Below are 55,939 nucleotides of genomic sequence, written 5' to 3'. Positions count from 1 at the left end.
CGCATCGCCGATCGGCCAGATCAGGTCGAGCGCGAGCGCGGCCGTGAGCTGCCCGGCGACGCCGCCGAGGGCGAGCACGAGCACGCCGATCACCCGCACGACCACGGCCTGCACGGCGATGAACACGCAGCCGATCGCACCGCCCGCGTAGAGCCACGGTTCCGTCGGCAGCGAGGCGGGCCAGCCCGCGGATGCCGCGTGCAGGAGCATGACGGCGACGAGCACCGTCGTGCCGACGGCGAAGTTGACGACGGTCGAGGTCAGGGCGCTCGATGCCGCCGCCCGGACGCGGCCGTTCACGGCCTGCTGCCATGCGGCGCCGAGCCCGGCCGTGAACGGCAGCAGGATCAGCACGATCGGGGCGTCGCCGCCCAGCTCTGCAGACACCGTCCAGAGCACGGCGCCGAGGGCGATGACGGCGCCGATCGCGCGGGCGACGGTGATCGGTCGTCGCCCGGCCGGCCCGAGGCCGACGAGATCGAAGACGACGCCGCCGACGGTCTGCCCGGCCACGATCGACACCGTGAACAGCGCGACGCCGATGACCCCGGCCGACAGCCCCTGAGTGACCACGAACCAGGCGCCCGCGAGCCCGCCGAGCAGCATCCACCAGGAGATGCGTCCGGCACGGAGCTGCTCGAACGCCTTCGCGAAGCCGACACGTCCGGGCCGCCAGAACACGAGCACCGCGAGCAGGATCGCGAGCCCGCTGCCGAACGAGATCGCCGCGGCCGTGTAGGCGTCGTCGAGGCGGGCCGCGAGCTGTCCGTTGATGCGCGACTGCACGGCCGTGAATCCTCCGGCCAGGACCGCCAGCGCGATCGCGACCCACCCGGGCAGCAGGCGCGGTGCGGCGTGCGCGTGGCGGTGCTCGGATTCGGTCGACGCCGTCCGCGGTGCGGCGTCGGGAGCTCGGTCGTCGGTCAAGTGCCGGCTGCGAGACTCGAACTCGCAACCCCCGCTTTACAAGAGCGGTGCGCTACCAATTGCGCCAAGCCGGCGAGGGGCGGGAGGCCCCGGGCAATGCTACCGGTCGTGGGGGGGGGGGGGGGGGGGGGGGGGGCCCCGGCGGGGGGGGGGGGGGGGGGGGGCGGCGCGGGGGGGGGCCCCCCCCCCCACGACCGCGCGGATCACGGCGTCGGCGTCGGCGTCGCCTCGGGGCTCGGCGTCGGGGTGGACTCGGACTCGTTGAACGTGGCGCTCGTGGCCTGGACCACGAAGGACTGGAACTCCTGCGCGTCGTCGAGCGAGCCGCTGTACTGCTGGCCGTTCACGAGCACCGTGGGCGTTCCGGTCACCGACGGGAGGTCGGAGTTCGGGATCGGCTCGGTGAGGGCGCGGTTCGTCGCGTCCTGCACCCACGTCTTGAAGCGCGTGTCGTCGATGCACGCGCCGACGCCGGACGCGGCGCCCGCGTCGGTCGCGAGCTTCTTGAGGTCGGAGTTCGACAGCCCCGTCGAACCCTCTTCGGGCTGGTTCTCGAAGAGGAGCTCGTTGTAGTCGAAGAACGCGTCGGGCGAGAGGTCGGCGACGCAGGCCGCGGCGTTGGCGGCGCGGAGCGAGTACTGGGTGCCCGCGGACTTGTTCGTCAGGATCGCGATCGGATGGATCTCGAGGGTCGCGGCGCCGGATTCGACCATGGTGCGGATCGCCTCGGAGTTCGTCATCTCGAACTGGCCGCAATAGGGGCACAGGTAGTCGACGTAGGTGACGATGTTCGCGACGGTGCCGCTGTCGTCGGGCACGGTCGGCGTCGGGTCCTCGCCGGCATCGAGCGCGGGCGTCTCGACGGCGGTGATCGCGCCCTCGTCGCCGGCGACGAGGAGGATGCCGTCGCTCGCCATGTTCGCCGGGCCGGGGCCGGCAGGCTTGACGCTGTTGAAGATGAGCGTTCCGATGATGGCGGCGATGGCCAGGACGGCGACGACGACACCGCCCTGGATCAGCAGCTTGTTGCGCTTCTCGCGCTTCTTCTGCTCTTCGCGAAGGACGCGGGCCTTCTCGCGGGCCGCCTCCCGGCGATCGTTACGGGTGGCGCGTGGCTGATTGGATCCGCCGTTGGTCATCGATGGTCACTCCGGTCGCTGTGTGGGCGCGCGCGTGCTGCGAACGCACCCACGATAGTAGGAACGATGGCTGTGAATCCGCCACACGCATGGCACAGTCCGCTCACGGCGGCCGTGCACGCGGCTCAGGGCGCGCTCCCAGCCGTCGTGCGGCGACGAGGGCGTGGTCCGAGGGCGCCCCCTCGCATGCGATACTGGTGGGTGCGTCGACGTCGACGCAGTCCATCACTACGGATCGTCCGGCACGTACCTGCCGGTGAAGGAGAAGAACAACCATGGCGTCAGTCACGTTCGACAAGGCCACCCGCCTCTACCCCGGCGGCACCCGCCCGGCCGTCGACCAGCTCGACCTCGATGTCGCAGACGGCGAATTCCTCGTCCTCGTCGGCCCCTCGGGCTGCGGCAAGTCCACGTCCCTCCGCATGCTCGCCGGCCTCGAAGAGGTCAACGACGGCAACATCTTCATCGGCGACCGCAACGTCACCGACGTGCCGCCGAAGGACCGCGACATCGCGATGGTCTTCCAGAACTACGCGCTCTACCCGCACATGACGGTGGCCGAGAACATGGGCTTCGCGCTCAAGATCGCGGGCGTCGGCAAAGACGAGCGCGCCGCTCGCGTGCTCGAGGCCGCGAAGCTGCTCGACCTCGAGCCCTACCTGAGCCGCAAGCCGAAGGCCCTCTCGGGCGGTCAGCGCCAGCGCGTCGCCATGGGCCGCGCCATCGTGCGTCAGCCCCAGGTCTTCCTCATGGACGAGCCGCTCTCCAACCTCGACGCCAAGCTCCGCGTGCAGACCCGTACGCAGATCGCCTCGCTCCAGCGCCGCCTGGGCGTCACCACGGTCTACGTCACCCACGACCAGACCGAGGCCCTCACGATGGGCGACCGCATCGCCGTGCTGAAGGACGGCCTGCTCCAGCAGGTCGGCACCCCACGCGACCTCTACGAGAAGCCGCAGAACGTCTTCGTGGCCGGCTTCATCGGCTCCCCCGCGATGAACCTGTTCCACGCGGAGCTCGTCGAGGGCGGCGTGCTCTTCGGCACCGCGACGGTTCCGGTCGACCGCGACGTGCTCGCCGAGACGTCGAGCACGAACGCCACGATCGGCGTGCGTCCCGAAGACATCACCGTCTCCCCCCACGAGGGCGAGGGCCTCGCGGTCGACGTCGACCTCGTCGAGGAGCTCGGCGCCGACGGTTACCTCTACGGCCACTCCACCGTCGAGGGCAAGCGCACCGACATCGTCGCCCGCGTCGACGGCCGCAACCACCCGAACGCCGGCGACCGCGTCTACCTCACCGCGACCCCGAACCACGTGCACCTCTTCGACATCGAGTCGGGTCTGCGCCTGGGCAACAAGGCCGTCGTCAGCTGACGCTCCCGCACCGACGATCGACGCCGGTCGGGCTCTCGAGCCCGGCCGGCGTCTTCCGTCTGCGCGGCGGCGCCCGGCGGCACTCGGCGGCGCGGCATCCGCCCGCGCACCCCGGGCCCGGCGACGCCGCGACTCGGCGCGGTTCGTCGGCGGAGCCCCGCCGCGACTACGCTGAAGCCTGATGAGCGGCTCACTTTCGATCACGTCGGCGATGACCGATCCGGCACTGCTCGACCTCCCCTGGCACCTTCCGCTCGAGGCATGGCCGAGCGAGAACATCGCGACGCTGCCGAAGGGCATCTCGCGGCACCTCGTTCGCTTCGCGCATCTCGCCGGTCATGTCGTCGCCATCAAGGAGACGACGGCCGAGATGGCGCGCGGCGAGTACGAGATGCTGCGCACCCTGCAGAAGCTCGAGATCCCCTGCGTCGACCCGGCCGCCGTGATCACGAACCGAACGGATGCCGAGGGCGAACCCCTCAAGCCGGTGCTCGTCACCCGGCACCTGCGCTTCTCCCTCCCCTACCGCGCGCTGTTCTCGCAGACGTTGCGGCCCGACACCGCGACCCGGCTCGTCGACGCCCTCGCGGTCCTGCTCGTGCGCCTGCACATCGTCGGCTTCTTCTGGGGCGACGTCTCGCTCTCCAACACGCTGTTCCGTCGTGATGCCGGGGCGTTCGCGGCGTACCTCGTCGACGCCGAGACGGGCAAGCTCTACGAGGGCGGGCTGTCCAACGGGCAGCGCGAGAACGACCTCGAGATCGCTCGCGTCAACATCGCCGGCGAGCTGCTCGACCTCGAGGCCGGCGGCAAGGTCGCCGACGAGCTCGACCCGGTCCGCATCTCCGACGGCATCGTCGAGGCCTATCGCAGCCTGTGGCAGGAGCTCACGGGCTCCGAGTCCTTCTCCTCGGCCGAACGCTGGCGCATCAACGAGCGCGTGGGCCGGCTGAACGACCTCGGCTTCGACATCGAGGAACTGGCGATCCGCACGTCCGACGCCGGCACGACGGTGCGCATCCAGCCGAAGGTGGTCGACGCCGGCCACCACCAGCGCCGCCTGCTCCGCCTGACGGGGCTCGACGCCGGCGAGAACCAGGCCAGGCGCCTGCTGAACGACCTCGATTCGTACCGCGCCTCGTACGGCAAAGAGGCCCTCGACGAGGAGATGGTCGCCCACGAGTGGCTCGTCCGCGTGTTCGAGCCCGTCGTCCGGGCCATCCCGACCGAGCTGCGCGGCAAGCTCGAACCCGCCGAGGTCTTCCACCAGTTGCTCGACCATCGGTGGTTCCTCGCGCAGCAGGCCTCGCACGACATCCCCCTCGCCGAGGCGGTGGGTTCCTACATCAACACGGTGCTGCGGCACCGGCGCGACGAGGCGACCGTCATCGGCCCGCAGACCGGCGCCATCACGACGTCGATCGAGGTCGTGCCGTTGGACACGGCGGCCGTCGCGGTCGTCGATCCCGACGACGAGAACGACTGGCGCGCCAAGGTCTGAACGACGTTCGCGCTCGCACACGGCTGATGTGCGAGTGCGAACGGATCGACTGAGGCGTCGGTCCCTACTTCTCGGCGCGGAGCTTCGAGATCTCGTAGAGCGTGACGGATGCCGCGATGCCGGCGTTCAAGGACTCGGTCGCCGCATTGATCGGGATCGAGACGATCGCGTCGCAGGTCTCCGCGACGAGTCGCGAGAGGCCCTTGCCCTCGCTGCCGACTACGACGACGATCGGCCGGTCGGCCCAGGAGAGGCCGGGGAGCGAGACGTCGCCGTCGCCGTCGAGCCCGAGCACGAAGACGCCGCGCTCCTTGAGCGCCTTGAGGGTCTGCGTCAGGTTCGGGGCCATGGCCACCGGCACGCGCGCTGCGGCGCCGGCGGAGGTCTTCCAGGCCCCGGCGTTGACGCCGACGGAACGGCGCTGCGGCACGATCACGCCCTGCCCGCCGAAGGCCGCGGTCGAGCGGATGATGGCGCCGAGGTTGCGCGCATCGGTGATGCCGTCGAGGGCGACGAAGAGCGGCGTCTCGTCGCCCGAGAGCACCTCGTCGAGCAGTTCGATCGGGTGGGCGTACTCGTACGGCGGGACCTTGAGCGCGAGGCCCTGGTGCACGCCGCCCTCGCCGGCCAGACGATCGAGTTCGGGTCGCATGACCTCGAGGATCGGGATGCCGCGGTTGGTGGCGATCTTCATCGCCTCCTTGACCCGGTCGTCCATCTCGATGCGCGAGGCGACGTAGAGCGTGGTCGCCGGGATGCGCGTGCGCAGCGCCTCGACGACGGAGTTGCGGCCCGTCACGATCTCGGACTCGTCGCCCGACTTCGAGCGGCGCGATGCACCCGATGCGCCGCGCGGGGCACCGGCACGAGAGCCCTGCCCTGCGACCTTGCCGGCCGGCTTGCCCTTGCCGCCCGTGGCGGCGTAGCGCTCCTGGGCGGCCTTGCGCTTGCCGGCGGGGTGCCAGGCGCGATCCTCGGCCTTCGGCGTCGGGCCTTTGCCCTCGAGGGCCTGTCGACCCTGGCCCCCGGATCCGACCTGCTTGTTCTTGCTCTTGCGTACTGCCCCGGCGCGAGGCTTGCCGCTGCCCTTCATGATTCCAAGCTCCAATGCGTGCCGGTCTGGCTGTCTTCGATGGTGATGCCCGCGGCCGAGAGTTCGGCGCGGATACGGTCGGCGGCGGCGAAGTCCTTGGCTGCGCGTGCGGCCCGGCGGTCTTCGAGGAGCCGGTCGACGAGCACCTCGAGCGCGGATGCCGCGGGGGCGGCGTCGGGCGCCCACTGCGCGTCGCGGGGGTCGATGCCGAGCACGCCGACCATGGCGGCGACCTGCCCGTGCAGCACGGCCGCGTCGTGGAGTTCGTCGGCGTCGAGGGCCTGGTTGCCGGCGCGCACCGTGTCGTGCAGCACGGCGAGCGCCTGCGGCACCCCGAGGTCGTCGTCCATGGCGGCGGCGAACGCGTCGGGGATGAGCGGTGCGCCGACCCCGGCGTACCGGGTGCCGGCCAGGCGCCGCTCGACGCGGTCGAGGAAGGTGCGGATGCGATCGACGGCGGCTTCGGCCTCGGCCAGCGAGGTGGGCGCGTAGTCGAGCGTCGAGCGGTAGTGCGCCGCGCCGAGCAGGTACCGCACGGCGAGCGGGGAGGCCAGTTCGAGGAGCTGCCCGGCGTAGACGGAGTTGCCGAGCGACTTCGACATCTTCTGTCCGCCGATGTTCACGAGCCCGTTGTGCACCCAGTAGCGCGCATAGCCGTCGCCCGCGGCCGTGGACTGGGCCAGTTCGTTCTCGTGGTGGGGGAACCGGAGGTCGAGTCCGCCGCCGTGGATGTCGAATTCGGGGCCGAGGTAGCGCGCCGCCATGGCCGAGCACTCGATGTGCCAGCCCGGACGCCCGTCGCCCCAGGGCGAGGCCCACGACGCCGATGCCGGCTCGTCGGCCTTGCGGCCCTTCCAGAGGGCGAAGTCGCGCGGATCGCGCTTGCCGCGCGGATCCGCATCGGCCGCGGCCTCCATGTTGTCGCGGGCCTGCCGCGTCAGGCCGCCATAGGCGGGCCAGCTCGCGGTGTCGAAGTAGACGTCGCCGGAGGCGTCGGGCGCGGCATATGCGTGACCTGCCTCGATGAGTCGCACGATGAGCTGCTGCATCTGCTGCACGCTCGCGGTCGCGCGCGGCTCGTAGGTGGGCGCCTGGATTCCGAGCGACGCGTACGCGGCCTGGAACTCGAGCTCGACGCGGTACGCGAGCGCCCACCACTGCTCGCCCGCGCCCTGCTCGTCGCGGTGCGCCGCATCGAGGATCTTGTCGTCGATGTCGGTGACGTTGCGCACGAACGCGACGTCGTAGCCGCGGTACGAGAACCAGCGACGCAGGATGTCGTACACGAGCGCGCTGCGCAGGTGGCCGATGTGCGGGCTGGACTGCACGGTCGGACCGCAGACGTACATGCCGACGTGCCCCTCGCGGAGGGGCACGAAGTCACGCAGGGCCTGGGCCTTCGAGTCGTAGAGTCGCACGGTCACCTCGCAAGCCTACCGGCGCGGACCCGCGCAACGGCTGTGTGACGGCGCGACGGCGCGACGGGCGCGACGCGCGTGTCAGCGGGCTTCGAGCATCGCGGTCGCGATGGCCTGCAGGCCCTCGCCGCGCCCGGTGAACCCGAGACCGTCGGTGGTGGTGGCCGCGACCGACACGGGAGCGCCGAGCACGCCGGAGAGCAGCGCCTGCGCCTCGGCGCGGCGCGGTGCGAGCTTGGGGCGGTTGCCGAGCACCTGCACGGTCACGTTGACGATGCGGAATCCGGATGCCTCGACGAGCCGACGCGTCTCGGCGAGGAACACCTCGCCATGCGCGGACGCGAACCGGGGGTCCGCCGTGCCGAACACCGCCCCGACGTCGCCGAGGCCGGCGGCGGCGAGCAGCGCGTCGCAGACGGCGTGGGCGGCGACGTCGCCGTCGGAGTGGCCCGAGAGTCCGCGTTCGCCCGGCCATTCGAGGCCTGCGAGCCACAGCGGCGTCGCCGGGTCGTCGTCGAACGCGTGCACGTCGACCCCGGTGCCGATGCGCAGGCCGGCCGGCCTCGCGGCATCCGCCCCTGTGCCGTTCGACGGTGCGGCGTCGGCCATGGCGGCTCCTTCGGTGCGGACGATGCGCTCGGCACGGCGCAGGTCTTCGGGAACGGTGATCTTGAAGGCCCGGGCGTCGCCGGGAACCACGTCGACCGTGACGCCCACCGCGGCCGCGAGCGCGGCGTCGTCGGTGAACTCGGCGAGCGAGGCGACGCCCGAGTACGCCTCATCGAGGGCGTCGCGCGGGAAGCCCTGCGGCGTCTGCACGGCGGCGAGCTGCGAGCGGTCGACCGTCTCGACCACGCGCCCCGAGTCGACCCGCTTGATGGTGTCGACGACCGGCAGGCCGGGAACGACGCCGTGGCCGCGCGCCCGCACCGCCGCGACGACCTCGTCGAAGAGTTCCGCGGGCGCGAGCGGTCGTGCGGCGTCGTGCACGAGCACGGTGTCGACGTGCCGGGGCAGCACGTCGAGGCCTGCTGCGACGGATTCCTGTCGGGAAGCAGCCCCGGGAACGACGTCGAAGGGGGCGGATGCCGCGTCGGCGACCCCGGCGATCATGTCGCGGACCTCGTCGACGCGCTGCTCGGGGGCGACGACGACGACGTGCGGCGTCTCGCGCATGCGCAGCACGGCGTCGAGCGCGACGCCGAGGATGCTCGAGGAGCCGAGCGGCACGAGCGCCTTCGGCTCGGGGTGCCCGAGGCGCGTGCCGCTGCCAGCGGCGACCAGGATGACGGCGACCGTCGACGAGGCGCTCATGCTCCGAGCGTATCGGCTGCCGCCGGGGCGCGCGGAGACGACGACGGCACCCCGGTCGATCGACCGGGGTGCCGTCGGGAGACTAGGACGCGAGGACCTCGTCGAGCACGGTCGACGCGGCCTCTTCGTCGGTCTTCTCTGCGAGCGCGAGCTCGGAGATGAGGATCTGACGCGCCTTGGCGAGCATGCGCTTCTCACCCGCGGAGAGTCCGCGGTCCTGGTCGCGGCGCCACAGATCGCGCACGACCTCGGAGACCTTGATCACATCGCCGGAGGCGAGCTTCTCGAGGTTCGCCTTGTAGCGACGCGACCAGTTGGTCGGCTCCTCGGTGAACGGGGCGCGCAGCACCTCGAACACCTTGTCGAGTCCGTCTTGGCCGATGACGTCGCGGACGCCGACCAGATCGACATTCTCGGCAGGGACCTCGATGACGAGATCACCCTGCGTGACGTTCAGCTTCAGGTATTTCTTGGTCTCGCCCTTGATGACGCGGTCTTTGACTTCGATGATCGTCGCTGCTCCGTGGTGCGGATACACGACGGTTTCGCCAACCTCAAAAAGCATGAATGTATGTCCTTCCGGCAACTTTCAGGATATCACATTCCGGTTCATGCTAAGGTTCCGCCGCTGCGTCCGGAGCCCGGTCGCGCCGTTAGGCTACACTCGGATTCGGTTCCCCGTGCTCGCCTCGACAGCTGCGTGCACGCCCGTACTTGGAGGTTCTGTGAAGGCGCGTCTCGCGGCATCCGCTGTTCTGGCCCTGGGTCTCGCCATCGGCGCGACCGGCTGCTCGATGGTCACCTACCAGGCGACCACCGAGCACTACGACGCGAGCGACGGCGTCTCGGTCGACGTCGGAGACCTCGATCTGCGCAACGTCCTCGTCGTGAGCGACGACGGCACCGACGGCAACCTCGTCATGACCGTCGTCAACACCGGCGACCGCGATCAGACGCTGAAGATCACGCCCGAGGGCGCAGACGTCGTCGAGCTCGAGGTGCCCGCGCACGAGACGGTCGTGCTCGGCTCCGAAGACGCCGAGCCGGTGCTGCTCGAGGGCATCGACGCCGAGGTCGGCGGCCTGACCCCGATCTTCTTCCAGTACGCGAGCGAAGAGGGCATCGAGAAGCGGATCCCGGTTCTCGACAGCCGGCTCTACGAGGGCCTCGCGCCCTGACCGTCCGCCGCTGCGCGGCCTGACGGCCTCGCGGTCCGACGACCTCGCGGTCCGACGACCTCGCGGTCCGACCGCAGGCAGCGGGGCGCGATCGCGCCCCCGCTACGCCTCGAACCGGTAGCCGAGACCGCGCACGGTGACGAGCTGCACCGGCTCCGACGGCTGTCGCTCGATCTTCGAGCGGATGCGCTTGATGTGCACGTCGAGGGTCTTCGTGTCGCCGAAGTAGTCCGAGCCCCACACACGATCGATCAGCTGTCCGCGCGTCAGCACCCGGCCCGGGTTGCGCATCAGCAGCTCGAGCAGCTCGAATTCCTTCAACGGCATCGGCACGGCCTCGCCGTCGACCTCGACCGTGTGGCGGTCGATGTCCATGCGCACCCGGCCCCCCTCGAGCAGCGCCTCGTCGAAGTCCTCCGCGTCGATGCGCCGACGCAGCACCGCACGGATGCGGGCCAGGAGTTCACGCGTCGAGTAGGGCTTCGTCACGTAGTCGTCGGCACCGAGCTCAAGCCCGACGACGATGTCGATCTCGGAGTCCTTGGCTGTGAGCATGATGATCGGCACGTTCGATCGCGCCCGGATCTCACGGCACACCTCGGTGCCGGGGAGCCCGGGCAGCATCAGGTCGAGCAGGATCAGGTCGGCGCCGGCGCGGTCGAACGCGGCGATCGCGGTAGGCCCGTCTGCGGCGACCTCGATCTCGTACCCCTCGCGTTCGAGGAGGAAGCTCAGCGGGTCGCTCAGGGCGATCTCGTCTTCGACGAGCAGGATGCGGGTCACGGGGTTCTCTCCTCGGATGTGGCTCGGCGTTCCGCGCCGGCGGTTGTGCGGGTTCGGGTGTCGCGGCTAACGCACCGGATGCGGGGAACGCCGCTCTGCGGCATCCGGCGCCTGATGCTCGACCCCGTCGGCCCGGGCGGACGGCGTGGCGGTGCGATCGGGCGACCCCTCGGCGTCGGCCGCCCGTGGGGCCTCCTCGGCGAGCGGCAGGCGGATGACGAACGTCGACCCCCGACCCGGGCGCGACCACACGCGCACGTCGCCCCCGTGGTTCTGCACGGTGTGCTTCACGATGCTGAGGCCGAGGCCCGAACCGCCCGTGTTGCGCGAGCGCGCCTGATCGACGCGGAAGAAGCGCTCGAACACGCGGTCGAGATCATCGGGGCCGATGCCGATGCCCTGATCGGTGATCGCGATCTCGACGGCGTCGTCCTCGACGCGCACGCCGACGCCGACCCGGCCGCCGTCGTTCGAGTAGGCGATCGCGTTGGAGATGAGGTTGTGCACGGCGACGATGATGAGCGCGCGATCGCCGTAGACCTTCGCGCCCGCCGCGACGCGGACGGCCACGTCGATGTGCTTCGCCGCGGCCACGATGCGGTTCTGGTCGACGGCTTCAGCGACCACCTCGTCGATCGAGACGAGGGCGTCGGGGCGCAGGGCGTCGCGCGCCTGCAGTCGTGAGAGTTCGATGACCTCGCTCGTGATGCGCGCCAACCTGGTCGCCTCGGTCGAGAGCCGGCCGGCGAAGCGCCGCACCTGGTCGGGTTCGTCGGAGGCCTGCTCGATGGCCTCGGCGAGCAGGCTCACCGACGCGATCGGCGTCTTGAGCTCGTGGCTGATGTTGGCGACGAAGTCGCGCCGGACCTCGTCGAGGCGGTGCGCCTCGGTGCGGTCCTCGGCCAGCAGCAGCACGAAGCGCGTTCCGAGGCGGGCGACCAGCACGTGCAGCCGCATCGTGGAGTCGCCGTAGGGGCCGCGCGCCACGGTGACCTCCTCGGTCACCGTGTCGCCGTCGGTGCGGACGGATGCCGCGAGCGCGACGAGTTCGGGATGCGTCAGCATGCCCCCGTGCACGAGGCCGAGCGCGAGCGCGCCGGGCGAGGCCTTCAACACGTTGTTGGACGGGTCGAGCACGATGCCCGCCGATTCGAGCACGTCGAGCACCTGTTCGACGCCGTCGGGGATGCTCGGCGCGATGACCTTCGCCGCATGCGCGCCGCGCCGCTCGGCCATGTAGAGCATGAGGAGGATGCCGGCGCCGAGGAACACGCCGAGGGCCAGCGCGACGAGCACCAACCAGATGGAGTCCATGTCTGTAGCGTAGCCACACGGCGAACGGCCCGATCGCCGCTTCCCCCCGCCTCCGGCGGTAGGTTAACGAGTGTTCAGGCCCACGGCACCTGCCGTTCACTTTGGAACGCGACGATGTCGGGGCCCGGCGTCAACCCGGGCGCTGAGGCGTGCGCTCCGCGCATCGCCGTCGTCGAGAGAAGGAAGAGTCATTCATGCGTGAGGTGTTCCAGCAGGAACTGCAGGAGGTTCGCGAGCGACTCGTCGAGATCGCCGAACTCGTCGCGACATCGATCGAGAAGGCCACGCGCGCGTTCAACGAATCCGACGTCAGCCTCGCCGAGGAGGTGATCGCCGAAGACCACCGCATCGACCAGGGCACCGTGGCGCTCGACGAACTCGCGATCACGATCCTCGCCAAGCAGCAGCCCGTGGCCCGCGACCTCCGCATCGTCGTCAGCGCCCTGCGCATCAGCGCCTCGCTCGAGCGCATGGGCGACATGTCGACCCACATCGCGCAGCTCGCGCGCTACCGGTTCCCCGACAAGGTCGTGCCGAAGAAGCTGCGCGGCACCTTCGCCGACATGGGGGCGCTCGATGTCGAGATCGCGCAGAAGCTCGCCGAGCTGCTCCGCACCGAAGACGTGAAGCTCGCCGAGGAGATCCGCAACGAGGACGACAAGGTCGACGACCTGCATCTCTCGGTCTTCGACACCGTGCTCGGCGAGAAGTGGAAGGGCGAGGCCGCCGACACGGTCGACGCGACCCTCGCGAGCCGCTACCACGAGCGCTTCGCCGACCACGCCGTCTCGATCGCGAAGAAGGTGCAGTACCTCGTGACGGGCGATTGGGACCCCGACATCAACGCCGGCGTCTAACGCCGCGCTGCGGCATCCGCACGTCGCGCCGCGGCATCCGCTCGACGCAGGCGGCACAGCGAAAGGGCGGGGGATCACTCCCCCGCCCTTCGTCGTGCGCGCGGCTCGCGCCTACTTCTTGCCCTGCGCGGCGACCGCGGCGGCACCGGCCGCGGCAGCCTCGGGGTCGAGGTAGCGGCCGGGAGCGAGCGGCGTGAAGTCGTCGCCGAGCTCGTAGACCAGCGGGATGCCGGTGGGGATGTTCAGCTCGGCGATGTCGTCGTCGCCGATGCCGTCGAGGTGCTTTACGAGCGCGCGCAGCGAGTTGCCGTGCGCGGTGACGAGCACCGTCTTGCCCGCGGCGAGGTCGGGGACGATGCCCGATTCCCAGTAGGGCAGCATGCGCGCGATGACGTCTTTCAGGCACTCGGTGCGCGGCAGGTCGGCGTCGTCGAGGTCGGCGTAGCGGGGGTCGCCGACCTGCGAGTACTCGGCGTCGTCGGCCAGCACGGGCGGCGGCACGTCGAACGAGCGGCGCCAGAGCTGGAACTGCTCGGGACCGTACTTCTCGAGCGTCTCGGCCTTGTCGAGGCCCTGCAGCGCGCCGTAGTGGCGCTCGTTGAGGCGCCAGGTGCGACGCACGTCGATCCACGCGCGGTCGGCGACGTCGAGCGCGATGTTCGCAGTCTGGATCGCGCGGGTGAGCACCGAGGTGTGCAGCACGTCGGGCAGCAGGCCCGACTCGGCGAGCAGCTCGCCCGCGCGTGCGGCCTCGGTGCGGCCGAGTTCGCTGAGTCGCACGTCGACCCAACCGGTGAACAGGTTCTTCTGGTTCCATTCGCTGTTGCCGTGGCGAAGCAGCACGAGGGTGTGAGGCATGCCACCAGCCTAGCCGTGAGGCATCCTCCGCCCATGCCGCGGGTCGGCCGATGACGCGCGGCTCGGGTCGAGGGCGAGCGGATGCCGCGGCGCGGCCGCGCTGGCATGCTTGAGGCATGCCCGCCGACGCCTCGCCCCACCCGCGTCGGCTCCGACCCGGGCAGCGCGTCGGCACCGTCACGCGCGGCACGACGAACACGAACCGGCTGCGACGGGTCGATCGCTGGATCGCCGCGCAGCCCGAACTGCGGCACGCCGTCGACCCGTTCGTCGTCGACCTCGGCTACGGCGCGAGCGGCGTGACCGCGCTCGAGCTCGCGACGAGGCTCGCCCGCACCCGTCCCGCCGTGCGCGTGCTCGGCCTCGAGATCGAACCCGAGCGTGTGCGCGTCGCGAACGAACAGCTCGCCCGCGTGCGTGCCGGGGAGACCCACTTCGACCCGGCCCTCGAGGTCGCGTTCGCGGTCGGGGGGTTCGAAGTGCCGACGCCGCGCGACCGGCGGCCGGCCGTCATCCGCGCGTTCAACGTGCTGCGGCAGTACGACGAGTCCGAGGTGGCGGCGGCCTGGCGGCTGATGGCCTCGCGCCTCGCGCCCGGCGGGCTCCTCGTCGAGGGCACCTGCGACGAGCTCGGGCGCGTCTCGAGCTGGGTGGGGCTCGACGCATCCGGCCCCCGCACCTTCACGGTGAGCCTGCGCCGCTCCGGCCTCGAGCGGCCGTCGGTCGTGGCGGAACGCCTGCCGAAGGCGCTCATCCACCGCAATGTGCCGGGCGAACGGGTGCACGAACTGCTCGGCTCGCTCGACCGCGCGTGGCAGGTGCACGCGCCGATGGCGGTCTACGGGCCGTCTCAGCGGTGGATCGCGACGGTCGCGACCCTTCGGCACGAGGGCTGGCCCGTGATCGGCGGCCCACGCCGCGCCCGGCTCGGCGAGCTCACCGTGCCGTGGCAGGCCGTGGCCCCCGGCTGACGACCCTCGGCTCCGCTTTTCAGGAGGGGGTGTGCGATCGCGCGGCCGTTCGCGGCGGAATCGACCGCGGATGGCGCTTCCCGCCCACACCCCCTCCTGAAAAGTGAAAGAGGAGCGGTCAGGGGTCAGGGGCGGGCGCCGAGCCTCGGAAGCCTGGGCACGTCGACGGCGGCGCGCGCGTCGGCCGGCACGATCTCGACCTGGGCTGCTGCGACGTCGGTCTCGTGGCTCTCGACGATGAGCGGCAGATCTCCGGGCACCGCACGCTTCACGACGGCGAGCGCGATCGGTCCCAGCTCGTGGTGCATCGCGCTCGAGGTGATGCGGCCGACCACGCGTCGCTCGGGCGCCTGCCCCTCGACCGGCTCGGGTCGCACCTTCTCGCCGATGACCTCGTCACCGGTCTCGGGCAGCACGGTGTCGCTGCCGTCGAGATGCAGCAGCACGAGGCGCCGGGGCGGGCGGCCGAGGTTCAGCACCTTCGCGACCGTCTCCTGCCCCTTGTAGCAGCCCTTGCCCAGGTCGACGGCGCTCTGCAGCCAGTCGAGCTCGTGCGGCAGGCTCTTCTCGTCGACCTCGGTCGCGAGCCTCGGTCGCCAGGCGGCGACCCGCAACGCCTCGAGCGCGAGCGAACCGGCCACGCCGATACGACCGGACCGGACGGCGTCGGCGGCCTCGGCGAGCGAGGACCGAGGCACGATGCGCTCGATCGCACGCCACTCGGATGCCGGGTGGCCGGCGTCGGCGGCGTAGCGGTGCGTTCCGGGGATGCGCTCGGACCACGGGTCGACCCAGTCGAGCGCGACACCCGACGGCGACGCGGCGGGTGCCGCGGCATCCAGCGCCGCGGTCGACATCGCGGCGATCACGGCGAACTCGTCGCCGCGATCGGCGACCTCGACCCGCAGCATGAACCGCATGCGGTCGAGGAATGCCGAAAGCGGCGCGGCATCCGCCCGCTCGCAGACGAGCCAGGTCGTCTCACCGTCGTCGACCGCGTGGACCACGTGCTCGATATGGCCCGACGCGTCGAGGAACAGCGCCTCGGCGCTGTCGCCCGGGCGCAGGCCGGCGAACGACTGGCTCGCCATGGAGTGCAGCCACGAGAGCCGGTCGGGCCCGGCGACCGCGACGATGCCGCGCGTCGAGAGATCGACGATCGCCTCGCCGCGTTCGAGTCGGCGCTGCTCGACGATGGGGTTGCCGTAGTGGCCGGCGACGCCCTCGTCGATGCCCTCGACGGCGACCGCGCCCGGAAGCGAGAGGAACGGAGACGCGTGCATCAGTCGACCTTCGCGAGCCGGGCCGACGCGTGCGTGCGCAGATCCTGCCCGAGCGCCGCGATGTCCCATGCCCAGAGCAGGTGGCCCTCGACGAGTCCGTAGAGCCTGGTGGCCGCCGCGTAGTCCTTCGCCCCGGCCCCGCGCATCACGGCGTCGGTCGCGAGATCGACCCGCGGACCCTTGACCTGCCCGAGGTAGAGCTCGGAGACCCCTCCGGGATGCACGAGCGAGACCTCGAGATCGAACCCGCCGTCGGCGTTGCGCAGCGTCTCGACGTCGTCGGCCGTGCCGTAGCGCGACTCACCCACGCCGGGCAGCATCGCCGGACCGGGGTCGGCGTCGCCGAGCTCGCGCGCGATGCGCCAGTACCCGGTCTCGGTGGCCAGGGGCTGCTGCTCGCCGTCGGCGTCGGTGAGCCAGGTGTACGACGAGTAGTTCAGGTGCGGCAGGCCGTCGTGGCTGAAGCTCAGGCGCTGACCGAACTCGTGCGTGACCTTCTCGTCGCCGACGGCGTAGTCGATGACGCCCGAGCCCTCCCAGACGCCGAGGAGCCAGGAGAGCGGAACGAGCTCGGGCGGAAGACCCGCGGGCAGGTCGATCATGCGCTCAGCGCTGGCCCTTGAAGAGCTTGTACACGACGACTCCGCTGATCCACGCGATCGAGAGGCTCGCGAGACCGAGCAGGCCGATGAAGAGGAGTTCGAGGGCGAGCAGCTGCGACATGCTCCGAGTCTATCCGGTCGGGCGGGGCCGGCGTCGCCTCGGCGACCGGATCAGGCGAAGGCCGTCGGCGCGACCGCGACGGCGGCGACGGCGAGCACGAGCGCCGCGCCGCCGACGCTGACGCTGGCGCGTTCGACGAACCCGTGCGGCCGTCGCGTCATGAGCTGGGCGAGCAGCGCTCCGAGCACGGATGCCGCGAACACGACGCCGAGCGCCGCGTACACCCCGAGCGGGCCGGTCGAGCCGAACCATTCGTCGGTGCCGCCGAACGCGAGGACGAGCACGATCGCGGCTCCGATGACGGCGAGCGCCCACACCGCCGCCACGGCGACGGCGCCGCCCCGTGTGTCGTTCCGGGTCTGCGTCTGCATGTCTTCCTCGTTCGTGTCGCCGGTCGGCGCGCGCCGTCCCGTAGTATTGACGAACTTACTCCTGGAGGGGTGTACGTGGCGCAGCTCTTGATCCTGTCGCCGGCGGCAAACGACGAAGTTCTCCCGGCGCTGTCCCTGTTGTCTCACCGAACGCGGATCATTCCCGCTTCGCCTGAGCAGTTGGTCAGAGCGCCCGAATCCGATCTCGTGTTCCTCGACGCCCGCACGAACCTCGCCGGCGCGAAGGCGCTCTCGCAGATCCTCCGCACGACCGGCCTGTCCGCCCCGCTGATCCTCATCGTCACCGAGGGTGGCCTCACCGCCGTCACGCCCGACTGGGGCATCGACGACGTCGTGCTCGAGCACGCCGGCCCCGCCGAGGTCGACGCACGCATCCGCCTGGCCCTCGGCCGCGCCCAGGCGACGCAGCCGAGCGAGCGCATCCAGACCTCCGGCGTCGTCATCGACGAGGCCAGCTACTCAGCGAAGGTCCACGGCCGCACGCTCGACCTGACGTACAAGGAGTTCGAGCTGCTCCGCTTCCTCGCGGCGCACCCGTCCCGGGTGTTCACCCGCGAGCAGCTGCTGAGCGAGGTCTGGGGCTACGACTACTTCGGCGGCACGCGCACCGTCGACGTGCACGTGCGACGGCTCCGGGCGAAGCTCGGCGACCTCGACAGCCTCATCGGCACGGTGCGCAACGTCGGCTACCGCTTCAACGTGCACGAAGACGACGAAGGCGCCCCCGTCACGGTTCGTTGACGCCCCGTTCACCGGGCGAAACGACGCGGGTGGCATGATGTCAGGATGACCGTGGACAGCACTCTCGACGACGGCTCGACGCTGAGCGATTTCGACGACGACTTCGAACCGTTCGACATCGAGGGCGCCCCCGAGCTGCCCGCCGAGCGTTACCTCGATCGCGAGCTCAGCTGGCTCGCGTTCAACCTCCGCGTGCTCGAGCTCGCCGAGGATCCGAAGATCCCCGTGCTCGAGCGCGCGAACTTCCTCGCGATCTTCGCGTCGAACCTCGACGAGTTCTTCATGGTGCGCGTCGCGGGCCTCAAGCGCCGCATCATCACGGGGCTCGCGGTGCCCACCAACGTCGGCCGCGCGCCGCTCGACGTGCTGAGCGACATCTCCCGTCAGGCGCACGAGCTCCAGGAGCGCCATTCGCTCGCCTACCAGGAGCTCGTGAAGCCGGCCCTCGCCGAGGCCGGCATCCGCGTCGTCGCCTGGGACGGGCTCGGCGAAGACGCCCGCGAGCACCTGCACGACTACTTCTCGAGCCAGATCTTCCCGGTGCTCATGCCGCTCGCGGTGGACCCCGCGCATCCGTTCCCCTACATCTCCGGGCTCTCGCTGAACCTCTCGGTCCGGGTGCGCAACAGCCGCACGGGCCGGCAGGAGTTCGCGCGCGTCAAGGTGCCGCAGATGCTCCCCCGCTTCGTGCGCGTCGACCCGACCGAGCCCATCGAGGACGCCCGGTACATCGCGCTCGAGGACCTCATCGCCAACCACCTCGGCGATCTGTTCCCCGGCATGGAGATCCTCGCGCACCACGTCTTCCGCGTCACGCGCAACGAAGACGTCGAGATCGAGGAGGACGAGACCGAGAACCTCATCAAGGCGCTCGAGAAGGAGCTGCTGCGACGGCGCTTCGGCCCGCCCATCCGCCTCGAGGTCAGCGACGACATGGACGACGTCACCCTCGGGCTGCTCGTGCGCGAGCTCGACGTGACCGACCACGAGGTCTTCCGCCTGCCCTCCCCGCTCGACCTCGGCGGCCTGTTCGACCTCGCCCGTCTCGACCGCCCCGAGCTGCACTATCCGACCCACGTGCCGGTGACCGCCTCGCAGCTGCAGCCGTCCGACACGAACCTGCGCGCCGACATCTTCAAGGCCGTCTCCCGTCAGGACGTCCTGCTCCACCACCCGTACGAGTCCTTCGCGACGAGCGTGCAGGCCTTCCTCGAGCAGGCCGCGGCCGACCCCGACGTGCTGGCCATCAAGCAGACCCTCTACCGGACCTCCGGCGACAGCCCGATCGTCGAGGCGCTCATCGACGCGGCGGAGTCCGGCAAGCAGGTGCTCGCGCTCGTCGAGATCAAGGCCCGCTTCGACGAGCAGGCGAACATCACCTGGGCGCGCAAGCTCGAGAAGGCCGGCGTGCACGTCGTCTACGGGCTCGTGGGGCTGAAGACGCACTGCAAGCTCGCCCTCGTGATCCGCCAGGAGAAGGGCACGCTGCGGCACTACAGCCACATCGGCACCGGAAACTACAACCCGAAGACGAGCCGCATCTACGAGGACCTCGGGCTGCTGACCGCCGACGACCAGGTCGGGAAAGACCTCACCCGGCTCTTCAACGAGCTCTCGGGCTACGCCATCGAGAAGAAGTTCAAGCGTCTCCTCGTGGCCCCGCTCCACCTGCGCAAAGGCCTCCTGAAGCTCATCGCCGCCGAGGTCCGCAACGCCGAGCGCGGCAAGCCGGCCGGCATCCGCATCAAGGTCAACTCGATGGTCGACGAGGCCATCATCGACGCGCTGTACCGAGCGTCGAACGCCGGGGTCAAGGTCGAGGTGTGGGTGCGGGGCATCTGCAGCCTGCGCCCCGGACTGCCGGGGCTGAGCGAGAACATCACCGTGCGATCCATCCTCGGCCGCTACCTCGAGCACTCGCGCATCTTCGCGTTCGTGAACGACGGCGACACGCAGATCCACATCGGGTCGGCCGACATGATGCACCGCAACCTCGATCGCCGCGTCGAAGCGCTCGTGCGACTGGTGGATCCGAAGCACGTCAGCGAGGTCTCCGCCCTGTTCGACCGGGCGATGGACGACCGCACGAGCTCCTGGCACCTCGACGGCGACGGCGTGTGGACCCGGCACACCGTCGACGAGGACGGGCAGCCGCTCGACGACCTCCAGGCCGCGCTCATGCTCGAGATCGGGCAGCGGAGCGCACGATCCGGACACCGCCGGTGAAGGCCGAGACGGCCGTCTACGCGGCGGGAGCGGTGTGCTGGCGCATCATCGACGGGCGCATGCACGTGCTGCTCATCCACCGCACGGTGCACGGCGACGTGACGATCCCCAAGGGCAAGGTCGACCCCGGCGAGTCCCTGCCGCAGACCGCCGTGCGCGAGATCGCCGAGGAGACCGGGCTCGAGATCGCCCTCGGGGTGCCCATCGGCATCTCCCGCTACGACATGCCCAACGGGCGCGAGAAGGTCGTGCACTACTGGGCCGGCGAGGTCAGCGACCACGCGCTGCAGCATTCCACGTTCAAGCCGAACGGCGAGGTCGCGGCGCTCGAGTGGGTCACCGTCAAGCGGGCCCGCACCTACCTGTCGTACCAGCCCGACGTCGAGATCCTCGAGAACTTCGCGGCGCTCGTCGACCAGGGCGTGACCAGCACCTTCCCGCTCATCCTGCTGCGGCACGGCAAGGCCGTCTCGCGCGGTTCGTGGGACGGCGCCGACGCCGCGCGCCCGCTGAGCGGCCACGGGGTGAAGGAGGCCGCGGCGCTCGTCGAGACCCTCCGCGCGTGGCAGCCGACCCGCATCGTGTCCAGCCCGGCGATCCGATGCGTGACGACCGTGCGGCCGCTCTCCGCGGCGACGGCGGTCAAGGTCAAGCTCGACGACCGCATCAGCCAGGACGCCTGGACGACCGGCGACGCCGACGTGCGTCGCGTCATCGGCAAACGCGTGCGCTCGGGCCGCGCGGCCGTGGTCTGCAGTCACGGACCGGTGCTTCCCGAGATCGTCCGCGAGGTCGCCCTCGCGACCTCGACGCCCCTCGGCTCGTATGTGACGGATGCCGCGGAGCTGGAGCCGGGCGGCTTCAGCGTCGCGCACCTCTCGGCGACCAACTCGGGTTCCGGCATCATCGCGATCGAGACGCACGCACCGCGCGTCTGACGGGCGGCATCCCGGGCCGCAGGCCCCGGATCCGCATCGGACAGCGGTCGTTCACCTTCCGTTCACCACTTCAGCGCATGCTCGTAAGGCGCGCTGATTAGCGTCGCAGGCGGGTCGGCACCGGCCCGGAACCTGCAATCGAATCCCCGGAAGGGAATCTCACGTGAACCTCAAGCGTTTCGGCGTGCCCGCCGTCGTCGCCGTCACTGCGGCGCTCGCGCTCAGCTCCTGCGCCTCGAACGAAGGCGGCGCCGCCGCACCCGAGGAGTCCGCCTCCACGCTCTCGGGCAACCTCGTCGGCGCGGGCGCATCCTCCCAGGACACCGCCCAGCAGTCCTGGATCGCCGGCTTCCAGACCGCGAACCCCGACGTCACCATCGACTACGACCCCTCGGGCTCCGGAGCCGGTCGCGACACCTTCCTCGCCGGCGCGAGCGACTACGCCGGCTCCGACCGCGCGTTCAAGGACGAGGAGATCGCCGCGGGCGGCTTCACCGCCTGCGCCCCCGACACGGGCATCGTAGAGCTCCCGGTCTACATCTCGCCGATCGCGGTCGTCTTCAACCTCGACGGCATCGACTCGCTCGACCTCGACGCCGCGACCATCGCCGGCATCTTCGCGGGCACCATCACGAACTGGAACGACCCGGCCATCGTCGCGACGAACCCCGACGCGACGCTGCCCGACCTCGCCATCACGGCCGTGCACCGCTCCGACAAGTCGGGCACCACGGGCAACTTCACCGACTACCTGGCCGCGGCCGCACCCGGGGTGTGGACCGCCGGTTCGGTCGAGGAGTGGCCGATCGAGGGCGGCGAGGCCGCTCAGGGCACCTCCGGCGTGGTCGACGCCGTCACGGGCGGCTCGGGCACCATCGGCTACGCCGACGCCTCGCGCGCCGGCGACCTCGGCATCGTCTCGGTCAAGGTCGGCGACGAGTTCGTGCCGTACTCCCCCGAGGCCGCGTCGGCCGTCGTCGACGCCTCGCCGTTCGCCGAGGGCCGCACCGAGGGCGACCTCGCGATCGAGCTCGACCGCAACGCGGACGACACGGGCGTGTACCCGATCGTCCTCGTCAGCTACCTCATCGCGTGCGAGGAGTACGCCGATGCCGCGAACGTCGAGCTCCTGAAGTCCTACCTCGCCTACACGGCGAGCGAGGACGGCCAGGCGACCGCCGCGACCGACGCCGGCTCGGCGCCGATCTCGGACTCGCTGCGCGAGAAGATCAACGCTGCGATCGACTCCATCAAGTAGTAGGTTCGTGCCCGACCCCCTGTGCTCGTCGCACGGGGTCGGGCACGATCATGTCTCTTACGATTCCGATCCCCCGATTCGAGGATTTCGACACACATGAGTTCCGCGGCCACCACGATCAAGGCCAAGCAACGGCCGGGCGATCGGGTCTTCTCCGGTTCGGCGGTCTTCGCCGGCTCGATGATCCTCGTCACGCTCGCTGCCGTCGCCATCTTCCTCATCGTGCAGAGCGTCCCCGCCCTGTTCGCGACGAGCGAGGAAGCGTCGATCCTCACGACGAACTTCTGGGACTACGTGTGGCCGCTGCTGTTCGGCACCGTCTGGGCCGCGGCGCTGGCGTTGCTCATGGCCCTCCCCGTCTCGATCGGCATCGCCCTCTTCATCTCGCACTACGCCCCTCGCCGGCTGGCGTCGGTGCTCGGCTACATCGTCGACCTGCTGGCCGCGGTCCCGTCGGTGGTGTTCGGCCTGTGGGGCATCGGCGTGCTCGCCCCGGCCGTGCAGCCGGTCTACTCCTGGCTCGTCGAGAACCTCGGTTGGTTCCCGCTCTTCGCCGGACCGGTCTCGGGCACCGGCCGCACGATCCTCACGGCCGCGATCGTGCTCGCCGTGATGGTGCTCCCGATCATGACCGCCATCTGCCGCGAGGTCTTCCTGCAGACCCCCGTGCTGCATGAGGAGGCGGCGCTCGCACTCGGCGCCACCCGTTGGGAGATGATCCGCATGGCCGTGCTGCCGTTCGGCCGTTCGGGCATCGTCTCCGCCTCGGTGCTCGGACTCGGTCGGGCGCTCGGCGAGACGATGGCCGTCGCCATGGTCCTCTCCGCGACGGGCGTGATCAGCTTCCAGCTGCTGACCTCGGTCAACCCGTCGACGATCGCCGCCAACATCGCTCTGAGCTTCCCGGAGGCGTACGGGCTGAACGTCAACGTCCTGATCGCCACCGGCCTCATCCTCTTCGTCGTGACCTTCGCGGTCAACGCGTTCGCCCGCTGGATCGTCAGCCGCCGCAAGGACTTCTCGGGAGCCAACTGATGACCGTCACGACCCCTCAAGAACCCCGCACCGCGACACCGATCGCGAACTCCCTCACCGCGGGCCGACTGCCCGCCTCCGCGCCGTGGGTCATCCTCGGCGTCGCGATGGCCGTCTCCGCCGCCCTGTTCGCGATCGTCGGATTCGCGGCAGGAGCCGGCTTCGACTGGGGTGGAGCCATCGCCGTCGGCGGCCTGCTCTACATCCCCTCGATCTGGATCTTCTCGCGCCTCGTCGAGGGCGCCCGTCGCGCGACCGACCGGCTCGTGACGGCGCTCGTCACCGCCGCGTTCGTGCTCGCCATGATCCCGCTGATCTCGCTGGCCATCACGGTCATCACGCTCGGCGCGTCGCGGTTCGACGTGGAGTTCTTCACCTCCTCGATGCGCAACGTGACCGGCGAGGGCGGCGGCGCGCTGCACGCGATCGTCGGCACCCTGCTCATGACCGGCACGGCGGCGATCATCTCGATCCCGATCGGCCTGCTCGCCTCGATCTACCTCGTCGAGTACGGCCGCGGCCGACTCGCGCAGGGCATCACGTTCCTCGTCGACGTCATGACCGGCATCCCCTCGATCGTCGCCGGCCTGTTCGCGTACGCGCTGTTCGCGATCTTCTTCGGCCCTGGCGTGCGCCTCGGCATCGCGGGCGCGATCGCCCTGGCCGTGCTCATGATCCCGGTGGTCGTGCGGTCGAGCGAGGAGATGCTGCGCCTCGTGCCGAACGAACTGCGCGAAGCCGCCTACGCGCTCGGCGTGCCGAAGTGGCTGACGATCCTGAAGGTCGTGCTCCCCACGTCGATCGCGGGCATCACCACGGGCATCATGCTCTCGATCGCCCGCGTCATCGGCGAGACCGCACCGCTCCTCATCGCCGCCGGCTTCACGCAGAGCATGAACTACAACCTCTTCGAGGGCCGCATGAGCTCGCTGCCGGTGTTCGTCTACACGCAGTACGCCAACCAGGGCAACCCGCCCGAGGCGTACCTCGACCGTGCCTGGGCGGGTGCGCTCACCCTGATCCTCATCGTCATGGCGCTGAACCTCATCGCGCGGCTCATCGCCCGATTCTTCGCCCCCAAGTTCGGTCGCTGAACCGCGAGCCAGTAAGGAAACCCGTGTCAAAGCGCATCGAGGTCCGCGACCTCAACGTGTACTACAGCAAGTTCCTCGCCGTCGAGGGCGTCTCCCTCGAGATCGAGCCCCGCAGCGTCACCGCCTTCATCGGCCCGTCGGGCTGCGGCAAGTCGACGTTCCTGCGCACCCTGAACCGCATGCACGAGGTGATCCCGGGTGCCCGGGTCGAGGGTGAAGTGCTCATCGACGGCAACAACCTCTACGACCCCGACGTCGACCCGGTGCTCGTGCGGCGCCAGGTGGGCATGGTGTTCCAGCGGCCGAACCCGTTCCCGACGATGTCGATCAAAGAGAACGTGCTCGCCGGCGTGAAGCTGAACAACGCCCGCATCTCGAAGTCCGACGCCGACGACCTGGTCGAGCGCTCGCTGCAGGGCGCCAACCTCTGGAACGAGGTGAAGGACCGCCTCGACCGGCCCGGATCCGGCCTCTCGGGCGGCCAGCAGCAGCGTCTCTGCATCGCCCGCGCGATCGCGGTCTCCCCCGAGGTCATCCTCATGGACGAGCCCTGCTCCGCACTCGACCCGATCTCGACGCTCGCGATCGAGGACCTCATCGAAGACCTCAAGCTGCAGTACACGATCGTCATCGTGACGCACAACATGCAGCAGGCGAGCCGGGTCTCCGACAAGACCGCGTTCTTCAACATCGCGGGCACGGGCAAGCCCGGCAAGCTCATCGAGTACGACCAGACCACGACGATCTTCTCGAACCCCACCGTGAAGGCGACCGAGGACTACGTCTCGGGCCGGTTCGGTTGAGCCGCCGTCGCGTCGGGGGACGCACGGCATGACGGATGCCTCGGAGCGGGTTCGCTCCGAGGCATCCGTGTTCCTGCTCGGCGTCTCACGACGCCGTCACTGACCGAGTCGGGTCAGCAGGCGCCCTGCAGGGCCCACGGACCCCACTGGTCGGCGCCGGGGGTGTTGTTCTGCGTCCACCACTTCGCCTTGTAGGTCGAGCCCTGGTAGCTCACGACCGCGCCGCCGTTGTAGGCGGTGGCTCCCGCCCAGGCCGGCGCGGCGCAGGTGCCGGGGTCGGTCGGGTCCGTCGGGTCCGTCGGGTCCGTCGGGTCCGTCGGGTCCGTCGGGTCGGTCGGGTCCGTGGGGGCGCAGGCGCTCACGAGTGCCCAGGCCGCCGAGGTGCCGGGGGCCTCACCCTGCGTCCACCACTTCGCGGTGTACTCCGAGCCGTTGTACGAGACCTTCTGGCCGCCCGTGTAGACGTTCGTCGCCTTCCAGGCCGAGGCCGTGCAGGCGCCCGGGTCGGTCGGGTCCGTGGGGTCGGTCGGGTCCGTCGGGTCGGTCGGGTCCGTCGGGCCGGTCGGCGTGGCCGGGTCGGTCGCCGGGCCCTTCACCGAGGCGCGCAGGCCGTCGGCGAGTGCACCGACCAGCTCGCTCTCGCGGTCGCCGTCGAGCTCCCACCACATGCCGCCGCCGAGGCCCTTGGCCACGATGTAGTCCTTCTTCTGCGCGACCGTCTTGGTGTCGTCGAGCGACCACCAGTTCGTGCCGTCGTAGCGCCAGGACGCGCCGACCTTGGCGTCGTAGTACGAGGTGCCGAGGTTCTTCAGCTTGCTGTAGTCCTCGAAGCCTGCCTCCCAGGTGCCGGCAGCAGCGCCCCTGGCGGTGCCCCACGGCTGTGCCGAGGAGACGCCCTTCCAGCCGCGACCGTAGGCGGCGAGGCCGAGGCCGAGCTGCTTGGGCGCGATGCCCGTGCGCAGGTACTCCTTGACGGCCTTGTCGGCGCTGAACTGCTCGGCGGCGGGGCGCGTGTCGGCCGGGTCGTCGTACAGGTTGATCTGGTGACCGGTGAGCGACGGGTTCCAGGCGCCGTGAAGGTCGTAGCCCTGGATGTTGCCGAAGTCGAGGTACTTGAACAGCTCGGGGTCGTTCCAGCCGCCGGCCTGGATCACCGCGGGGCTCGCGGGAAGGAACGCCGAGAGCTGGTACGGCTTGCCGGTCGTCACGCTGAGCGCGTCGAGCTGGGTGCGGAACTCCTTCAGCAGGAGCTTGAAGTTGGCCTTGTCGTTCACCGTGTCGACGTGGTTGCCCTCGAGTCCGGCGTTCGTTCCCGGCCACTCCCAGTCGATGTCGATGCCGTCGAAGACGCCCGCCGCGGCGCCGGCGCCGCCGCGACCGTCGATCACCGGCAGGTTGCCCTTGATGTACAGGTCGAGGCAGCTCGACACGAACGTCTTGCGCGAGGCATCCGTCGCCGCGGCCTTGGAGAAGTTCTTCGACCAGGTCCAGCCGCCGATCGACAGCATGACCTTGAGGTTCGGATGCTTCGCCTTGAGCTGCTTGAGCTGGTTGAAGTTGCCCGCCAGCGGCTGGTCCCAGGTGTCGGCCTTGCCGGCGACCGAGTTGGCCGCGGTGTAGCCCATGCCGAAGTCGGCCCACGCGTCGCCGGCGCCGTCGGAGCCGTTCGGGCCGGTGCCCTGCGCCTTGTTGGCGATGAAGCACTTCAGCGTCTGGTTGTTGATGTTGCCGAACGCGTAGTTCAGATGGGTGAGGTCGGCGGCGCCGCCGGAGGTCTCGAGCTGGCGCAGCTTGTAGTCGCGGCCGTACACGCCCCACTGGGCGAAATAGCCGACGTTGCGGTAGCCGTTGACGCCGCTCGGCGTCTGCTCGGGTGCGGCGTTGGCGGGCGCGGCCGCGCCGACGGCAGCGAGTCCGGCGACGAGTGCGCCGGTGGCGAGGGCGGCGAGCGCCGTGCGCAGGCCCCGTCGCGTGCTTCTCTGTCTCTGCATGGTGTCCTTCGTCGATGGAGGTCGGGCGCAGGTCGCGCTCTCGACGCCACGGTACGAGCGGATGCCAGGGTGCGTCGTCCGCACGATCCACATGGTCGCGGCGCTGACGCGACGGAGCCGAGTACGTAGGACTACGTACTCGGCTCCGGTCTGGCAGTCCCGCATGGACCGGGTCTGCCGGGGTCGTCCGGTCGTCGGCGAAGGGGCACCGACGACCGGACGGGGAATCAGCAGGCGGCGGGGTCTCCCCACACGCCGTTCTTGCCGGGGGTGTCGCCCTGGGTCCACCACTTCGCGGTGTACTCGGAGCCCTGGTACGAGACCTGCTGCCCGCCGGTGTAGACGGACGTCGCGCTCCACGCGGCAGCGTCGCAAGTTCCGGTGCCGCCCGTGCCGCCGCCGGTTCCGCCGCCGGCGCCGCCGGGCTCGACCACGGTCGCGTTGCGCGGAAGGTCGTACAGCGTCGCGTACGTCTCGGAGCCGATCTTGACCCGCAGGTTGGACATCTCCGACATCGGCAGTCGCCACGACAGCTTCGTGTACGCCGTTCCGTTGGCGGGGATGCCGCCCGACGGGACCTTGAGCGTGTACGTGTGGAAGTCGCCCTTGAGACCGCCGACGTTGCTGCCGGTGTGGTCGCTCGAGACCTTCGTGATGCCCCATCCGTTCTGCTCGCCCATCGCGCCCGTGTCGCTCGTCGCGGTGTCGAAGGTGATGGTCGCGCCCGCCGGGATCGCCGTCTTGGAGTTGTTGACGAACGTCACCCGGGGGTTGATCGGGTAGTTGTTGTCGCCGAGGGCGAACTCGGAGTACTTGACCTGCAGGTCGATCGCCTTCGTCGGCATCGCGACGTTCGCCTTCGACGCGTCGTACGGCTGCGAGGCGGCGAGCTTGTCGTGCAGGATGCCGACCAGATCTGACCCCATCTCGTACTGGCCCTTCTGGGCGTTGTACGAGTAGTCGCCCGCGAGCTCCCAGATCATCGCGCCGCCGATGCCGTTGTCGGCGATGTAGTCGGCCTTCGCCGTGATCGCCTGGTCGGCGTCGCCCGACAGGAACGTCTTCGTCGTGGCGTTCCACCACCACTCGGTCTTGGTGACCGCGTCGAAGTGGTGGGTGTACGTCCCGGTCAGCGTGGTCGGGGCGCCGTAGGAGGCGGCGTAGTCGCCCGCGATGCCCTTCTGCAGGTTCAGGACGTGCCAGATCGGGTTGGCGCCGGCGCCCACCTCTGCCCCTGTCTTGTCGAGGTCGTGCCAGAGGTTGTTGATGCCGACGGCGCCCGCGCCGCACTTCGAGGTGCCGCCGAGCGTCGGACCGGTGCCCGGGGGGCACTTCGTCTGGTCGGCCAGCGGCGCCTTGCCGTACAGGCCGTTCGTGCCGCCCTGGACGCCGTCCCATCCGCGCGTGTAGAACGGCACGCCGATGTTGATGCGCCCGGCCGGCATCGAGCCGCGGAAGTAGTGGTACGCCCAGTCGGTGTTGAGGTAGCCGATGTTGTTGTAGGCGCCGTAGACGCCGCCGGCCGCCAGCTCGGGGTCCTTGCCGTCGTCGAACAGCGGGCCGTTGCCGCCCACGTAGTCGTTCCACGATCCGTGCAGGTCGTAGCTCATGATGTTGACGTAGTCGAGGTACGGGGTCACCTGGTAGACCTCGGCGCCGCGCAGCAGCCATCCGGACGCCGGCGCCGCGACGGTGAGCAGGTAGTGCTCGCCGTCGGCCGCGCCCGCGCGGTCGAGCTTCTCGCGGAGGGTCTTCATGAGCGACTCGTAGCCCGCCCACAGCTTGGCGCGACGCGGCTCCGAGAAGGCGAAGTCGTCGGGGCTGCCCGCCTTGCCGTTGCTGTTGGCGTACTCGTAGTCGATGTCGACGCCGTCGAAGCCGTAGGTGCGGATGAACGCGACCGCCGAGTCGGCGAACGCGTCGATCTTGGCCTGCGTCTCGGTCATCGTGTAGAAGCCGCCGTCGGCGACGCGGTCGCCGGAGGCGTCGAAGTAGCCGCCGGTCTCGGCCCAGCCGCCGACCGACACGAGCGCCTTGACGCCCGGGTTCTGCTTCTTGTACTTCGTGAGCAGGTTGAAGTGGCCCTGGTACGGAAGCGACGGGTCCATCTCGGCACCGGCGACGCCGGGCCAGGTCATGTCGGTCGATGCGTTGCCGGCGACCGTCTGGTTGACCGACACCTTGCCCTGGCCGTCGATGTGGGCGAAGGCGTAGTTGATGTGGCTGAGCTGCTTCCACGGGATGTCGCTCGCGAGGTAGCGCGGCTGCCCGTTGGCGCCGGTGCGCCAGTTCGTGAAGTAGCCGATGACGCGGTGCTCGAGCCCGTTGGGCAGCTTCTCACGGCCCTGCTCGTCGTAGACGGTGCAGTACGGCACCTTCACGCCGGGCGTCTGGTAGAGGCCGTCGGGGCGGCACTTCTCGTCGGGGTTGGTCGTCCACGGGGTGCCCGTGTCGGTGCCGGGGGTCGGCGTCGGCGTGGGGTCGGGGGTCGGCGTCGGCGTCGGGTCGGGGGTCGGCGTCGGCGTCGGGTCGGGGGTCGGCGTCGGCGTCGGGGTGGTGGTGCCGCACGAACCGTTGCTCGTCCACGGACCCCACTGCTCGGTGCCGGGCACGTTGTTCTGGGTCCACCACTTGGCGGTGTAGTTGGCGCCCTGGTACGACGCCTTGGCGCCGCCCGAGTAGGCGGCCGTCGCATTCCAGGCGGGGGCGCAGGCCTCGGCTGCGTTCGCGATCGTCGCTGGGATCAGCGCCGCGAGCAGACCGACCCCGGCGACGGCGGCCGCGAGCCGCAGGCGCGAGAGTTTGGGAGTTCGCATGTCGTTCCTGTCTGATTCGGAGGTCTCCGCACGCACCGCGCGGGCAGCCCGACGCTATTGCAGTGCGTGAGGCGCCGAATCAGCACATCCACGCATACGCAGGACTACGTATGCGTGCCGGACATCCGTCCGCGCATGCGGTGGGCGAGCACCGCGAGCTCGACACGCGAGTGCACGGCGAGCTTGGAGAACACACGCCCGACATGCACCTCGACGGTGCGCACCGAGACGAAGAGCTTCGCGGCGGCGTCACGGTTCGAGATGCCCTCGACGACGAGCATGGCGACCTCGAGCTCGCGTTCGGTCAGCACCAGCGACCAGGCGTCGCGGCACTCCGCGAGATCCCAGGCTCCGGAATCCGACCGGCCCGAGCCCGTCTCATACGCTCGGGCGGATGCCGCGTCCGCACCGGGGCGGGTCGAGCCGGTGCCGGCGCGCGGGGACGGCCGCGCTGTTTCGCGCGCGGGACCGGCCGAGGGGATGCCGACCGGCGGGCGTGCGGTCGCGGGCGCCGCCGCGGCATCCGACCGCGATCGTGCCTGCACCTCCCGCTCGGCCTCGACCGCGCGGAGCCAGCCGGCCGCGCCGCAGTCGCCGAAGAGGTGCTCGGCCGCGACGAGGTGGCGATCGGCGCGCGCGCGCTCGCCGAACGAGGCGCACACCCTGGAGAGCATGAGCTCGGTCCTGGCCCGCTCGTAGGGCGAGACGATCTCTCGCGCGCGTTCGGCGACGGCCGCCGACTCGAGGTCGAACGCGTCGCGGTCGGTGCAGCGCATGCGGTGGCGCAGCTCGCTCGCGAGCCGGGCGTCGGGCGTGCGGCGGTCGGTGCGGCCCGTTCGTGCGCCGCCCCCCGCCGGTTCCTCCGCTGCCGCGTCGAGGCCGGGCAGGTGCAGGCCGAAGCCGCCGCGCATACGTTCGTCGGCGAGCGCGACGAGGGTCTCGGCCTCGGCCCGCCGACCCGACAGGTGCGCCCCGACGGCACGGTCGATGAGGTCCTCGCGCCGAACCCCGACGGACGGTTGCGGGAGCACCGCCTCGAGCGAGCGCGCCCACGGGCCGATCTCGCCGGTCGAGATGAGCTCGACCCGGCGCGCGAGCGCGGCGCCGAGGCCGCCGAACGCCAACGCGATCGGGAGATCGGATGCCGCCTGCCGCAGGCCGTTCGCCGCGCGCCGCACCTCGCCGGCCCAGAGCTCGAGCAGGGCGATGGCGACGGCGCGCTCGGCCCGCCTGAGCGGCGACCGTTCGACTCGCGCCGCGCACGCCTCGAGTTCGCCGTGCTCGCGACGCAGGCCGAGTGCGCGCGCCGCACCGCCCGCGCCGCCCGCGAGGCCCTGTTCGAGCGCGCGGGTGAGGTCGCGGACGCCGCAGAGGAATCCGTCGTCGGGAAGGACCGCGAGCGAACCGGTCGAGCACGGGATCGCGGACCGGCCGGCCGCAAGCAGATCGGACGGGATGCCGAGCTGCCCGAAGAGCGCGCACCGATCGACCATCGCCCGCCATTCGTCGCGCTCGTGCTCGCTGCCGTCGAGGAGGTCGCAGGCCTCGACGAGCCGGCGTTCGGCGCGATGCGTCGCACCGCGCTCGGCGAGCAGGACCGCCGAGACGAGCACCGCATGCAGCAGTGCTCGACGGCTCGACGGCTCGATCGCGCCGGATCGCGCCCGCTCGAGCCGTTCGTCGAGATCGTGATCGGGCACGTCGCCGCTCAGCATCGCGACCGCGATCAGCGAATCGCCGAGCACGGCGACACGGCTCGCCTCGTCGCCCGTGCGGAGTACGACGTCGAACCAGCGCTCGGCGTCCTCGACGTACCCGGCGTGGAGCGCGGCGCGGCCCGCGATGCATCGCGCCCGAACCGCCGGCTCGCCGAAGGCGTGGCTGACGGCCTCTCGGGCGACCGAGTGGGCCCATTCGGCCTCGCCGGCGGCATCCGCCCGCCGGGCGATGTCGAGCAGGGGATCGACGAGGTCGCTCGATCCCTCGAGCGTGGCGAGCGAGCGGTGCCAGGTCGCCTGGTCGGCGATGCCGATCTCGAGGTACGCCTCGGCGAGCGCCTGATGCGCGGCCGTGCGCTCGGCGAGCGAGGCATGGGCGTGGGCCCAGACGCGGGCGCGAGGATCGGCGAAGGCGAAGTGGCCCGCGACGAGCAGGAGGTGCCGGCTCAACCGGCTGCCGACGAGTTCGGCCATGGATCGTCCGGTCGCGGCGAGCAGCACGTCGACGCGGTCGTCGACGCAGACGGCGGCGATGACGAGCGCCTGCCGCTCCCACGGTTGGAGGCCGTGCCCGTCGGGACCGACGGCCGCGTCGATCGCGGGCACGAGCGGGAGCGGGTCGGGCAGCGCGGCGAGGCCCAGGCGCTGCGATGCGCGAAGCGCCGACGCGACCTCGACGATCGCCTCGGCGTCGCCCCCGAGGCCGAGGCCGAGACGCGCGGCGACCTGCGGCGCGACGACGATGCCGTGCTCCGAGAGCAGCTCGACGATCGCGCCGGACCCCTCGAACGCCTCGACCGCCCCGCGATGGCGTGGTTCTCGATGCGGTTGCTCTTGCATGTGTGCCGACCTCCGCTCGCTCACTTCATTGATCGCGTGCGGTTATGTTAGCAACATTTACAAACCTGCGTCGAGGGAAAATTCACCGGAGCGCAATTCCCCGTTCAGGGGACGCGGAGCGATGGGCGCGAACGAGCAGGGTGCGTGGCGCGGAATCAGTCGCGCGGCGTCAGCAGGTAGTCGTTGAACGCTCGCGTCTCGTCGGCGTCGTACGGGAAGACCGCCCCGTCGAGCTCGGTCACGCCGGCCGCGAGCCGAACGCTCGAGACGAGCCAGACGGCGTCGGCCGTGGAGAGCTCCTCGACCCGGACGTCGCGGTACTCGGTCGTGCGGCCCGTCTCGGCGAGGTGGTCGAAGAGGCTCATCTGCGTGGTGCCGTGCAGGATCGCCCCCGACGGTGCCGGGGTGGAGTAGACCTCGCCGTGCCGCAGGATCACGCTCGAGGTCGGCCCCTCCATCACGAACCCGTCGGAGGAGACGAAGATCGTGTCGTCGGCACCGCGCCGGCGCGCCTCGCGCAGCGCGGCCATGTTCGTCGCGTAGCTCAGCGTCTTCGCGCCGAGCAGGAGCCAGGGCGCCTTCGCCGCCGCATCGTGGGCGTACCCGCGATCGAGGGTGACCACGCTGATGCCCTGTTCGCGCACCCGTGCGAAGTCGGCGGCGGGCGCCGCATGCAGCCACGCGGTCGGCGCCGGGCCGTGCTCGACGCCCCTGCTCAGCACGAGCTTCAGCGCGAACTCGCCCCGGGCGGGCAGCAGGGCGACCGCCGCCGCGATCGCGGCACGCCACTGCGCGAGATTCGGCTCGGGAAGCTCGCAGATCACCGCCGAGTTGCGGAGCCGGTCGAGGTGCGGACCCGTCTCCTGCGCGTGGCCGTCGGTGACCGAGATCGTCTCGAAGACGCCGTCGCCGCGCTGCGTCGAGAGCTCTCCGACCCTAAGCGCGGGAGCGTCTGCGGGCACCTCGCGGAACGTCGAGGCGAGATCGTCGATTCGCGCATCGGCGGGCAGCGGTTCGAGCAGCAGCGTCACGGTCATGCCTCGATGCTACGCGGATGCCGCAGCGCATCGCCCCGCCTCCCGCCGCACGCTAGCGTCGAGCCCATGGTCGATCTCGGCACCGCCGGCATGAGCCGCGCGTCGGGGCTCTCGTTGAAGGCGCTGCGCCTGTACGAGGCCAACGGACTGCTGCTGCCGGCATCCGTCGACGACGTCACCGGGTACCGGCGCTACGGCGAGGCCGAGGTGGCGCGCGGCCGGTCGATTCGGAGCCTCCGCGACGCGGGCATGCCGCTCGCGGGCGTGCGCGACCTGCTCGACGCCCCGTCGGACCGACTGCGCGCCGGACTCAGCGCCTGGTGGGCCGACGAGCGTGCCGCGTTCGCCCGTCGCGGCCGTCTCGTCGACGAGGTGGCCGACGCGACGGCGCGGGCGGCGCTCGATCCGCATGCCGCGGCCGAGGCCGCCTCGCGCGTGCGCGTGGTGCACCGGCCCGAGCAGAGGGTCGCGTCGATCACGCGGGTCGTCGAGCAGTCCGAGCTCGTGCCGACAGGGCTCGCCGACGTCATCCTGTTACGCCGTCACCTCGCCGAGCAGGGCGCCGCCCCGCTCGACGCCCACCAGTTCGTGTTCCACGAACCGGTCGGGTCGGGGCTGCCGGGCCGGGTCGAGACCGTCGTGCCCTACGTCGCGAGCTGCGACCCGGCGGTCGAGATCGTGCTGAGCGTGCAGCCCGCGACCGCGCTGGCCGCGATCGACGTGACCGCCCCCGAGCTCGTGTACCCCGAGCTGCTGCGGTTCTACGATGCGGTCACGACGGCCGCCGAACACCTCGGCGGCCCGCTCGGACCGCCGAGGGAGATCTACGAGCACCCGTGGAGCACCGCGCCGGGCGCGGTCGTCGTGACGATCGCGGTTCCCGTCGACGCCTGACGGCCCGCCCGCCGCGGCTGTTGACTCCGCCCCAGGGGCGGACACCAGACTCGCCGCATGACCGAACACCCCGACTCCCCCGCCGCCGCTCGAGCCGAGCGCTATCGCACTCACTCCGCGTTCTCCGACCCCGGCGCGCACGCCGGCCTGCTGCACGCGATCGGCACCGACTTCGCCGCCCTGCACCAGGTGGTCGGCAACCTCGTCGACCACTACCGGGCGACCCCTGGCGGCGTCGGCGCCGAGCAGCAGGCCGACATCGACCGCCGTTGGGTCGCGGCGCAGCTGGACGAACTCGTCGCCCGACGGGCCGGCCCTCTGGCCGACCCGCGGCCGGCGTCCTGCCGCCTGGGCGGATGCTGCCGCGACCACTCGCTGCTCGCCGTCGCGATCCTGCGCGAGCACGGGGTGCCGGCCCGCACGAGGCTCGGATTCGCCGGGTACTTCACGCCCGGCTACCGCAGCGACCACGTCGTCGCCGAGCGGTGGGATGCCGCGGGCGGGCGCTGGCGGCGGTTCGACCCCGAACTCGACCCCGCCTCGTACGCGTTCGCCGTCGACGACCTGCCGGTCGGCGAGGCATCCGTGTTCCGCACCGCCGCCGAGGCGTGGACCGCGTACCGGGAGGGCTCGACCGATCTCGCCGACCACGGCGTCGGGCCCGACACCCCGTTCGCCGGACCGGCATTCGTGCAGCGCTACGTGTTCGCCGACCTCGCCCACCGTCAGCGCTGCGAGGTGCTGCTCTGGGACGGCTGGGGCGCGATGGCCTCGCCGGCCGCGGCCGGACTCGATGCCGAGCAGGTCGCGCTGACCGACGAGCTCGCCCGGCTCACCGTGGACGCCGATGCCGGTGACGAGACCGCCGAGCAGCGTCTCGACGCCCTCTGGGCCGACGACCCGCGCGTGCACCCCGGGCGGTTCGTGCGCACCGACTCCCCGACCGGGAAGGTCGGTCGCACCGACCTGGAGCTTCGTCGCACCGAGTGGAGCGGCGAACGCGGTCTCGTGCTCACCGTCGCGGAGACGGCCTGAATCGCGGCTCCGTGCCGACCCTCGTGGTGCCCGGGACGTGAGTGACCGGCCGCAGGAACGCCTCTCGGCGCGAGGCCGCTCGGAGCGGCGAATATTGGAGCCCGGGGTTACTGCGGCCGGCCACGTCAAGTGTAAACGAGGTCGGAGGGCGCTCTATTCCACGATCAGTCGAGGGCGTCTCGACGCCACAGCCGGGCGCACGCGTGCAGCTCGTCGGCGAGCTGCGTGAGGCGCAGGGCACGGCGGGTCAGCTCGCCCGGACGATCGGGGTGCACCGAGTCCGAGGCATCCGCATCGTCGGCGATGCTCGCGAACCCCGCGGCCACGACCCGGCAGAATGCCGCGGCGCGGTCGAGGGCGACGGCGAAGTCGCCCGTGAACACCCCCTGCAGGATGCGGTCGGCGAGTTCGCGGACCTCGTCGGGGCCGGCCGGGGCCGGGGCGCCCGCGACGACCTGGTCGATCGTGTGCGAGACCTCGGCGCCGCGCTGATAGCCGAGGCTCACGCCCTGCGGATCCTGTCGGATGAGCGTGCGCAGCAGGTAGACCCGCCAGAGCGCCCCCGGCAGGCTCTTCGCCGCCGCGTGCGACCAGAGCTCGGCGATCGCGTCGATGCCGTGCTCGTCGGTGTACGACACGAGCCGGGCGACCACCGCCGGATCGGGATCTTCGCGCACACGTGCGAGGAGCGCCGACGCGGTGTCGTGCGCCATGCGGCTGAGTTGCGCCGGATCGGCACCGCCCACGATCGCGTCGAACTTGTGCGGGGCGAACCGGGTCGGCCGGTGGAAACTGTCGTCGGAGGCCATCGACGCAAGGCTACTCCGCCGGCTGGATCTCGGCCTGCCGCTGGGACCACATCCGGCTACGCCAGTCGTCTCCAAGCCGTTCGTAGGTGACACGGGCGTGGCAGTTGCGGCAGCGGACGTCGCACTTCACGATCTCGGCCGCAACCCGGCGCCACGAGTAGGCCGCCTTCGCGAGCTTCATCACCTCGCCCGACTTCTCGACACCATGTCGATGGTCGAAATCGAGGACACGAATGTCTCGCTCCCCACAGTCGACGCACGGATGAGAGAGGAGATACGTGCCGATGCGTTCGAGGTGAGCAGCCCTGGTCTTCGCGACCTGTACAGCCACCGCCCGACGATGATGCTCGAGATTCTCAACGTAGTAGCGTCTGGCACGCGCTTTGTTGCAAGCCCGGCACACCGACTGATAGCCATCGCGCGACGCCTTGCGCAGATTGAAGTCTGAATGCGCACGCTCGATCCGACACGTGGAGCACCTCTTCACAATCCTCCTTCGCTCGAAACGCACAAATCGAAGCGCGGCAGCAATCTCACGGTGGTTGATCGCGCAGCGCGTCGCACACATTACGGTTCACCACCGACGTCGTCACTGATCGATTCACCCTGAGAGCCGTACTGGAGGCAGCACCGATGCGACTCACGGATCCTGTTAGGGTGATGAATGCCCCTATAGCTCAGTTGGTAGAGCAACGGACTTCAACAAAACAAATGGAGCGCTGACGTCGAAATACGTCAGATGACCGCCGCTATATGCTGGAACACCCTGAGAGCCCGAGGTACTCGCCTTCTTGGCAGTGACAATCCGAGGGATTGGGCAATCAGCAGGTAACCGCAAGGGAACCTCAGAGACTACACGCGGCGCACCTGAACGGCCCGGCCGAAGGTGAAGATATAGTCCAGACTGCAAGCCGGAGACGGTGGCTAGGGAAACTTAGTGCAGCAGGTTAATCCGTGGGTCCAGGGTTCGAGCCCCTGTGGGGGCACCAATGTCGGTGTAAGATTTCGACTGCGCCATCGCACTATTCGTGGGTTCGAGCCCCACGGGGCCCACCGCGATGCGCCGCTGATCGGGAGTACCAGTGCGCCGGCGACGGGTTCGCGACGAGGCTTCGCGGAGCAGCTGAGACGGACTTCGACCGGGGCACCGCCCGACGGGGGTCCGCACCCCGTCACAGCGAGGATCGGACGCTCCCGTCCCGGCGGCTCCTCCCCAAGTGTCCCCTTGGTTCGCACGACCTCGTGCGAATACGCATCACGGTACGCCGGTGCGTCCGGTTTCACCAGCGGTTCGGCCGGGATTCTTCGAGAAAATGCGGAGCCGAGACATCCGTTGTCTCCGATGCCCTGTGAGAGCGCGATCATACGGTGGGTGCCGTACAACGACCAACGCCGTCGCCCCGAGCTTCACCTGGCGACCCGAACATCGGATCTCGTGCGGGATCAGCCGACGAGCTCGCGGAACGCCGACATGAGCGCGACGCGCTCGGCGGACGAACGGGCGAGCGGGGTCACCGCGAGCGTCGTCACCCCCGACTCGCGGAACGCGGCGACGCGATCGGCAACCTCGGACGCGGTGCCGATGAGCGAGATCGCCCGCACGAGCTCGTCGGGAACCGCCGCGATCGCCTCGTCGCGGCGACCCTCGAGATAGAGATCCTGAATGCGCGCGGCCTCGGCCTCGAACCCGTAGCTCGAGATGAGGTCGTTGTAGAAGTTCTTCCCGCGTGCGCCCATGCCGCCCACGTACAGCGCCAGCTGCGGCTTCACGAGCGGCAGCACGGCCTCGGGGTGATCGGTGATGGCGAGCGCCGGACTCGCGTGCACGTCGAGCGGCCCGAGCTCGTCGGAGCGCTTCGCGGCACCCGCGGCGAGCGCGGCGCCCCAGACATCCGCCGCCTTCTCGGGGTGGTAGAACATCGGCAGCCAGCCGTCGGCGATCTCGGCCGTCTGCTCCACCGACTTCGGGCCTAGGGCGGCGATCGAGATGGGGATGCGGTCGCGGACGGGGTGGTTGATGAGCTTCAGCGGCTTGCCGAGCCCCGTGCCCTCGCCCGCCGGCAGCGGGATGCGGTAGTTGCGTCCCTGGTGCACGACGGGCTCGCGACGCCACGTCATACGGCAGATGTCGACGATCTCGCGGATGCGGCCCACGGGCGCGTCGTACTTGACGCCGTGGAAGCCCTCGATGACCTGCGGCCCGGACGCGCCGATGCCGAGCTCGAAGCGGCCGTCGCTGACGTAGTCGAGCCCCGCCGCCGTCATCGCGGTGAGACTGGGCGTGCGCGTGTACAGCTGCAGGATGCCGGAGGCCAGGGTGATGCGGGAGGTGCGCGCCGCGAGGAACCCGAGCTGGCTGACGGCATCGAACGAGTACGCCTCGGGCATCGCGATGAGGTCGACGCCGGCCTGCTCGAGCTCGACGACCTCGTCGGCCACCTCGCGGAATCCGCCTGCGTAGTTCAGGAACATGCCGACGCGCATGGGTCACTCCTCATCGTGTGATCGCCCGACCGGTCGCGGGCTGTGTCGAGGCTAGCCGACCCCTCCGTCGGGGCGCGCCCGATTGTGCGGGCCCCACGAACGCGAGCGGCGCCGACGGGCCGGCGATGGTGGATTCGCGCATCGACCCCGCGGCTCGCAGGATGCTCGGAGGCGGATGCCGCAGGCTTGAGTGCGCGGCGCATGCCGTCCCGCGGCACCCGAGCCGCCCACGACGCCGCCTTCCCTCTCGACCCGACGAACGGAGCACCGCATGGACTGGAGCCTGGTGCTCGACCTCGTCCTCGTCCTCGTGTTCGTCGGCGCGATCGCGAACGGCTATCGCGCAGGGCTCCTGCGCACGGCCGCCGGCCTCATCGGCGTCGTCCTCGGCGCCGCCGCCGCGGCATTCGTCATGCCGTGGGTCACCGCCCTCGTCACCGCCCCCGAGTGGCGCGCCCCCGCAGCGCTCGGCGCGGCGCTGCTCCTCATCGGCGTCGGCGCCTCGATCGGCGGCGCGGTCGGCGCGGCGCTCGGGCGCGGCGCGGTCGCCGTGAAGCTCGGCGTCGTCGACCGGCTGCTCGGCGCGGTCGGCAACCTCGTCGTCACCGTGTTCGTCGTCATGCTCGTCGCGTCGGGCGTCTCGGCGATGGGCGTCCCCGTCCTCTCCCCCGCGATCGCGGGGTCGCGAGTCCTGTCCACGGTCGACGCCCTCACCCCCGAGCCCACGCAGCGATTCCTCGCCGAGGTGCGGTCCGCCGCCGTCGGCGAGGCGCTGCCGTGGCTCGTCGACGTGCTCGAGGTGCCCGAGGCGGCCCCCCAGGTGCCGTCGGGCAGCGTCGACGATCCCGAGATCACGGCGGCTGCGGCATCCGTGGTCCGCATCACGGGCACCGCGTTCGAATGCGGCGTCTCCATGTCGGGCAGCGGGTTCGTGATCGCGCCCGACCGCATCGTGACGAACGCGCACGTGGTCGCGGGCGTCGACGAACCCGTCGTCGAGACACCCGGGCTCGCCGCCCGCTCCGGACGGGTCGTCGCCTACGACGCCGGCCTCGACCTCGCCGTCATCGCCGTCGACGGACTCGGGGCCGACGCACTGCCGATCGCCGACCCGGCGGCCGGCTCGGAGATCGCCGTCGCCGGGTATCCGTTCGGCGGCCCGCTCGAACTGCGGCCGGGCAGCGTGATGTCCGTCGGTCCGGTCACGTTCCTCGAGGACGACGGATCATCGACGCGCGACGTGATGACCCTCGCGGCCGACGTCGACCACGGCAACTCCGGCGGCCCCGTGATCACGGGCGACGGGGCGGTCGGCGGCGTCGTCTTCGCGAAGTCCGAGAGCGTCGAGAACGTCGGCTTCGCGATTCCCGTCTCGACGCTCACCGCGTTCGCGGGCGACGCCGGGTCGCTCGACCGTGCGGTCGACTCCGGCACCTGCACCACAGGCTGAGCGGCGGCGCGGGCGAGCGGATGCCGCTACTCGGCGGTGAAGCCCTCGAAGCGGATGCCCCAGGAGAGCTCCCATGCCTCGCCCGGATCGAGCCAGCGCAGCCCGCGACCCGAGTTGAACGCCTCGGCGGGCGCCGTCATCGGCTCGATCGCGATGGCCACGTCGCCCTCTTCGCCGGGGAACGCCCGGCTCGTGAAGACCTGCACGTACTCGAACTCGTCGTCGGCCCAGATCGACACGCTGCGCCCGTCGGGTGCGGTGAGCGAGTGCAGCACCTCGCCGTCGCGGCTCGCGACCTCGCCGAAGGCGTCGTCGAGCTGGAGGTCGCCGACGCGGCGCCCGTCGCGCAGATCCCACTCGGTGCCGTCGACGGGAACCTCGCCCGTCGGCAGCATCCGCTCGTCGACCTCGATGTGGCTCGCGGCGTCGAGCCGGAGCATCAGATCCGACGTGGGCACGCCGCCGATCTTCAGGTACGGGTGCGTTCCGATCGCGACCGGGGCCGCCTCGCCGCCCATGTTCTCGAGATGGTGCGTCACGCGGAGCCCGTCGGCGACGAGTTCGTAGTGCACCGCCGTCTCGAGCAGGTACGGGTAGCCGAGCTGCGGGAACACCGTCGCCGAGAGCGTGACGGAGTCGCGCTGCTGGTCGACGAGGCGGTACTCGGTGTAGCGCAGCAGCCCGTGGATGGCGTTGTGGTGCTTCGGCTCGGTGATCGCGAGCCGGTGCTCGACGCCGTCGGCGGTCCAGACGCCGTCGCGGATGCGGTTGGGCCACGGCACCAGCACGATGCCCGCGCCGCTCGGCGGCGTCGCGTCTTCGGCGAACGGCGGCACGAGGTCGATGCCGTTCAGGCTGAGGGCGCGGATGCCCGCGGCGACGCCGGTGATGGTCGCGCTCAGGTCTCCGCTCGCGGTCGAGGTCTCGAGCACGAACTGCTCGCCCGTGGGAAGCGTCATGCCTCCACTCTAGGGTCTCGTGCGATCACGGTCGCGAGCCCCGAGCCGCGCAGTTCCTCGACGAGCGCCGGCGGCGCCGCGGCATCCGTGATCAGGGTGTCGAAGGCGTCGACCGCGGCGATGCGGCCGAGATGCACCTCGCCGAGCTTGGCGGCGTCGGCGACGACGACCGAGCGCGCCGCGGCCCGCAGCATGAGCGACTTGACGGACGCCTCGGGCAGGTTCGCGTTCGTCACGCCGTGCACCGGGTCGACCCCGTTGCAGCCGATGAACGCGAGATCGACGTGCACCTCCTCGAGCATCGAGCCGGCGAGCGGATGCACGAGCGAGTGCTGCTTCGGGCGCAGGGTGCCGCCGGTCACGACGACGGTGAAGCGCGGGATCTCGGCTTCGAGCTCGAGGGCGATCGAGAGCCCGTTCGTGAAGATCGTGACGTCTTCGAGGTCGTCCCGGGCCCGCAGCGCCCGCGCGATCTGCAGCGTCGTCGTGCCGACGTCGAGGATGATGCTGCGGCCGCTGCGCACGAGCGACGCCGCGTGCACGCCGATGAGGCGCTTCGGTTCGACGGATGCCGCGAGCGCCTCCTCGAACGTCGGTTCCCGTTCGGGGCGCTCCGCCTCGATGAGCGACGAGACCGGCACCGCGCCGCCGTGCACGCGCCTGATGGAGCCCTGACGCTCGAGGGCGTCGAGGTCGGCGCGCGCGGTGACGGTCGTGACGCCGAACACGCCGCTCAGCTCGGCCACGCGGACGAAGCCGCGTTCGGCGACGAGGGCGAGCGCGCGTTCGCGTCGTTCGGGCGCGGTCAGCGCGGAATGGGGCCCGGTCGCGACATCCGTCATATCGGCATCCTCGACCACGGCGGGCCATTTTGCAATACGAAACCAGCTTGTTTGCAAAACGAAAAGCGCGTAGGGTTGCCGCGTGCACGACACAGAACCCGCCTTCGACGCCCGCATCGCGGTGCGCCCGGCCGTGCTCGCCGACGGCCGCGAGCTCATCTACTTCGACGACGCCGACTCGTCGCTGCCGCCCGAACGCGCGATCGACGCGCGCACGCTCGACCCCCGGCCCGCGAACGCCCACATGCGCCAGGACGCGCTCACCGGCGAATGGGTCTCGATCGCGGCGGCCCGCCAGAACCGCGTGTTCCTGCCGCCGGCGCATCTCGACCCGCTCGCGCCGCAGACCGCCGAGAACCCCTCCGAGATCCCGAGCGTCTACGACGTCGCCGTCTTCGAGAACCGTTCCCCCTCGTTCGGCCCCGACCTCGCAGACGCGGATGCCTCCCCCGCCGAGACGCTCGCGGAGTTGCGACGCGTGGGTCTCGAACGCACCCGCACCTCGGTCGGCCGCTGCGAGGTCGTGTGCTTCAGCCCGGAGCACGAGGGGTCCTTCGGCTCGCTCAGCCGCTCGCGCGCGCGCACCGTCATCGAGGCGTGGGCGCATCGCACGGCCGCCCTCTCGGCGATGCCCGGCGTCGAACAGGTCTTCCCGTTCGAGAACCGCGGGCGCGAGATCGGCGTGACGTTGCCGCATCCGCACGGGCAGATCTACTCGTACCCCTACGTGACCCCCCGCACCGAGCGGCTGCTCGCGGCCATCGACGACTACGGGCCAGGGCTCATGGCCGACCTCCTCGAGCGCGAGCGCGATGGCCCCCGGGTGCTCGTCTCGGGCGAGCACTGGACGGCGTTCGTGCCGTTCGCCGCGCGCTGGCCGATCGAGATCCACCTGCTCCCCCACAGGCACGTGCCCGACTTCGCCGCGACCACGCTCGCCGAGCGCGACGAGCTCGCCGGCCTCTACCTGCGACTGCTGCGAGGCGTCGACCGACTCTACGACACCCCCACGCCCTACATCGCCGCCTGGCACCAGGCGCCCGTGCACGAGCACCGCGACGAGGTGCGCCTCATGCTGCAGCTCACGAGTCCTCGTCGCGCGGCCGACAAGCTGAAGTACCTCGCCGGTTCCGAGGCCGCGATGGGCGCCTGGATCGGCGATGTGACGCCCGAGGCGGCCGCCGAGGCGCTTCGCCGGGCGATCGCCGAGGCCGACGGGCTCGCGCACGAGACCGCACCCACGCCGACCGAGCCCACGCCGACCGAGCCCGAAGGACGCAGCGCATGACCGAGGCCGACACCGCAGCCGAGACCGCCGTCGGTTTCACCGAACGCTACGGCCGTGCGCCGGTGGGCGTGTGGTCGGCGCCCGGCCGGGTCAACCTCATCGGCGAGCACACCGACTACAACGACGGGTTCGTCTTCCCGTTCGCCATCGACCAGCGGGCGTGCGTCGCGCTCGGAGCACGCGATGATCGCGTGATCCGCGTCTCCTCCACGTTCGCGCCCGAGGTCGTCGAGGTCCATCTCGACGAGCTCTCGCCGGAGTCGCTCGAGGGGTGGTCGGCCTATCCGCTCGGCGTCGCCTGGGCGCTCGGGCAGTTCGGCGCCGAGCTCGCCTCGGTGGCCGGCGTCGACCTGCACATCTCGAGCACGGTCCCCGTCGGAGCGGGCCTGTCGTCGTCGGCGGCGATCGAGTGCTCGGTCGCGCTCGCGCTCGACGAGCACTGGGGCATCGGGCTCGACCGGCCGACGCTGGCGAAGGTGGGCCGGCTCGCCGAGAACCGCGTCGTCGGCGCACCGACCGGAATTCTCGACCAGTCCGCCTCGCTGCTCTCCCACGCCGACGCGGCGGTGTTCCTCGATTGCCGCAGTCTCGACGCCGAGGTGATCCCGCTGGGGCTCGTGGCCGACGGCCTCTCGATCCTCGTGATCGACTCGAACGTCACGCATGCGCACGCCACCGGCGGCTACGCGGCGAGGCGCGCCTCGTGCGAGGCGGGTGCGAGCGCGCTCGGCGTGGACTCGCTGCGCGATGTCCGCGTCGACGACCTCCCGCGCGCGGCCGCGGTGCTCGACGACGAGACGTTCCGCCGCGTGCGGCACATCGTGACCGAGAACCAGCGCGTGCTCGACACCGTGCGCATCCTGCGGGAGCAGGGTGCCGGCGCCATCGGCGCGCTGCTCGACGCCTCGCACGTCTCGATGCGCGACGACTTCGAGATCACCGTTCCCGAGATCGATCTCGCCGTCAGCACCGCCCAGGCCAACGGGGCGATCGGCGCGCGCATGACGGGCGGCGGGTTCGGCGGTTCGGCGATCGCCCTCGTCATCGACGCCCTCGTGCCGGTGATCGAGCGCGAGGTGCGTGCGGCGTTCGCCGAGCAGGGGTATCGCGCGCCGACGACGTTCGTCGTGCGGCCGAGCGAGGGCGCGAGGCGCGACGCCTGAGCCCGTCGGGGGTTCACGGGTTCAACGGTCCGGGCGCACCCGATGCGTGCCGCCCTGCGCTTCGATCGACGCTGCGCGCCCGGTCGCGATCACGTCTCGCAGCGGCATGGGCAACCTGGCGCGCACGACGACGCCTCCCAACAGCCGGGCGGACAGTCGCACGCCGGATCCAGCAGGCTCTCGTGCCGACCGAGTGCGCGGGCTCTTGCGCTCTCGCGTCGCTCGACGATCGCGCGCTGGACCTCGTGGGACGTCGGGTGGTCGCGGAGGTGCGGCGTTCCTCCCCGCACGGCGTCGATGCCGGCGGCGCGTCGATGACCGTCGCGGATCGCCCGGTGGTGGTATCGGGCGGGCGCCGAGGGGACACGGTGCCGGCCGGTGAGGTGATCCTCGATCCACGGCGATCTCGGCACCCGCGGATCCAGGTGCGCCGGGTAGCGTCGGCCGGCGTTGTCGCGGATCACCTCGGCCGGAACCGGGCTCACCTCGGCACCGCGCTCGTCGAGGACGGCGATCCTCATGCCGCCCACGGCGAGGATGCGCTCGAGCAGATCGACGTCGAGGCGACGCCCGCCCGATTCCAGCCGTGCGACTTGCGACTGCGCGATCCCGATCGCCACGGCCAATTGCCGTTGGCTCAGATCGCGCGAGCGTCGCACCCGCAGGATCAGCCCCGCGGCGTCGAGACCGCTCGACGCGCCGTCACCGCGACCGTCGTCACCTCGAGCCGATCCGCTCTCGCTCTGCATCCCGCTCCATTCGCTGCTTCCCGCTGTGCCCGCGTGCCCGCTGTACCCGCTGTACCCGCTGGGCCCGCTGGGCCCGCTGTCAGCGTCGAGGCCGTCGGCGGGCACCGCATCTCCGGCGCACCGCACTCTGCCAGCTCCCCCCGACACGAAAGGCCGAGGACGCTCGCCGGGTTGGGCTGGGCCGGCCGGGCTGTCCGGGCCGAAGCGCCGTGTGATCGACGGCATGCGCCGGCGCTCCATCGCGCGACGGCCCTGGACCCTTGATCGCCTTCTCGAGACTCTGCCACTGATGCCAGGGTGGCATCAGTGGCAGAGTCTCCACGAGAACGGCCTCGACTGCGGAGTGGGAACTCGTGGAGCGCATGAGCACGGGCGGCGGGCGATCGGTGCGTCGCGGGACCTGGCGTTGCGGGATCGGGGCCTCGCGTGAACGGGGCGTTGCCGGAACGGGCGAGCCGTCACTCGGGCGCCGTCACTCGGGCGTCTCGGCACCCGCCTCCGACGGTGGGACGACGGCGTGCGGCGTGCCGCCCGTGATGCGGACGAGTTCGGCGAACGTCGTCGGGAACACGGTCTTGGCGTGGCCGGCGGCGGCCCAGATCTGGTCGTAGCGGTCGAGGTCCACGTCGACGAGCGTGCGCAGGGGCCCGGGGTGTCCCACGGGCGCGACGCCGCCGATCACCTGCCCGGTGGCCTCCTTGACGGCATCCTTCGACGCGCGACCGAGCACCCCGCCCAACTGCGCGCCCAACCAGCCGGTGTCGACCCGATGCGCGCCGGAGGTGAGCACGAGGATCGGCTCTCCATCGAGCGCGAACACGAGCGAGTTCGCGATCTGGCCGACCTCGACTCCGAGCGCGTCCGCGGCGAGCCTCGCCGTCGTCACCGCGTCGTCGAACCAGACGATCTCGGGCGAGAGCCCTTGGAGCTCGAGGGCTTCGACGACGCGATCGACCGCGGGATGGGAGGTGTTGGCCATGCCTCGATCCTACGAACACGAGCGGATGCCCCGAAGCCGTCGCCGCGACATCCGGATGCCGTAGGGTGCCGAACGTGGACGATCGACCCGCCCTGGCCCGACGCCTCGGACTGCGCGACGCCGTGGCGATCGGGCTCGCCTCGATGATCGGCGCCGGCGTGTTCGCGGTGTGGGTCCCTGCCGCTCAGGCGGCCGGACCATGGCTGCTCGGCGGGCTCGCCGTGGCTGCCCTCGTCGCGTTCGCGAACGCGAGCTCGACCGGCCAGCTCGCCGCACGCCACCCCGAGTCCGGCGGCGCCTACCGCTACGGGCGAGCGCGCCTCGGCGCGTGGCCGGGGTTCCTCGCCGGCTGGGGTTTCGTCGTGGGCAAGACCGCGAGCTGCGCCGCGATGGCGATGACCGCGGCCGGCTACCTCGTTCCGGAGCCGTGGCAGAAGCCGGTCGCCGTGGCGGCGGTGCTCGTGCTCGCCGGTGTCGACCTGCTCGGCGTCACGCGCACGGCGCGCGCGGCGACCGTGATCGTGACGTTCGTGCTCGCGGTCCTCGGGCTCGTCGTCGCGGCGGGCGCCGGCGGGCTGCTCGCATCCGGCATCCCGCAGCATCCTCCCGCCGAGGCGCCCGCCGCAGGCTGGTTCGGCGTGCTGCAGTCGGCGGGCCTGCTGTTCTTCGCGTTCGCCGGGTACGCCCGCGTCGCGACGCTCGGCGAAGAGGTGCGCGACCCCGCGCGCACGATCCCCCGCGCGATCGGGACGGCGCTCGGCATCGCGCTCGGCGTGTACGCGGCCATCGCGGTGGTGCTGCTCCTCGTGCTCGGTCCGACGTCGCTGGCGACGGCCGGCGATGCGCCGCTCGCGGATCTCGCCGAACAGAGCGGCTGGCCGGCGCTGGCCCCCGTGGTGCGCATCGCGGCGGCCGTCGCCGCCTGCGGCGCCCTGCTCGCGCTCATCGCGGGCGTCGGCCGGACGACGCTCGCGATGGCCCGCGATCGCGAGCTCCCCACGCCGCTCGCCGCGGTGCACGCCCGATCGCACGTGCCGTACGCCGCCGTGATCGTCGCCGCCGCGGCCGTGATCGCACTCGTGCTGCTCGTCGACCTGCGCGGCGCCATCGGCTTCAGCTCCTTCGGCGTGCTCGTGTACTACCTCGTCGCGAACGCGGCGGCCCTCACGCAGCCGGCGTCAGAGCGGCGCGTGCCGCGATGGCTGAGCGGCGTGGGCGCGATCGGATGCCTCGTGCTCGTCGCCGCGCTGCCGATCGAGTCATTGCTCGGCGGGCTCGCGGTCTTCGCGGCGGGCATCGTGTACCGGTCGGTGCGCACGGCGCTCGACCGACGCGCGCGGCTAGGCTGACGCCATGAGCGCTGCACCGTCCGCCCGCATCGTCGCCCTCGCCGGCGTGCCGGCACCCGAACTCGATTCCACCGCCTTCGTCGCGCCCGGCGCCGTCATCGTTGGCGCCGTGCGCCTCGCCGCCCGGTCGAGCGTCTGGTACAACGCCGTGCTGCGCGCCGAGGCCGAGCCGATCTCGCTCGGAGAGCGCTCGAACCTCCAGGACACCGTCGTCTGCCACGTCGACCGCGGCTTCCCGCTCACGATCGGCGCCGACGTCTCGGTCGGGCACGGCGCCGTGCTGCACGGCTGCACCATCGAGGACGGCAGCCTCATCGGCATGAACGCGACGGTGCTGAACGGCGCCGTGATCGGCGCGGGCTCACTCGTCGCGGCCGGCGCCGTCGTGCTCGAGGGCACGATCGTGCCGCCCGGCTCGCTCGTCGCCGGCGTCCCGGCGAAGGTCCGCCGCGAGCTCACCGCCGAGGAGCGGGCGTCACTGCACCGGAACGCGCAGTCCTACCTCGGTCACGCCGGGCTCCACGCCGCCCCCGTCGACTGAACGGATCGGCGCCGTAGGGCCGGCCCCGACGGCGTCGCCGCCCGCCCGTCCGAACCGACGGCGCAGCCGTCGCGCACGCCGCACGGCGCCCCGCGCCGGAACGCCGACGGCCCATGCGACCGCCCCGAGCAAGCTGCGATCGTGCTCGCCGAGCATGCGCCGCCGCTCGAACGCGACCCGCAGGCGCCCGCCCGCGAGGTCCCGCCGTCGCACGAGCCGCCGGAGCGGCACGATCTCCCGCGCCTCGACGAGCGACGCGAGTCGCCGCACCCAGTCGTCGGCCGACGAGGGGTGGAAGTAGTTGTCGGCCAGCCACGAGGCATCCGCCGCCCTGAACGCTCCGGCGACGAGCTCGTCGACGGAGCCCAGCAGCCCCGACCCCTCGAAGACCGTGTTGATCATCGCCGGCGAGACCCCGTAGTCGTCGACGAGGAGCGCGGGGATCTCGAGGGAGACCGCCTCGAGCGCCGCGGTCGAGCTCACCGTGACGAGCGCGCCCGCGTGCGCGAGCTTCTCGGCCATGGGGCCGTCCTCGATCACGAGGTTCGCGGGCGCGTCGACCTCGGGCATGAGCTCGGCGTAGTCGTAGGCCTCGGCGTGCGTCTGCGCCTCGCCGCTGCGGGCGCGCACCTTCACGACCACGCGGCGCGCGGGCTGTCGCCGGGCGAGCTCGGCGAGGCCGGCGAGCAGGTGCACGCGGTCCTCGCGGGCGGCGGGGACCTTCGCCTGGGCGGCGAACACCACGTCGGAACGATCGGATGCCGCGTGCGGCCGCTCCGTCAGGAGGAACGGCAGGGTCGCGAGGGCGAACACGGTTCCGATCCCGAGCTCCGCGGCGTTCGCCCGGAACTCGCGCACCTCGCGTCGGCTGTGCAGCACGACGAGGTCGGTCTGCTCGCGGTAGACGACGGCCTTCGGCACCGCCGGGATCGTGAGACCGGGGAACCCGCTCACGAGCACCGGGCGGTTCGGGCGTCGCTCGAGCCGCGGCGCGACGACCCGCACGAACGGGCCGCGCAGCGAGAGCAGCACGGCGTGCGGGTCGAGGGCGTCGACCAGGCCGTCGAGCTCGTCGAGGTGCACCACCCGCGTGCGTTCCGGCGAGAACGCGGTGCCGGCGAGCGCATGGGCGAGCTGCGTCGCGCTCGGCTGCACGGGCGAGGCGAGCACCACGAGGTCGACGCGCCACGGGGCGGGCAGCTTCGACGCGAGCGCCGCGCCCCACTTCACGTAGGAGTCGGAGTCGGCGACGACGAGCAGGCGCCGCCCCGCAGCATCCGCATCGCCGGCGAGGCCGCCCCCTGGCCTCACGCGAGGACCCTGCGCAGCTTGGCGCGCGGGGCCTCCTCGCCGGGGAAGACGCGCTTGACGCCGTCGCCCATGGCGTCGCCGATGATGCGGATGTCGCGCACGAGGTGCTCGAAGCCCTGCGGCTCGAGCGAGGCGGCCTGGTCGGATCCCCACATGGCGCGGTCGAGCGTGATGTGCCGTTCGACGGCGACCGCGCCGAGCGCGACGGCGGCGAGGGAGATCTGCAGGCCGCGCTCGTGGCCCGAGTACCCGATCGGCACGCCGGGGAACCGGCGCTGCAGCGTCTCGACCATACGCAGGTTGGCCTCCTCGGCCGGCATCGGGTAGCTCGACGTGGCGTGCATGAGCACGAGGCGGTCGGTTCCGAGGCGGTCGACGGCGCGGTCGATCTCCTCGATCGTGGACATGCCCGTCGAGAGGATGATCGGCTTGCCCGTCGCGGCGAGCGCGTCGAGCAGCGCGAGGTCGGTGAGCGAGGCCGAGGCGACCTTGTGCGCGACGACGTCGAGCCGCTCGAGGAACTCGACCGAGGGCACGTCCCACGGGGAGGCGAACCAGTCGAGGCCGGCGCGCATCGCGTACGAGGCGATCTCGAGGTACTCGGCCTCGCCGAACTCGACCCGGCGGCGGTACTCGAGGTAGGTCATCGTGCCCCACGGCGTCTCGCGTTCGACGTCGCGCATGTGCTCGGGCGTCGCGATCTCGGGCGTGCGCTTCTGGAATTTCACCGCCTGCGCGCCGGATTCGGCGGCGACGTCGATGAGGCGCTTGGCGATCTCGACGTCGCCGTTGTGGTTCAGGCCGATCTCGCCGATGACGTACACGGGCTGGCCCGGGCCGATCAGCGAACGTCCGATGCGGACCGACATGCAGTGCTCCTTCGTCATCGCGCGGTGGCGTGTTCGAGGTCGACGTCCCGCCGGGCGGCGAGGTCGCGTGAGGTGAGGATCAGGTCGGCCAGCTCGCGCACGGCGCCGTGGCCGCCGGTGCGGTCGAGCACGTGCCGTGCCGCGGCGAGCACGTCGGGCACGGCGTCGCGCACGGCGACGGGCCATCCGACGAGCTCGAGGGCGGGCAGGTCGTTGCGGTCGTTGCCGACGTAGGCGATGCGGTCGAGGCGGATGCCGCGGCTGGACGCCCAGTCGGCGAGCGCCTCGCCCTTCTCGTGGATGCCGTGGAGGCATTCGACGCCGAGCTTCTCCGCGCGGCGCGCCACGACCGGGTCGGCCTCGCGGCTGAGGATCAGCACCGGCAGGCCCGCATCTCGCAGGCGGGCGATGCCCGCGCCGTCGGAGCGGCTCACCCGCACCGATTCACGGCCGAGGGTGTCGACCCAGGCCGTGTCGTCGGTGTGCACGCCGTCGAAGTCGGTGACGAGCGCGTCGACGTCGATGACGGGCGGGCCGGGGGCGGTCGCCGCGTCGATCGACGGGGCGAGCAGGCGCGCACGGGCGAGGTCGGCGGCGTCGTCGATCTCGATCGCATGGTCGGGATGCACGCGCGCGATGCCGACGCGGCCGAAGAAGCGGTGCCCGGCCTGCGCGAAGCCGTCGGCGCGCATGACGTAGAACGCGCCCGTCTCGGCGTACTCGGGCGCACGGTCCTGCCGACGCGGGCGAGCGGATGCCTCGTGGTTCACGCCGACCGCCCCGTCGGGCGCATCGCTCCAGAGGAACACGTGGCTCTGGACGGCCGAGAACACGACGTCCTGCTCGCCGTCGAGCACGCGTTCGACGGCGGCGTCGATCGTCGCGGGGTCGATGAACGGCGAGGTCGCCTGCACGAAGACGAGCACCTCGGGCCGGACGCCCGTGTGGGCGGCCATGCTGTGCAGGGCGTGCATGAGGGCCGACTCGGAGGTCGCGGTGTCGCCGGCGAGGTCGTCGGGACGTCGGACGACGGCCGCGCCCGCCGCCCTCGCGGCGTCGGCGATGCCGTCGTCGTCGGTGGAGACGACCACCGCGTCGACCCGGCGCGCGGCGAGCGCCGCCCGCACGGCCCGTGCGACGAGCGGCACGCCGCCGACCTCGGCGAGGTTCTTGCCCGGGAGGCCCTTCGAGCCGCCCCGTGCGGGGATCACGGCGATCACCCGTGGAGCGGGTCTGGCGCGACCGAACGGCCGCCCTTCTTCGAGCATGCTGCGACGCTACGGTCGGCGCGTTGCGTCCGGGTGAGCGGTCGGTGAACGGGCGTCGACGGGCAGGCGACGTGCGACCCGCGCCGAGCCCGCCGCCCGCCGGTCGAGGAGGCGCGCCGGCGCCGTCCCCGCCGGTCGAGGAGGCGCGCCGGCGCCGTCTCGAGACCCGCGCCGACCGACCCGCGTCGGCGCGACCCTCGAGCGGCGGAGGAACTACGCCAGACGCAGCTCGGCCGCCTTGACGACGTTGGCGAGCAGCATGGCGCGGGTCATCGGGCCCACGCCGCCGGGGTTCGGCGAGAGGTGCCCCGCGACCGCGGCGACGCCGGGATCGACGTCGCCCGTGAGGCGGCCCTTGCCCGTCGCCTCGTCGAGCACGCGCGTGATGCCCACGTCGAGCACCGCGGCGCCCGGCTTCACCCAGTCGGGCTTCACCAGGTGCGGCACGCCCACGGCGGCCACGACGATGTCGGCGCGGCGCACCTCGGACGCGAGGTCGACGGTGCGCGAGTGCGTGAGCGTGACCGTCGCGTCGAGGCCCTTGCGCGTGAGGAGCAGCCCGAGCGGGCGCCCGACGGTGATGCCGCGTCCGATGACCGCGACGTGACGGCCCGCGATGGGCACGTCGTATCGCTGCAGCATCTCGACGATGCCCGCGGGCGTGCACGGCAGCGGCGAGGCGAGCTCGCCGCCGACGCCGAGCACGAGGCGCCCGAGGTTCGTGGGGTGCAGGCCGTCGGCGTCCTTGTCGGGGTCGATGAGCTCGAGCATCGCGTTCTCATCGTGGCCCGCGGGCAGCGGCAGCTGCACGATGTACCCGGTGACCTCGGATGCCGCGTTCAGGTCGGCGATCGCGGCGCGCACGTCGGCCGGGGTGGCCGTGGCCGGCAGGTCGACGCGGATCGACTCGATGCCCACCTCGGCGCAGTCGCGGTGCTTGCCGGCGACGTACGAGCGCGAGCCCGGGTCGTCGCCGACGAGCAGCGTGCCGAGGCCCGGCACGACGCCCTTCGCGCGGAGCGCCTCGATGCGGGCGGCGAGCTCGGACTTCACGGCGGTCGCCGTGGCGACCCCGTCGAGCGTGATGGCGGTCATGCGCGACCTACTGGGCGAGGCCCGGGTACAGCGGGAACGCCGCCGTGAGGGCTTCGACGCGCGAGCGCAGCTCGGAGACATCCGCCTCGCCCTGGAGCGCGAGCGCGATGATGTCGGCGACCTGCGTGAACTCGGCGTCGCCGAACCCGCGGGTCGCGAGCGCGGGCGTGCCGATGCGCAGGCCCGAGGTGACCATCGGCGGGCGGGGGTCGAACGGCACCGAGTTGCGGTTCACCGTGATGCGCGCCTCGTGCAGCAGGTCTTCGGCCTGCTGGCCGTCGATCTTCGAGTTGCGGAGGTCGGCGAGCACGAGGTGCACGTCGGTGCCGCCCGTGAGCACGTCGATGCCGGCCGCGCGCGAGTCGTCGGCCGTCAGCCGGTCGGCGAGGATCTGCGCACCGCGGATCGTGCGCTCCTGACGGTTCTTGAACTCCTCGGACGCCGCGATCTTGAACGCCGTGGCCTTGGCCGCGATGACGTGCATGAGCGGGCCGCCCTGCTGGCCGGGGAACACGTTGGAGTTGAGCTTCTTCGCCAGCTCGGTGTCGCGCGAGACGATGAAGCCCGAGCGGGGACCGCCGATGGTCTTGTGCACGGTGCTCGAGACCACGTCGGCGTGCGGCACGGGGCTCGGGTGCAGGCCCGCGGCCACGAGGCCCGCGAAGTGCGCCATGTCGACCCAGAGCTTCGCGCCGACCTCGTCGGCGATCGCACGGAACGCGGCGAAGTCGAGGTGGCGCGGGTACGCCGACCAGCCGGCGATGATGACCTGCGGCTTGTGCTCGAGGGCCTTGTCGCGCACCACGTCCATGTCGACGAGGAAGGTCTCGGGGTCGACACCGTACGACACGGCGTTGTAGAGCTTGCCCGAGAAGTTGAGCTTCATGCCGTGCGTGAGGTGGCCGCCGTGGGCGAGCTCGAGGCCGAGGATCGTGTCGCCGGGCGTCGCGATCGCGCTCAGCACGGCCGCGTTCGCCGTCGCGCCCGAGTGGGGCTGCACGTTGGCGTACTCGGCGCCGAACAGGCTCTTCGCGCGCTCGATGGCGAGCGACTCGGCGACGTCGACGTACTCGCAGCCGCCGTAGTAGCGGCGGCCGGGGTAGCCCTCGGCGTACTTGTTGGTGAGCACCGAGCCCTGCGACTGCAGCACGGAGACGGGAACGAAGTTCTCGCTCGCGATCATCTCGAGGTAGTCGCGCTGGCGACCGAGCTCGAGATCGAGCACCTCGGCGATCTCGGGATCGACCTCGGACAGGGGGGCGTTGAAAACGGACTCGGCCAAGACTGGCTCCTTCAGTGACGGTACGGACCAAACGAGGGTTCCACCTCGCGCGACTCGCGCGACGAGGCATCCGTACCGGCCCAGGCGTGCGGTCGAGTACCTGCCAGTCGCTCCCCGATGGGAATCCATCTCAACGCCAGTCGCGACCCGGCAAGCATAGCAAGGGATGCCGCGTGGCGAGCGTGCGTTCTTCGGCGCGCGCACGCGTGCAGCGGCTCGAGCGTGCACGGGCTCGCTGTCATTCCGCATCCGCAACTGGCAGAATGGAAGGCGACCGCTCTGTTAGGAATCCTTCGCATCCGGGCGGCACGACCATCCGAGGACGCATGACCCGCCGAACACGCACCGTCGCCGCCGGACTCACGCTGATCGCCCTGCTCGCGGCCCTCACCGCGTGCACCGATCCGACCCAGAACGGAGACGCCGTGACCGGCATCGTCCCCGCCCCCGTCAGCGCCGAATACCCGGCCGGCGCGGCCCCCTTCACCCTCGACGGGTCCGCGCGCCTCGTCGTCTCCGGCGACGGCGCGGCCGCCGTGGCCGAGACCTTCGGCGCGGCGCTCCGCCGAGCGACGGGCTTCGACCTGCCGGTCCTCGAGCGCACGGGCGAGGTCGAGCCCGCGGCATCCGACCTCTCGTTCGTCATCGCCGACGGCGAGGCCGACGGCGCCGCCGAGGGTTACACGCTCGACGTCGGCTCCGACGGCGTGCGCCTCGCGGCCGACACCGCCGCCGGACTGTTCTGGGCGACCCAGTCGCTGCGGCAGCTCCTCCCGGCCGAGATCGAGCGGTCGGATGCCTCGAAGCCGCCCGCCAGCGGCTGGACGGCGCCCGCGGCGACCGTCGCCGACGCGCCCAGGTTCGCCTACCGCGGCTCGATGCTCGACGTCGCCCGCCACTTCTTCCCGGTCGAGGACGTGCTCGACCACATCGACCGCATCGCGCTGCTGAAGCTCAACGTGCTGCACCTGCACCTCACCGACGACCAGGGGTGGCGCATCCGGATCGACTCGTGGCCCGCCCTCACCGAGGCGGGCGCGGCCACCTCGGTCGGCGGCGACGGCGGCGGCTTCTACTCCAAGGACGACTACCGCCGCATCGTCGAATACGCCGCCGAGCGCTTCGTCACCGTCGTGCCGGAGGTCGACCTGCCCGGCCACACGAACGCCGCGCTGAACGCCTACCCCGAGCTGAACTGCGACGGCGTCGCGCCCAGGCCCTACGAAGGCGTCGAAGTCGGGTTCTCCTCGCTCTGCGCGTCGCCCGACCGGGCCGAGGCGACCGACCGGTTCCTCGCCGACGTCACGCGCGAGCTCGCCGAGATGACCCCCGGGCCGTGGCTCCACGTCGGCGGCGATGAGTCGCTGTCGACCTCCGAGGCCGACTACCTCGACCTCGTGCGGCGCATCACCGCCGCCGGCGCGGCCACCGGCAAGACCCTCATCGGCTGGCACGAGATGGGCGCCTCGCGCGAACTTCCAGCGGGCACCGTCGGCCAGTACTGGGACTTCGTCGTGCCCCGCGACGACGCCGCGGCCCTGACGTCCTCGTTCGTCGAGCAGGGCGGGCGCGTGATCCTCTCCCCCGCCGACGCCGTGTACCTCGACATGAAGTACCCCGACGACCCCGACGGCCCGCTCGGCACGAAGCTCGGCACGATCTGGGCCGACGGCGGCACGACCCTTGAGGAGGCCTACGGCTGGGAGCCGACCGCGATCGTGCCCGGCCTCGCCGAGGCCGACATCCTCGGCATCGAGGCGCCCGTGTGGACCGAGACCCTCGGCACCACGCCCGACCTCGAGTACATGGTGTTCCCGCGCCTGGCGGCCGCGGCCGAGATCGCCTGGTCGCCCGCGCCGAGCGCCGAGGCGCTCGCTTCGGCCCGACCCGTCGTCGACGGCGGCGCCCGCGACGTCGACGACTTCCACGCCAGGCTCGCTGGCCTCGG

48 protein-coding genes, 1 tRNA gene and 1 riboswitch (2 of these 50 only partly in view) are annotated in these 55,939 nt (G+C 71.4%); of the genes, 20 read left to right on the top strand and 29 right to left on the bottom strand.

The window, feature by feature from the left end; genetic code table 11:
- The 3 genes from GQQ92_RS00720 to GQQ92_RS00710 all read right to left on the bottom strand — a co-directional run.
- Positions 1–927, bottom strand: partial view of a DMT family transporter gene (locus GQQ92_RS00720; RefSeq protein ID WP_156997331.1) — the 5' portion only. The gene continues 129 nt to the left of window position 1, outside the view; the window shows 927 of its 1,056 coding nt (coding positions 1–927); the start codon lies at positions 925–927; the stop codon falls past the left edge of the window.
- Position 928: 1 nt separating this feature from the next.
- Positions 929–1,001 (bottom strand) — tRNA-Thr (locus tag GQQ92_RS00715).
- A 129-nt stretch (positions 1,002–1,130) separates the two neighbouring features.
- On the bottom strand, positions 1,131–2,066 hold the full coding sequence (locus tag GQQ92_RS00710) for a thioredoxin domain-containing protein (RefSeq protein ID WP_156997330.1): 936 nt from the start codon (positions 2,064–2,066) through the stop codon (positions 1,131–1,133).
- A 275-nt stretch (positions 2,067–2,341) separates the two neighbouring features.
- Here GQQ92_RS00710 and GQQ92_RS00705 point away from each other — a divergent pair, with 275 nt between their 5' ends.
- Complete coding sequence (locus GQQ92_RS00705; RefSeq protein WP_156997329.1) at positions 2,342–3,442, top strand: ABC transporter ATP-binding protein; 1,101 nt, start codon at positions 2,342–2,344, stop codon at positions 3,440–3,442.
- Positions 3,443–3,623: 181 nt separating this feature from the next.
- Positions 3,624–4,943: a DUF4032 domain-containing protein gene (locus tag GQQ92_RS00700; protein WP_156997328.1), complete on the top strand. Its 1,320-nt coding sequence runs from the start codon at positions 3,624–3,626 to the stop codon at positions 4,941–4,943.
- A 64-nt stretch (positions 4,944–5,007) separates the two neighbouring features.
- On the opposite strand, the gene rlmB is transcribed toward GQQ92_RS00700, so the two are convergent.
- The 4 genes from rlmB to GQQ92_RS00680 form a co-directional block, all read right to left on the bottom strand.
- On the bottom strand, positions 5,008–6,036 hold the full coding sequence (rlmB, locus tag GQQ92_RS00695; RefSeq protein WP_156997327.1) for a 23S rRNA (guanosine(2251)-2'-O)-methyltransferase RlmB: 1,029 nt from the start codon (positions 6,034–6,036) through the stop codon (positions 5,008–5,010).
- A complete protein-coding gene (cysS, locus tag GQQ92_RS00690; RefSeq protein ID WP_156997326.1) occupies positions 6,033–7,460 on the bottom strand; it encodes a cysteine--tRNA ligase in 1,428 nt (475 codons plus the stop codon). Before cysS ends, rlmB begins: the two co-directional genes overlap by 4 nt.
- 75 nt (positions 7,461–7,535) lie before the next feature.
- On the bottom strand, positions 7,536–8,768 hold the full coding sequence (gene ispD / locus GQQ92_RS00685; RefSeq protein ID WP_156997325.1) for a 2-C-methyl-D-erythritol 4-phosphate cytidylyltransferase: 1,233 nt from the start codon (positions 8,766–8,768) through the stop codon (positions 7,536–7,538).
- An 82-nt stretch (positions 8,769–8,850) separates the two neighbouring features.
- Entirely contained in the window at positions 8,851–9,333 is a 483-nt protein-coding gene (locus tag GQQ92_RS00680; RefSeq protein ID WP_156997324.1) for a CarD family transcriptional regulator, read from the bottom strand.
- A 160-nt stretch (positions 9,334–9,493) separates the two neighbouring features.
- Here GQQ92_RS00680 and GQQ92_RS00675 point away from each other — a divergent pair, with 160 nt between their 5' ends.
- The gene (locus GQQ92_RS00675) at positions 9,494–9,946 is read left to right on the top strand and encodes a hypothetical protein (RefSeq protein ID WP_156997323.1); all 453 of its coding nucleotides are present in this window, start codon (positions 9,494–9,496) and stop codon (positions 9,944–9,946) included.
- A 102-nt stretch (positions 9,947–10,048) separates the two neighbouring features.
- Here GQQ92_RS00675 and GQQ92_RS00670 read toward each other — a convergent pair whose 3' ends face one another.
- Positions 10,049–10,729, bottom strand: coding sequence for a response regulator transcription factor (locus GQQ92_RS00670; RefSeq protein WP_156997322.1), 681 nt, complete (start codon positions 10,727–10,729; stop codon positions 10,049–10,051).
- Between the two features lie 66 nt (positions 10,730–10,795).
- A complete protein-coding gene (locus GQQ92_RS00665; RefSeq protein ID WP_156997321.1) occupies positions 10,796–12,043 on the bottom strand; it encodes a sensor histidine kinase in 1,248 nt (415 codons plus the stop codon).
- Between the two features lie 194 nt (positions 12,044–12,237).
- Here GQQ92_RS00665 and phoU point away from each other — a divergent pair, with 194 nt between their 5' ends.
- A complete protein-coding gene (phoU, locus tag GQQ92_RS00660) occupies positions 12,238–12,900 on the top strand; it encodes a phosphate signaling complex protein PhoU (RefSeq protein ID WP_156997320.1) in 663 nt (220 codons plus the stop codon).
- Between the two features lie 111 nt (positions 12,901–13,011).
- On the opposite strand, the gene GQQ92_RS00655 is transcribed toward phoU, so the two are convergent.
- Positions 13,012–13,758, bottom strand: a complete 747-nt coding sequence (locus GQQ92_RS00655; protein WP_156997319.1) for a phosphoglyceromutase — start codon at positions 13,756–13,758, stop codon at positions 13,012–13,014.
- 116 nt (positions 13,759–13,874) lie between these two features.
- On the opposite strand from GQQ92_RS00655, the gene GQQ92_RS00650 reads away from it, so the two are divergent.
- On the top strand, positions 13,875–14,729 hold the full coding sequence (locus GQQ92_RS00650; protein ID WP_156997318.1) for a class I SAM-dependent methyltransferase: 855 nt from the start codon (positions 13,875–13,877) through the stop codon (positions 14,727–14,729).
- Between the two features lie 125 nt (positions 14,730–14,854).
- On the opposite strand, the gene ygfZ is transcribed toward GQQ92_RS00650, so the two are convergent.
- The 3 genes from ygfZ to GQQ92_RS00635 all read right to left on the bottom strand — a co-directional run bounded on the left by ygfZ (position 14,855) and on the right by GQQ92_RS00635 (position 17,106).
- Positions 14,855–16,012 carry a CAF17-like 4Fe-4S cluster assembly/insertion protein YgfZ gene (gene ygfZ / locus GQQ92_RS00645; RefSeq protein ID WP_156997317.1) on the bottom strand — a complete coding sequence of 386 codons (1,158 nt, stop codon included), beginning with the start codon at positions 16,010–16,012 and terminating at the stop codon, positions 14,855–14,857.
- On the bottom strand, positions 16,012–16,614 hold the full coding sequence (locus GQQ92_RS00640; protein WP_156997316.1) for a nitrobindin family protein: 603 nt from the start codon (positions 16,612–16,614) through the stop codon (positions 16,012–16,014). Before GQQ92_RS00640 ends, ygfZ begins: the two co-directional genes overlap by 1 nt.
- 171 nt (positions 16,615–16,785) lie before the next feature.
- Entirely contained in the window at positions 16,786–17,106 is a 321-nt protein-coding gene (locus GQQ92_RS00635; RefSeq protein ID WP_156997315.1) for a hypothetical protein, read from the bottom strand.
- Positions 17,107–17,181: 75 nt separating this feature from the next.
- On the opposite strand from GQQ92_RS00635, the gene GQQ92_RS00630 reads away from it, so the two are divergent.
- The 7 genes from GQQ92_RS00630 to pstB all read left to right on the top strand — a co-directional run bounded on the left by GQQ92_RS00630 (position 17,182) and on the right by pstB (position 25,222).
- Positions 17,182–17,868, top strand: coding sequence for a response regulator transcription factor (locus GQQ92_RS00630; RefSeq protein WP_156997314.1), 687 nt, complete (start codon positions 17,182–17,184; stop codon positions 17,866–17,868).
- A gap of 45 nt (positions 17,869–17,913) precedes the next feature.
- A complete protein-coding gene (locus GQQ92_RS00625; protein WP_156997313.1) occupies positions 17,914–20,094 on the top strand; it encodes an RNA degradosome polyphosphate kinase in 2,181 nt (726 codons plus the stop codon).
- Positions 20,091–21,032, top strand: a complete 942-nt coding sequence (locus GQQ92_RS00620) for an NUDIX hydrolase (protein WP_269149143.1) — start codon at positions 20,091–20,093, stop codon at positions 21,030–21,032. Before GQQ92_RS00625 ends, GQQ92_RS00620 begins: the two co-directional genes overlap by 4 nt.
- A 163-nt stretch (positions 21,033–21,195) precedes the next feature.
- Positions 21,196–22,290: a phosphate ABC transporter substrate-binding protein PstS gene (locus GQQ92_RS00615; protein ID WP_156997312.1), complete on the top strand. Its 1,095-nt coding sequence runs from the start codon at positions 21,196–21,198 to the stop codon at positions 22,288–22,290.
- A gap of 96 nt (positions 22,291–22,386) precedes the next feature.
- Complete coding sequence (gene pstC / locus GQQ92_RS00610) at positions 22,387–23,325, top strand: phosphate ABC transporter permease subunit PstC (RefSeq protein ID WP_156997311.1); 939 nt, start codon at positions 22,387–22,389, stop codon at positions 23,323–23,325.
- Positions 23,325–24,419 (top strand): phosphate ABC transporter permease PstA, encoded by a 1,095-nt coding sequence (pstA, locus tag GQQ92_RS00605; protein ID WP_156997310.1) that lies wholly within the window; start codon positions 23,325–23,327, stop codon positions 24,417–24,419. The genes pstC and pstA overlap by 1 nt, the downstream gene beginning before the upstream one ends.
- Before the next feature lie 23 nt (positions 24,420–24,442).
- Positions 24,443–25,222 carry a phosphate ABC transporter ATP-binding protein PstB gene (gene pstB, locus GQQ92_RS00600; protein WP_156997309.1) on the top strand — a complete coding sequence of 260 codons (780 nt, stop codon included), beginning with the start codon at positions 24,443–24,445 and terminating at the stop codon, positions 25,220–25,222.
- A gap of 113 nt (positions 25,223–25,335) precedes the next feature.
- Here pstB and GQQ92_RS00595 read toward each other — a convergent pair whose 3' ends face one another.
- From GQQ92_RS00595 to GQQ92_RS00580, 4 genes are all read right to left on the bottom strand, one after another.
- A complete protein-coding gene (locus GQQ92_RS00595; protein WP_156997308.1) occupies positions 25,336–27,213 on the bottom strand; it encodes a glycosyl hydrolase family 18 protein in 1,878 nt (625 codons plus the stop codon).
- 227 nt (positions 27,214–27,440) lie between these two features.
- Complete coding sequence (locus GQQ92_RS00590; protein WP_156997307.1) at positions 27,441–30,029, bottom strand: glycosyl hydrolase family 18 protein; 2,589 nt, start codon at positions 30,027–30,029, stop codon at positions 27,441–27,443.
- A 104-nt stretch (positions 30,030–30,133) separates the two neighbouring features.
- Positions 30,134–32,587, bottom strand: a complete 2,454-nt coding sequence (locus GQQ92_RS00585; RefSeq protein ID WP_156997306.1) for a helix-turn-helix transcriptional regulator — start codon at positions 32,585–32,587, stop codon at positions 30,134–30,136.
- Between the two features lie 155 nt (positions 32,588–32,742).
- Positions 32,743–33,624 carry an aminodeoxychorismate lyase gene (locus GQQ92_RS00580; protein ID WP_156997305.1) on the bottom strand — a complete coding sequence of 294 codons (882 nt, stop codon included), beginning with the start codon at positions 33,622–33,624 and terminating at the stop codon, positions 32,743–32,745.
- 66 nt (positions 33,625–33,690) lie between these two features.
- Here GQQ92_RS00580 and GQQ92_RS00575 point away from each other — a divergent pair, with 66 nt between their 5' ends.
- Both GQQ92_RS00575 and GQQ92_RS00570 read left to right on the top strand, forming a co-directional pair.
- Positions 33,691–34,518, top strand: a complete 828-nt coding sequence (locus GQQ92_RS00575; protein WP_197738016.1) for a MerR family transcriptional regulator — start codon at positions 33,691–33,693, stop codon at positions 34,516–34,518.
- Between the two features lie 57 nt (positions 34,519–34,575).
- A complete protein-coding gene (locus tag GQQ92_RS00570; protein ID WP_156997303.1) occupies positions 34,576–35,553 on the top strand; it encodes a transglutaminase-like domain-containing protein in 978 nt (325 codons plus the stop codon).
- 164 nt (positions 35,554–35,717) lie between these two features.
- On the opposite strand, the gene GQQ92_RS00565 is transcribed toward GQQ92_RS00570, so the two are convergent.
- From GQQ92_RS00565 to GQQ92_RS00555, 3 genes are all read right to left on the bottom strand, one after another.
- Positions 35,718–36,362 carry a DNA-directed RNA polymerase subunit beta gene (locus tag GQQ92_RS00565; protein WP_156997302.1) on the bottom strand — a complete coding sequence of 215 codons (645 nt, stop codon included), beginning with the start codon at positions 36,360–36,362 and terminating at the stop codon, positions 35,718–35,720.
- 10 nt (positions 36,363–36,372) lie between these two features.
- On the bottom strand, positions 36,373–36,693 hold the full coding sequence (locus tag GQQ92_RS00560) for a hypothetical protein (RefSeq protein ID WP_156997301.1): 321 nt from the start codon (positions 36,691–36,693) through the stop codon (positions 36,373–36,375).
- A gap of 1,112 nt (positions 36,694–37,805) precedes the next feature.
- Positions 37,806–38,846 (bottom strand): LLM class F420-dependent oxidoreductase, encoded by a 1,041-nt coding sequence (locus GQQ92_RS00555; RefSeq protein WP_156997300.1) that lies wholly within the window; start codon positions 38,844–38,846, stop codon positions 37,806–37,808.
- A 271-nt stretch (positions 38,847–39,117) separates the two neighbouring features.
- On the opposite strand from GQQ92_RS00555, the gene GQQ92_RS00550 reads away from it, so the two are divergent.
- A complete protein-coding gene (locus tag GQQ92_RS00550; RefSeq protein ID WP_156997299.1) occupies positions 39,118–40,296 on the top strand; it encodes a MarP family serine protease in 1,179 nt (392 codons plus the stop codon).
- Positions 40,297–40,322: 26 nt separating this feature from the next.
- Here the strand turns inward: GQQ92_RS00550 and GQQ92_RS00545 are convergent, their stop codons facing one another.
- Positions 40,323–41,255, bottom strand: a complete 933-nt coding sequence (locus tag GQQ92_RS00545) for an aldose 1-epimerase family protein (RefSeq protein WP_156997298.1) — start codon at positions 41,253–41,255, stop codon at positions 40,323–40,325.
- The gene (locus tag GQQ92_RS00540; RefSeq protein ID WP_156997297.1) at positions 41,252–42,097 is read right to left on the bottom strand and encodes a DeoR/GlpR family DNA-binding transcription regulator; all 846 of its coding nucleotides are present in this window, start codon (positions 42,095–42,097) and stop codon (positions 41,252–41,254) included. Before GQQ92_RS00540 ends, GQQ92_RS00545 begins: the two co-directional genes overlap by 4 nt.
- Positions 42,098–42,179: 82 nt before the next feature.
- Here GQQ92_RS00540 and galT point away from each other — a divergent pair, with 82 nt between their 5' ends.
- Entirely contained in the window at positions 42,180–43,385 is a 1,206-nt protein-coding gene (galT, locus tag GQQ92_RS00535) for a galactose-1-phosphate uridylyltransferase (RefSeq protein ID WP_232057418.1), read from the top strand.
- A complete protein-coding gene (galK, locus tag GQQ92_RS00530; protein WP_156997296.1) occupies positions 43,382–44,548 on the top strand; it encodes a galactokinase in 1,167 nt (388 codons plus the stop codon). The genes galT and galK overlap by 4 nt, the downstream gene beginning before the upstream one ends.
- 89 nt (positions 44,549–44,637) lie before the next feature.
- Here galK and GQQ92_RS00525 read toward each other — a convergent pair whose 3' ends face one another.
- Both GQQ92_RS00525 and GQQ92_RS00520 read right to left on the bottom strand, forming a co-directional pair.
- The gene (locus GQQ92_RS00525; protein ID WP_197738015.1) at positions 44,638–45,402 is read right to left on the bottom strand and encodes a helix-turn-helix domain-containing protein; all 765 of its coding nucleotides are present in this window, start codon (positions 45,400–45,402) and stop codon (positions 44,638–44,640) included.
- Positions 45,403–45,769: 367 nt separating this feature from the next.
- Positions 45,770–46,276, bottom strand: a complete 507-nt coding sequence (locus GQQ92_RS00520) for a YbaK/EbsC family protein (RefSeq protein ID WP_156997294.1) — start codon at positions 46,274–46,276, stop codon at positions 45,770–45,772.
- Between the two features lie 74 nt (positions 46,277–46,350).
- On the opposite strand from GQQ92_RS00520, the gene GQQ92_RS00515 reads away from it, so the two are divergent.
- Together GQQ92_RS00515 and GQQ92_RS00510 are read left to right on the top strand one after the other, a co-directional pair.
- Positions 46,351–47,625, top strand: a complete 1,275-nt coding sequence (locus GQQ92_RS00515; RefSeq protein WP_156997293.1) for an APC family permease — start codon at positions 46,351–46,353, stop codon at positions 47,623–47,625.
- A gap of 4 nt (positions 47,626–47,629) precedes the next feature.
- Entirely contained in the window at positions 47,630–48,166 is a 537-nt protein-coding gene (locus tag GQQ92_RS00510; protein ID WP_156997292.1) for a gamma carbonic anhydrase family protein, read from the top strand.
- Here the strand turns inward: GQQ92_RS00510 and GQQ92_RS00505 are convergent.
- From GQQ92_RS00505 to glyA, 5 genes are all read right to left on the bottom strand, one after another.
- A complete protein-coding gene (locus GQQ92_RS00505; RefSeq protein ID WP_156997291.1) occupies positions 48,101–49,477 on the bottom strand; it encodes a DUF6716 putative glycosyltransferase in 1,377 nt (458 codons plus the stop codon). The two genes, GQQ92_RS00510 and GQQ92_RS00505, sit on opposite strands and share 66 nt — an antisense overlap.
- On the bottom strand, positions 49,474–50,346 hold the full coding sequence (locus GQQ92_RS00500) for an N-acetylneuraminate synthase family protein (protein ID WP_156997290.1): 873 nt from the start codon (positions 50,344–50,346) through the stop codon (positions 49,474–49,476). The genes GQQ92_RS00505 and GQQ92_RS00500 overlap by 4 nt, the downstream gene beginning before the upstream one ends.
- 14 nt (positions 50,347–50,360) lie before the next feature.
- Positions 50,361–51,614, bottom strand: a complete 1,254-nt coding sequence (locus tag GQQ92_RS00495) for an acylneuraminate cytidylyltransferase (protein WP_156997289.1) — start codon at positions 51,612–51,614, stop codon at positions 50,361–50,363.
- Positions 51,615–51,827: 213 nt separating this feature from the next.
- A complete protein-coding gene (locus GQQ92_RS00490; protein WP_156997288.1) occupies positions 51,828–52,709 on the bottom strand; it encodes a bifunctional methylenetetrahydrofolate dehydrogenase/methenyltetrahydrofolate cyclohydrolase in 882 nt (293 codons plus the stop codon).
- A 7-nt stretch (positions 52,710–52,716) separates the two neighbouring features.
- A complete protein-coding gene (gene glyA, locus GQQ92_RS00485; protein ID WP_156997287.1) occupies positions 52,717–53,991 on the bottom strand; it encodes a serine hydroxymethyltransferase in 1,275 nt (424 codons plus the stop codon).
- A 71-nt stretch (positions 53,992–54,062) separates the two neighbouring features.
- A riboswitch (ZMP/ZTP riboswitch) is annotated at positions 54,063–54,145 on the bottom strand.
- 172 nt (positions 54,146–54,317) lie between these two features.
- Between glyA and GQQ92_RS00480 the strand changes: the two genes are divergently transcribed.
- Positions 54,318–55,939: the 5' portion of a beta-N-acetylhexosaminidase gene (locus tag GQQ92_RS00480; protein ID WP_156997286.1), read on the top strand. The gene runs 64 nt beyond the window's last position; 1,622 of the gene's 1,686 nt are visible here — the first part of the coding sequence; the start codon lies at positions 54,318–54,320; the stop codon falls past the right edge of the window.

This window comes from Agromyces terreus (assembly GCF_009749465.1).
GTDB lineage: Bacteria > Actinomycetota > Actinomycetes > Actinomycetales > Microbacteriaceae > Agromyces > Agromyces terreus.
Note: the sequence above shows the minus strand (reverse complement) of the source record. Positions and strands in the feature narration are given on the sequence as shown.

What these genes read in the sequence shown, in the direction of transcription:
- GQQ92_RS00710 (WP_156997330.1), bottom strand. Translation starts at nt 2,066, where the DNA reads ATGACCAACGGCGGATCCAATCAGCCACGCGCCACCCGTAACGATCGC.
- GQQ92_RS00705 (WP_156997329.1), top strand. Translation starts at nt 2,342, where the DNA reads ATGGCGTCAGTCACGTTCGACAAGGCCACCCGCCTCTACCCCGGCGGC.
- GQQ92_RS00700 (WP_156997328.1), top strand. Translation starts at nt 3,624, where the DNA reads ATGAGCGGCTCACTTTCGATCACGTCGGCGATGACCGATCCGGCACTG.
- rlmB (WP_156997327.1), bottom strand. Translation starts at nt 6,036, where the DNA reads ATGAAGGGCAGCGGCAAGCCTCGCGCCGGGGCAGTACGCAAGAGCAAG.
- ispD (WP_156997325.1), bottom strand. Translation starts at nt 8,768, where the DNA reads ATGAGCGCCTCGTCGACGGTCGCCGTCATCCTGGTCGCCGCTGGCAGC.
- GQQ92_RS00680 (WP_156997324.1), bottom strand. Translation starts at nt 9,333, where the DNA reads ATGCTTTTTGAGGTTGGCGAAACCGTCGTGTATCCGCACCACGGAGCA.
- GQQ92_RS00665 (WP_156997321.1), bottom strand. Translation starts at nt 12,043, where the DNA reads ATGGACTCCATCTGGTTGGTGCTCGTCGCGCTGGCCCTCGGCGTGTTC.
- phoU (WP_156997320.1), top strand. Translation starts at nt 12,238, where the DNA reads ATGCGTGAGGTGTTCCAGCAGGAACTGCAGGAGGTTCGCGAGCGACTC.
- GQQ92_RS00655 (WP_156997319.1), bottom strand. Translation starts at nt 13,758, where the DNA reads ATGCCTCACACCCTCGTGCTGCTTCGCCACGGCAACAGCGAATGGAAC.
- GQQ92_RS00650 (WP_156997318.1), top strand. Translation starts at nt 13,875, where the DNA reads ATGCCCGCCGACGCCTCGCCCCACCCGCGTCGGCTCCGACCCGGGCAG.
- ygfZ (WP_156997317.1), bottom strand. Translation starts at nt 16,012, where the DNA reads ATGCACGCGTCTCCGTTCCTCTCGCTTCCGGGCGCGGTCGCCGTCGAG.
- GQQ92_RS00640 (WP_156997316.1), bottom strand. Translation starts at nt 16,614, where the DNA reads ATGATCGACCTGCCCGCGGGTCTTCCGCCCGAGCTCGTTCCGCTCTCC.
- GQQ92_RS00635 (WP_156997315.1), bottom strand. Translation starts at nt 17,106, where the DNA reads ATGCAGACGCAGACCCGGAACGACACACGGGGCGGCGCCGTCGCCGTG.
- GQQ92_RS00625 (WP_156997313.1), top strand. Translation starts at nt 17,914, where the DNA reads ATGACCGTGGACAGCACTCTCGACGACGGCTCGACGCTGAGCGATTTC.
- pstC (WP_156997311.1), top strand. Translation starts at nt 22,387, where the DNA reads ATGAGTTCCGCGGCCACCACGATCAAGGCCAAGCAACGGCCGGGCGAT.
- pstA (WP_156997310.1), top strand. Translation starts at nt 23,325, where the DNA reads ATGACCGTCACGACCCCTCAAGAACCCCGCACCGCGACACCGATCGCG.
- GQQ92_RS00595 (WP_156997308.1), bottom strand. Translation starts at nt 27,213, where the DNA reads ATGCAGAGACAGAGAAGCACGCGACGGGGCCTGCGCACGGCGCTCGCC.
- GQQ92_RS00590 (WP_156997307.1), bottom strand. Translation starts at nt 30,029, where the DNA reads ATGCGAACTCCCAAACTCTCGCGCCTGCGGCTCGCGGCCGCCGTCGCC.
- GQQ92_RS00585 (WP_156997306.1), bottom strand. Translation starts at nt 32,587, where the DNA reads ATGCAAGAGCAACCGCATCGAGAACCACGCCATCGCGGGGCGGTCGAG.
- GQQ92_RS00580 (WP_156997305.1), bottom strand. Translation starts at nt 33,624, where the DNA reads ATGACCGTGACGCTGCTGCTCGAACCGCTGCCCGCCGATGCGCGAATC.
- GQQ92_RS00575 (WP_197738016.1), top strand. Translation starts at nt 33,691, where the DNA reads ATGGTCGATCTCGGCACCGCCGGCATGAGCCGCGCGTCGGGGCTCTCG.
- GQQ92_RS00570 (WP_156997303.1), top strand. Translation starts at nt 34,576, where the DNA reads ATGACCGAACACCCCGACTCCCCCGCCGCCGCTCGAGCCGAGCGCTAT.
- GQQ92_RS00565 (WP_156997302.1), bottom strand. Translation starts at nt 36,362, where the DNA reads ATGGCCTCCGACGACAGTTTCCACCGGCCGACCCGGTTCGCCCCGCAC.
- GQQ92_RS00555 (WP_156997300.1), bottom strand. Translation starts at nt 38,846, where the DNA reads ATGCGCGTCGGCATGTTCCTGAACTACGCAGGCGGATTCCGCGAGGTG.
- GQQ92_RS00550 (WP_156997299.1), top strand. Translation starts at nt 39,118, where the DNA reads ATGGACTGGAGCCTGGTGCTCGACCTCGTCCTCGTCCTCGTGTTCGTC.
- GQQ92_RS00545 (WP_156997298.1), bottom strand. Translation starts at nt 41,255, where the DNA reads ATGACGCTTCCCACGGGCGAGCAGTTCGTGCTCGAGACCTCGACCGCG.
- GQQ92_RS00540 (WP_156997297.1), bottom strand. Translation starts at nt 42,097, where the DNA reads ATGACGGATGTCGCGACCGGGCCCCATTCCGCGCTGACCGCGCCCGAA.
- galK (WP_156997296.1), top strand. Translation starts at nt 43,382, where the DNA reads ATGACCGAGGCCGACACCGCAGCCGAGACCGCCGTCGGTTTCACCGAA.
- GQQ92_RS00520 (WP_156997294.1), bottom strand. Translation starts at nt 46,276, where the DNA reads ATGGCCAACACCTCCCATCCCGCGGTCGATCGCGTCGTCGAAGCCCTC.
- GQQ92_RS00510 (WP_156997292.1), top strand. Translation starts at nt 47,630, where the DNA reads ATGAGCGCTGCACCGTCCGCCCGCATCGTCGCCCTCGCCGGCGTGCCG.
- GQQ92_RS00500 (WP_156997290.1), bottom strand. Translation starts at nt 50,346, where the DNA reads ATGTCGGTCCGCATCGGACGTTCGCTGATCGGCCCGGGCCAGCCCGTG.
- GQQ92_RS00495 (WP_156997289.1), bottom strand. Translation starts at nt 51,614, where the DNA reads ATGCTCGAAGAAGGGCGGCCGTTCGGTCGCGCCAGACCCGCTCCACGG.
- GQQ92_RS00490 (WP_156997288.1), bottom strand. Translation starts at nt 52,709, where the DNA reads ATGACCGCCATCACGCTCGACGGGGTCGCCACGGCGACCGCCGTGAAG.